The organism is Kitasatospora sp. NPDC088742, assembly GCF_055584905.1.
Genome location: NZ_JBVJLD010000045.1, coordinates 1 through 55,822 on the forward strand (window position 1 = coordinate 1; position 55,822 = coordinate 55,822).

The 55,822-nt window shown below is 73.7% G+C and carries 52 protein-coding genes and 2 pseudogenes (1 of these 54 cut by a window edge); 34 read left to right on the forward strand and 20 right to left on the reverse strand.

What is annotated here, in order from left to right; all coding sequences use genetic code 11:
• Positions 1-202, reverse strand: a pseudogene (locus ACZ6ZR_RS28860) (GNAT family N-acetyltransferase); the annotation flags it as partial.
• A gap of 77 nt (positions 203-279) precedes the next feature.
• Between ACZ6ZR_RS28860 and ACZ6ZR_RS28865 the strand changes: the two are divergent.
• Positions 280-498, forward strand: coding sequence for a hypothetical protein (locus ACZ6ZR_RS28865; RefSeq protein ID WP_465647204.1), 219 nt, complete (start codon positions 280-282; stop codon positions 496-498).
• A 505-nt stretch (positions 499-1,003) separates the two neighbouring features.
• The gene (locus tag ACZ6ZR_RS28870) at positions 1,004-1,159 is read left to right on the forward strand and encodes a hypothetical protein (RefSeq protein WP_465647206.1); all 156 of its coding nucleotides are present in this window, start codon (positions 1,004-1,006) and stop codon (positions 1,157-1,159) included.
• Positions 1,160-1,343: 184 nt separating this feature from the next.
• Here the strand turns inward: ACZ6ZR_RS28870 and ACZ6ZR_RS28875 are convergent, their stop codons facing one another.
• Positions 1,344-1,643, reverse strand: a complete 300-nt coding sequence (locus ACZ6ZR_RS28875) for a DUF4193 domain-containing protein (protein WP_465647207.1) — start codon at positions 1,641-1,643, stop codon at positions 1,344-1,346.
• 354 nt (positions 1,644-1,997) lie between these two features.
• Between ACZ6ZR_RS28875 and ACZ6ZR_RS28880 the strand changes: the two genes are divergently transcribed.
• Complete coding sequence (locus tag ACZ6ZR_RS28880) at positions 1,998-3,317, forward strand: serine hydrolase domain-containing protein (RefSeq protein ID WP_465647209.1); 1,320 nt, start codon at positions 1,998-2,000, stop codon at positions 3,315-3,317.
• Positions 3,318-3,341: 24 nt separating this feature from the next.
• Here ACZ6ZR_RS28880 and ACZ6ZR_RS28885 read toward each other — a convergent pair whose 3' ends face one another.
• The 3 genes from ACZ6ZR_RS28885 to ACZ6ZR_RS28895 form a co-directional block, all read right to left on the reverse strand.
• On the reverse strand, positions 3,342-4,019 hold the full coding sequence (locus ACZ6ZR_RS28885) for a DUF6629 family protein (protein ID WP_465647210.1): 678 nt from the start codon (positions 4,017-4,019) through the stop codon (positions 3,342-3,344).
• 190 nt (positions 4,020-4,209) lie between these two features.
• Entirely contained in the window at positions 4,210-4,689 is a 480-nt protein-coding gene (locus ACZ6ZR_RS28890) for an SRPBCC family protein (protein WP_465647212.1), read from the reverse strand.
• The gene (locus ACZ6ZR_RS28895; RefSeq protein ID WP_465647214.1) at positions 4,686-5,204 is read right to left on the reverse strand and encodes an RNA polymerase sigma factor; all 519 of its coding nucleotides are present in this window, start codon (positions 5,202-5,204) and stop codon (positions 4,686-4,688) included. Before ACZ6ZR_RS28895 ends, ACZ6ZR_RS28890 begins: the two co-directional genes overlap by 4 nt.
• A 130-nt stretch (positions 5,205-5,334) precedes the next feature.
• On the opposite strand from ACZ6ZR_RS28895, the gene ACZ6ZR_RS28900 reads away from it, so the two are divergent.
• The 7 genes from ACZ6ZR_RS28900 to ACZ6ZR_RS28930 all read left to right on the forward strand — a co-directional run bounded on the left by ACZ6ZR_RS28900 (position 5,335) and on the right by ACZ6ZR_RS28930 (position 13,642).
• Positions 5,335-5,811, forward strand: a complete 477-nt coding sequence (locus ACZ6ZR_RS28900) for a DUF3995 domain-containing protein (RefSeq protein ID WP_465647216.1) — start codon at positions 5,335-5,337, stop codon at positions 5,809-5,811.
• 46 nt (positions 5,812-5,857) lie between these two features.
• Positions 5,858-6,859, forward strand: coding sequence for an aldo/keto reductase (locus tag ACZ6ZR_RS28905; protein ID WP_465647218.1), 1,002 nt, complete (start codon positions 5,858-5,860; stop codon positions 6,857-6,859).
• A 150-nt stretch (positions 6,860-7,009) separates the two neighbouring features.
• A complete protein-coding gene (locus ACZ6ZR_RS28910) occupies positions 7,010-8,452 on the forward strand; it encodes a hypothetical protein (protein ID WP_465647219.1) in 1,443 nt (480 codons plus the stop codon).
• A complete protein-coding gene (locus ACZ6ZR_RS28915; RefSeq protein ID WP_465647221.1) occupies positions 8,449-9,612 on the forward strand; it encodes an ARPP-2 domain-containing protein in 1,164 nt (387 codons plus the stop codon). Before ACZ6ZR_RS28910 ends, ACZ6ZR_RS28915 begins: the two co-directional genes overlap by 4 nt.
• Positions 9,613-9,712: 100 nt before the next feature.
• The gene (locus ACZ6ZR_RS28920; RefSeq protein ID WP_465647223.1) at positions 9,713-11,080 is read left to right on the forward strand and encodes a hypothetical protein; all 1,368 of its coding nucleotides are present in this window, start codon (positions 9,713-9,715) and stop codon (positions 11,078-11,080) included.
• Positions 11,081-11,129: 49 nt separating this feature from the next.
• A complete protein-coding gene (locus ACZ6ZR_RS28925) occupies positions 11,130-12,350 on the forward strand; it encodes an AAA family ATPase (RefSeq protein ID WP_465647225.1) in 1,221 nt (406 codons plus the stop codon).
• Positions 12,347-13,642, forward strand: coding sequence for a vWA domain-containing protein (locus tag ACZ6ZR_RS28930; RefSeq protein ID WP_465647226.1), 1,296 nt, complete (start codon positions 12,347-12,349; stop codon positions 13,640-13,642). The genes ACZ6ZR_RS28925 and ACZ6ZR_RS28930 overlap by 4 nt, the downstream gene beginning before the upstream one ends.
• Before the next feature lie 23 nt (positions 13,643-13,665).
• On the opposite strand, the gene ACZ6ZR_RS28935 is transcribed toward ACZ6ZR_RS28930, so the two are convergent.
• A complete protein-coding gene (locus tag ACZ6ZR_RS28935) occupies positions 13,666-14,592 on the reverse strand; it encodes a Gfo/Idh/MocA family protein (protein ID WP_465647228.1) in 927 nt (308 codons plus the stop codon).
• 128 nt (positions 14,593-14,720) lie between these two features.
• Positions 14,721-15,638 (reverse strand): LysR family transcriptional regulator, encoded by a 918-nt coding sequence (locus tag ACZ6ZR_RS28940; RefSeq protein WP_465647230.1) that lies wholly within the window; start codon positions 15,636-15,638, stop codon positions 14,721-14,723.
• Between the two features lie 295 nt (positions 15,639-15,933).
• On the opposite strand from ACZ6ZR_RS28940, the pseudogene ACZ6ZR_RS28945 reads away from it, so the two are divergent.
• A pseudogene (locus ACZ6ZR_RS28945) lies at positions 15,934-16,305 on the forward strand (WXG100-like domain-containing protein); the annotation flags it as partial.
• Between the two features lie 600 nt (positions 16,306-16,905).
• Here the strand turns inward: ACZ6ZR_RS28945 and ACZ6ZR_RS28950 are convergent.
• Both ACZ6ZR_RS28950 and tdh read right to left on the reverse strand, forming a co-directional pair.
• On the reverse strand, positions 16,906-18,114 hold the full coding sequence (locus ACZ6ZR_RS28950; protein WP_465647232.1) for a glycine C-acetyltransferase: 1,209 nt from the start codon (positions 18,112-18,114) through the stop codon (positions 16,906-16,908).
• 26 nt (positions 18,115-18,140) lie between these two features.
• Positions 18,141-19,169, reverse strand: coding sequence for an L-threonine 3-dehydrogenase (gene tdh / locus ACZ6ZR_RS28955; RefSeq protein ID WP_465647234.1), 1,029 nt, complete (start codon positions 19,167-19,169; stop codon positions 18,141-18,143).
• Positions 19,170-19,657: 488 nt separating this feature from the next.
• Here tdh and ACZ6ZR_RS28960 point away from each other — a divergent pair, with 488 nt between their 5' ends.
• From ACZ6ZR_RS28960 to ACZ6ZR_RS28980, 5 genes are all read left to right on the forward strand, one after another.
• Positions 19,658-20,509 carry a carbon-nitrogen hydrolase family protein gene (locus tag ACZ6ZR_RS28960; RefSeq protein WP_465647236.1) on the forward strand — a complete coding sequence of 284 codons (852 nt, stop codon included), beginning with the start codon at positions 19,658-19,660 and terminating at the stop codon, positions 20,507-20,509.
• Between the two features lie 72 nt (positions 20,510-20,581).
• On the forward strand, positions 20,582-20,770 hold the full coding sequence (locus tag ACZ6ZR_RS28965) for a hypothetical protein (protein WP_465647238.1): 189 nt from the start codon (positions 20,582-20,584) through the stop codon (positions 20,768-20,770).
• A 9-nt stretch (positions 20,771-20,779) separates the two neighbouring features.
• Positions 20,780-21,520, forward strand: a complete 741-nt coding sequence (locus ACZ6ZR_RS28970; RefSeq protein ID WP_465647239.1) for a hypothetical protein — start codon at positions 20,780-20,782, stop codon at positions 21,518-21,520.
• 7 nt (positions 21,521-21,527) lie between these two features.
• Entirely contained in the window at positions 21,528-22,106 is a 579-nt protein-coding gene (locus ACZ6ZR_RS28975; protein ID WP_465647241.1) for a GNAT family N-acetyltransferase, read from the forward strand.
• A gap of 24 nt (positions 22,107-22,130) precedes the next feature.
• On the forward strand, positions 22,131-22,640 hold the full coding sequence (locus tag ACZ6ZR_RS28980) for an Imm21 family immunity protein (RefSeq protein WP_465647243.1): 510 nt from the start codon (positions 22,131-22,133) through the stop codon (positions 22,638-22,640).
• On the opposite strand, the gene ACZ6ZR_RS28985 is transcribed toward ACZ6ZR_RS28980, so the two are convergent.
• Complete coding sequence (locus tag ACZ6ZR_RS28985) at positions 22,592-23,671, reverse strand: ATP-dependent DNA ligase (RefSeq protein WP_465647245.1); 1,080 nt, start codon at positions 23,669-23,671, stop codon at positions 22,592-22,594. The genes ACZ6ZR_RS28980 and ACZ6ZR_RS28985 overlap by 49 nt on opposite strands.
• A gap of 110 nt (positions 23,672-23,781) precedes the next feature.
• Between ACZ6ZR_RS28985 and ACZ6ZR_RS28990 the strand changes: the two genes are divergently transcribed.
• From ACZ6ZR_RS28990 to ligD, 6 genes are all read left to right on the forward strand, one after another.
• Positions 23,782-24,213, forward strand: a complete 432-nt coding sequence (locus ACZ6ZR_RS28990) for an arsenate-mycothiol transferase ArsC (protein WP_465647247.1) — start codon at positions 23,782-23,784, stop codon at positions 24,211-24,213.
• A gap of 201 nt (positions 24,214-24,414) precedes the next feature.
• On the forward strand, positions 24,415-24,798 hold the full coding sequence (locus ACZ6ZR_RS28995; protein ID WP_465647249.1) for a hypothetical protein: 384 nt from the start codon (positions 24,415-24,417) through the stop codon (positions 24,796-24,798).
• Positions 24,798-25,739: a transcriptional regulator gene (locus ACZ6ZR_RS29000; protein ID WP_465647251.1), complete on the forward strand. Its 942-nt coding sequence runs from the start codon at positions 24,798-24,800 to the stop codon at positions 25,737-25,739. The genes ACZ6ZR_RS28995 and ACZ6ZR_RS29000 overlap by 1 nt, the downstream gene beginning before the upstream one ends.
• Before the next feature lie 94 nt (positions 25,740-25,833).
• On the forward strand, positions 25,834-26,241 hold the full coding sequence (locus ACZ6ZR_RS29005) for a roadblock/LC7 domain-containing protein (protein WP_465647315.1): 408 nt from the start codon (positions 25,834-25,836) through the stop codon (positions 26,239-26,241).
• 65 nt (positions 26,242-26,306) lie between these two features.
• Positions 26,307-26,648 (forward strand): hypothetical protein, encoded by a 342-nt coding sequence (locus ACZ6ZR_RS29010; RefSeq protein ID WP_465647317.1) that lies wholly within the window; start codon positions 26,307-26,309, stop codon positions 26,646-26,648.
• A gap of 91 nt (positions 26,649-26,739) precedes the next feature.
• Complete coding sequence (gene ligD, locus ACZ6ZR_RS29015; RefSeq protein ID WP_465647318.1) at positions 26,740-27,735, forward strand: non-homologous end-joining DNA ligase; 996 nt, start codon at positions 26,740-26,742, stop codon at positions 27,733-27,735.
• Between the two features lie 41 nt (positions 27,736-27,776).
• Here the strand turns inward: ligD and ACZ6ZR_RS29020 are convergent, their stop codons facing one another.
• Both ACZ6ZR_RS29020 and ACZ6ZR_RS29025 read right to left on the reverse strand, forming a co-directional pair.
• Positions 27,777-28,340: a GNAT family N-acetyltransferase gene (locus tag ACZ6ZR_RS29020; RefSeq protein WP_465647252.1), complete on the reverse strand. Its 564-nt coding sequence runs from the start codon at positions 28,338-28,340 to the stop codon at positions 27,777-27,779.
• Between the two features lie 20 nt (positions 28,341-28,360).
• Positions 28,361-29,701 carry a hypothetical protein gene (locus ACZ6ZR_RS29025; protein WP_465647254.1) on the reverse strand — a complete coding sequence of 447 codons (1,341 nt, stop codon included), beginning with the start codon at positions 29,699-29,701 and terminating at the stop codon, positions 28,361-28,363.
• 240 nt (positions 29,702-29,941) lie between these two features.
• Here ACZ6ZR_RS29025 and ACZ6ZR_RS29030 point away from each other — a divergent pair, with 240 nt between their 5' ends.
• The 3 genes from ACZ6ZR_RS29030 to ACZ6ZR_RS29040 all read left to right on the forward strand — a co-directional run bounded on the left by ACZ6ZR_RS29030 (position 29,942) and on the right by ACZ6ZR_RS29040 (position 32,159).
• Positions 29,942-30,385 (forward strand): ATP-binding protein, encoded by a 444-nt coding sequence (locus tag ACZ6ZR_RS29030; RefSeq protein WP_465647256.1) that lies wholly within the window; start codon positions 29,942-29,944, stop codon positions 30,383-30,385.
• 20 nt (positions 30,386-30,405) lie between these two features.
• A complete protein-coding gene (locus ACZ6ZR_RS29035; protein WP_465647258.1) occupies positions 30,406-31,044 on the forward strand; it encodes a GNAT family N-acetyltransferase in 639 nt (212 codons plus the stop codon).
• Positions 31,045-31,205: 161 nt separating this feature from the next.
• Entirely contained in the window at positions 31,206-32,159 is a 954-nt protein-coding gene (locus ACZ6ZR_RS29040) for a hypothetical protein (protein WP_465647260.1), read from the forward strand.
• Between the two features lie 24 nt (positions 32,160-32,183).
• Here ACZ6ZR_RS29040 and ACZ6ZR_RS29045 read toward each other — a convergent pair whose 3' ends face one another.
• Complete coding sequence (locus ACZ6ZR_RS29045; protein WP_465647262.1) at positions 32,184-32,972, reverse strand: aminotransferase class IV; 789 nt, start codon at positions 32,970-32,972, stop codon at positions 32,184-32,186.
• Between the two features lie 133 nt (positions 32,973-33,105).
• On the opposite strand from ACZ6ZR_RS29045, the gene ACZ6ZR_RS29050 reads away from it, so the two are divergent.
• On the forward strand, positions 33,106-33,762 hold the full coding sequence (locus ACZ6ZR_RS29050) for a maleylpyruvate isomerase N-terminal domain-containing protein (protein ID WP_465647264.1): 657 nt from the start codon (positions 33,106-33,108) through the stop codon (positions 33,760-33,762).
• A gap of 12 nt (positions 33,763-33,774) precedes the next feature.
• On the opposite strand, the gene ACZ6ZR_RS29055 is transcribed toward ACZ6ZR_RS29050, so the two are convergent.
• The 3 genes from ACZ6ZR_RS29055 to ACZ6ZR_RS29065 all read right to left on the reverse strand — a co-directional run bounded on the left by ACZ6ZR_RS29055 (position 33,775) and on the right by ACZ6ZR_RS29065 (position 36,868).
• The gene (locus ACZ6ZR_RS29055; protein ID WP_465647266.1) at positions 33,775-34,743 is read right to left on the reverse strand and encodes an SMP-30/gluconolactonase/LRE family protein; all 969 of its coding nucleotides are present in this window, start codon (positions 34,741-34,743) and stop codon (positions 33,775-33,777) included.
• Between the two features lie 239 nt (positions 34,744-34,982).
• Positions 34,983-35,471, reverse strand: coding sequence for a hypothetical protein (locus ACZ6ZR_RS29060; protein WP_465647268.1), 489 nt, complete (start codon positions 35,469-35,471; stop codon positions 34,983-34,985).
• Between the two features lie 224 nt (positions 35,472-35,695).
• Positions 35,696-36,868, reverse strand: a complete 1,173-nt coding sequence (locus tag ACZ6ZR_RS29065) for an 8-amino-7-oxononanoate synthase (protein ID WP_465647270.1) — start codon at positions 36,866-36,868, stop codon at positions 35,696-35,698.
• A gap of 691 nt (positions 36,869-37,559) precedes the next feature.
• Here ACZ6ZR_RS29065 and ACZ6ZR_RS29070 point away from each other — a divergent pair.
• The 5 genes from ACZ6ZR_RS29070 (at position 37,560) to ACZ6ZR_RS29090 (ending at position 44,719) form a co-directional block, all read left to right on the forward strand.
• Positions 37,560-38,819, forward strand: coding sequence for a glycosyltransferase (locus ACZ6ZR_RS29070; protein WP_465647271.1), 1,260 nt, complete (start codon positions 37,560-37,562; stop codon positions 38,817-38,819).
• Positions 38,820-38,966: 147 nt separating this feature from the next.
• Positions 38,967-40,730 carry a SpoIIE family protein phosphatase gene (locus ACZ6ZR_RS29075; RefSeq protein WP_465647273.1) on the forward strand — a complete coding sequence of 588 codons (1,764 nt, stop codon included), beginning with the start codon at positions 38,967-38,969 and terminating at the stop codon, positions 40,728-40,730.
• Positions 40,731-40,826: 96 nt separating this feature from the next.
• A complete protein-coding gene (locus ACZ6ZR_RS29080; RefSeq protein WP_465647275.1) occupies positions 40,827-42,041 on the forward strand; it encodes a serpin family protein in 1,215 nt (404 codons plus the stop codon).
• A gap of 115 nt (positions 42,042-42,156) precedes the next feature.
• Entirely contained in the window at positions 42,157-43,713 is a 1,557-nt protein-coding gene (locus tag ACZ6ZR_RS29085) for an APC family permease (protein ID WP_465647277.1), read from the forward strand.
• 115 nt (positions 43,714-43,828) lie between these two features.
• Positions 43,829-44,719: an aminoglycoside phosphotransferase family protein gene (locus ACZ6ZR_RS29090; RefSeq protein ID WP_465647279.1), complete on the forward strand. Its 891-nt coding sequence runs from the start codon at positions 43,829-43,831 to the stop codon at positions 44,717-44,719.
• Between the two features lie 51 nt (positions 44,720-44,770).
• Here ACZ6ZR_RS29090 and ACZ6ZR_RS29095 read toward each other — a convergent pair whose 3' ends face one another.
• Positions 44,771-45,244: an RrF2 family transcriptional regulator gene (locus ACZ6ZR_RS29095; protein ID WP_465647280.1), complete on the reverse strand. Its 474-nt coding sequence runs from the start codon at positions 45,242-45,244 to the stop codon at positions 44,771-44,773.
• Positions 45,245-45,353: 109 nt separating this feature from the next.
• On the opposite strand from ACZ6ZR_RS29095, the gene ACZ6ZR_RS29100 reads away from it, so the two are divergent.
• Positions 45,354-46,085: an SDR family oxidoreductase gene (locus ACZ6ZR_RS29100; protein WP_465647282.1), complete on the forward strand. Its 732-nt coding sequence runs from the start codon at positions 45,354-45,356 to the stop codon at positions 46,083-46,085.
• Positions 46,086-46,095: 10 nt separating this feature from the next.
• Here the strand turns inward: ACZ6ZR_RS29100 and ACZ6ZR_RS29105 are convergent, their stop codons facing one another.
• Positions 46,096-46,317, reverse strand: a complete 222-nt coding sequence (locus ACZ6ZR_RS29105; protein ID WP_465647284.1) for a hypothetical protein — start codon at positions 46,315-46,317, stop codon at positions 46,096-46,098.
• Positions 46,314-46,742, reverse strand: a complete 429-nt coding sequence (locus ACZ6ZR_RS29110; RefSeq protein WP_465647286.1) for a hypothetical protein — start codon at positions 46,740-46,742, stop codon at positions 46,314-46,316. Before ACZ6ZR_RS29110 ends, ACZ6ZR_RS29105 begins: the two co-directional genes overlap by 4 nt.
• Positions 46,743-46,881: 139 nt before the next feature.
• Here ACZ6ZR_RS29110 and ACZ6ZR_RS29115 point away from each other — a divergent pair, with 139 nt between their 5' ends.
• Complete coding sequence (locus tag ACZ6ZR_RS29115) at positions 46,882-48,162, forward strand: cytochrome P450 (RefSeq protein ID WP_465647320.1); 1,281 nt, start codon at positions 46,882-46,884, stop codon at positions 48,160-48,162.
• 63 nt (positions 48,163-48,225) lie between these two features.
• On the opposite strand, the gene ACZ6ZR_RS29120 is transcribed toward ACZ6ZR_RS29115, so the two are convergent.
• Positions 48,226-51,873 carry a ricin-type beta-trefoil lectin domain protein gene (locus ACZ6ZR_RS29120; RefSeq protein ID WP_465647288.1) on the reverse strand — a complete coding sequence of 1,216 codons (3,648 nt, stop codon included), beginning with the start codon at positions 51,871-51,873 and terminating at the stop codon, positions 48,226-48,228.
• A 363-nt stretch (positions 51,874-52,236) separates the two neighbouring features.
• Here ACZ6ZR_RS29120 and ACZ6ZR_RS29125 point away from each other — a divergent pair, with 363 nt between their 5' ends.
• Positions 52,237-55,822, forward strand: partial view of an RHS repeat-associated core domain-containing protein gene (locus tag ACZ6ZR_RS29125; RefSeq protein ID WP_465647290.1) — the 5' portion only. Its footprint extends 2,837 nt past the window's final position; only the first 3,586 of its 6,423 coding nucleotides appear in the window; it begins with the start codon at positions 52,237-52,239; its stop codon lies beyond the right edge, outside the window.

Consider the following 55,822-nt stretch of genomic DNA (forward strand, 5'->3'; position numbering starts at 1 on the left):
GGTAGGCGACCGGCCGGTCGTCCACGGGGTCGACGGCGACCCAGGCCAGCCCGGACTCCTGGTAACGGGCCAACTGGTCGAGCGGGAACGGCTCGTCGGAGGCCACCTCGTCCATCCCGACCTCCGCGAAGCGGCGGCCGGCGGTCACCTCGATCTCCTGGAGCAGCGGTAGGTCCTCGGTGCGGACGTCTCGGATCAGCATGGGCGCATTCTGGCTGGTGAGACCCCGTCAGGGCGAGGCATTTGCCCGCCGGACGGCCGTGCCGCGAAGATCGGCCCATGTCCGAACCCACCCCCGTACCCACCCCCGAGCTCGCCGACTACGCCGACCTGTGGACCACCGACCGCGCGAACTGGCAGCTGGAGCGCGCCGGTTCCGGCTACCTCCCGCTCAGCAAGGGCCCGAACCCGTACTACCTGGTGACCTGTCACGAAGAGCTGGCCGAGCAGATCGTGGCCCGGATGCTCGCCGCCGGGGTCGAGGTGGTGGACCCCTGACTCCCTCTCCGGCCCTCCGACGGAGCGTCAGGCTCCCACCTCGGCGAACGCGGCGGCCGCGACCGCATCGAGCACAACCTCGGCGCCCGGATGTCCGACCTCGGCAACGGCCCCGCCGTCAAAACCAACGGGCCGGCGCACTCGCCTCGTTGATGACATACCAGTTTCACCCGATGAATCCCAACGGCTCGCACATGACCAGCGCGCAACTGATTCGCTCCTTGCGCATCGGCAGCCCGCCTTGGACGGCACAGCAGATCGGACAGAAGATGGCCGATGCAACGCAAATGCCAAATCCGGGCGCAGTGGCGGACAGGCTCACCATGCTCAGTTTCGCCGCCCGCCGGAGACTCACACCCGCAGAGGTCGACACCGCCCTCCGGGGACCGGTCATCCCGGGACAAGTCATCCCGGGACAGGTCATCCAGGAAGATGTGATCGCCCGGATGCTCCCCCCCTCTACGCCACGCAGGCCCATCAGCAGCCCTCAAGGACCGCCAGCGGAATGCATGGCAAGGTCATTCGCTCAAACACCATCAAATCGACCACGGGTGCTTTCAAGGTCATGGTTCGAGAAGATCGAATGGACCACATCAAGCAGGGGCACGATGTGACAAACCTCGACTTTCAGAGCGACAACATCACCCGCGCTCCAACCTGAAACACCGTCACCGATACCGAGGCGGCACCGGGCCAGGGCGCCCGTCCCGGTGCGGTTGCGGTGGTCGGCAGGGTGGATGGGGGCGCGACGGCGGCCGGCTGTGGTGCCGGGGCGGGCAGGCAGCCAGTGTCGCCGCCGCGCGGTAAGACGCCGACGCGTACATCGGCCGAGGCCTCGATGCAGGTCAGTCGCAGTCGCGGCAGATCGGCTGGTCGTTCTTGAAGCGGGCGAGCCTGCTGCGGTGGTGGACGAGGAAGCAGTTGGAACAGGTGAACTCGTCGCTCAGCATCGGCTGCACGGCGACGGTGAGCTCCTCGCCCGAGAGGTCGGCGCCCGGGAGTTCGACGCCGTCGGCCGACTCGAGCACGTCGAGGGCGTCGATGCTGGAGGCCGACTTGTCGCCGCGGTGGGCCTTCAGTTCCTCGATGCTGTCGGTCGAGCTGTCCTCGTCGCCCTTGCGCGGAGCGTCGTAGTCGGTTGCCACAGAGGGGTCCTTGTCATCGAGTGGTGCCGGCACCGGTCGGTTCGCCAAACCGCCTCCCGGCGCATGCCGAATCCAGTGCCGATCGGTGTGCGGAGTGTAACCGAGGCGGGGCGGGCTGGTGGATCACCGACAGCGGGCCTCCGGCGGACGCCGGTCGGCCGGGCCACGATGACGGCATGACGGGGAAGTCGGCGCGGTCATGGACGACCCCGACGAAGTGATCTCCTGGATCGACTCGGACACACCCATGAGCCGGCCGTCGGCCACAGGATGAGGCGGCGTCAGGGAAGCACCGCTCGAAAGCGGAGCACTATCGTTCGAACGGACACCACATCCGATCGGGAGGTCGACCGCATGCTGGACGGGTTGGACGAGCTGTGCACGGAGGCGCTGGCCGAGCACGGCTGTGCCTCGATCTCCCTCGCCGTCGCCGAACGCGACGAGGTCGTCCTCGCCCGCGCCTACGGCCTCGCGGACGTGGCCGAGCACCGCCCCGCCACCCCGGCCACGGTCTACGGACTGGCCTCCGTGACCAAGGCGTTCACCGCCACCGCCGTCCGGCTGGCCGCCGACGAGGGCCTGCTGGACCTCGACGCCCCGGTCCCCGACGGCTTCCGGAGGTCCGCCCCGACCCCGCGTCAACTCCTGCTGCACCGCGGCGGTTTCCCGGCCTTCTACGACTTCCACTACGGCACCGGGCCGCATCCGATATGCGCCGACCGCTACCGCGCCCAGGTCCGCGAACCCGGCACCGACTTCGAGTACTCCAACCTCGGCTACCAGGAACTCGGCCGGCTCCTCGAATCCGCGACCGGCCGCCCCCTCGGCGACCAGCTGCACGAACGGATCGCCGAGCCCCTCGGCCTCACCGGCTTCGCCTTCGGCGCCGCGTACGCCGGCCCCGCCCCCGTCGCCACCCGCTACTCGGCCGGCGGCCGCACCTACCCGACCTGCCGCACCAGCCACCCGGCCGCCACCGCCGCCTGGGCCACCGCCGCCGACGTCGCACTCTTCGCCCGCACCTCCGCCCGGCTGCTCAAGCCCGCCCCGGAGGCCGCCCCCGAGCCCGCCGTCCCCATCAACGAGCACACCGGCTACGGCTACGGCCGCCTCGTCTCGCACGGCCCGGGCCCCGCGGTGCACAGCCACGGCGGCGGCATGGGAGGCGTCGCCGCGATGATGATCGACGTCCCCGAACGCGAGCTCTCCATCGCCGTCCTGACCAACTCCACCGACAAGACCACCCGCGACCTGGTGGTCCGTCACCTCGCCACCACCCTCGTCCCCGGCTTCCGGCCCGAGCAGCTCGACACCAGCTCCGAGGTCACCCGCCCCGCCACCCTGCCCCCGGGCCGCTGGGCCGGCGAGATCACCACCCCCGAGGGCCCCGTCCCGCTCCGGCTCGACCTCCTCGCCCCCGACCGGGTCCGGATCCACCTCGCCGACGCGCCGCCCGTCACCACCACCGCCACCGCCTCCACCCGCGGCGACCTCCGCACCACCGCGCCGCTCCAACTCCCCACCGCCGACGCCCGCCTGAACAGCCCCCACCTCGCGCTCGAGCTCCGCTTCGACCAGAGCACCCTCACCGGCCGGGCCACCGCCTACAAGCCCGACGACCTCGAGGGCTACCTCGGCTCCTACCTCCCCCACCCCTGCACCCTCCGCCGCTGACCGGGCCCACCCCGGCCGCCCGGGCTACGCGGCCGCCGGCTGTCGGACCCAGCGCAGCACCAGGACACTCGCCAACGCCGCCAGCGCGCACCAGGTGGAGACGAAGGCGGTCCGCCACAGCACCGCGCAGAGCACGGCCGCCGCCGCGACCCACCAGCCCAGCAGCCGGAGTGCCACAACGGGGTTCAGCAGGAGCGGCCCCAGAGTGGCCACCAGATAGGCCGCGATCAGCACCGGGGCGAACGGGACGCCGACCGCGTACTCCACCGTGTGGCCGTGCACCTGCGCCGTGACGGGGCTCGCCAGCACCGCGACCGTCAGGGGGATCGCGGTGGCGAGGCCGAGCGCCACGAAGGCGAGCAGCCGGCGTGGGCGGCCGGCGGCAGCCCAGGCGCCCACCGGGACCAGCACGGCCAGCACCGGCATGGCGATCAGCGCCCACCCGACCCGGGCGGCGCCGGCCACCCCGGGGCCGACCCGGCCCTCCTCGCCGAACCACACCACCGCCTCCAGGAGTTGGTGCACGCCGAGCAGGAGCGGCAGCGCCGCCAGCAGCACCTGACGGCGCTGCCGCACCGCGCTCAGGCACACCACCCCGAGCCCCGAGACGGCCGCGCCGATCACCAGGTCCGCCTGCGCGCTCCAGCACATCGCTTCGTCCGCGGCTACCTGGCCGGCCGCGCCGGACGGGAAGCCAGGCACAAGGAGGTGGTTGCGCGCACGGTTCTGCTCCGTTCGATCGCCGGGGGAAACGGGGGAAAGCGGACCGCGCGGCCGACTATCCGTCAGCACGACCGCCCCGAGGCCCAATGACCGCACCCGACGCCGCCGAATCACCCACCCGGACCACGCACCTTGCCTCGCCCCCCGCCGCCGCCGACCCCCCGCCCGCTCACCCGGCGCCGGACGCCGCCGCCTCCACCAGGGTCCGGAAGCGGCGCAGCGAGCGGGCCGCCAGCGGGTCGGTGACCGGGCGCAGCGTGACGCCGGGGAGGCGGACGGCGCCGAGGAAGGCGAAGCGGGTGCTGGTGGGGCCCTCCGGGCGGGCGGCCATGCCGCCGAGCAGGAAGCGGCTGCGCATGAGGCACCAGCCCGGGGTGAGGTCGAGGTCGAAGCGGGCGCGCAGGCGGGTGTGGCCGGTCACCAGGAGCTGGGCGCGGGCGCCGTCCCGAGGGGGTGCCAGGCGGGCGGTGCGGATGTCCGGAAGCCACTGCGGCATGGTGCGTTCCAGGTCGGCCGCGACCGACCAGACCACCTCGTAGGGGGCGTCGATCACCGTCTCGCGGACGGCCGCGCCCGGGGTGGTGGCCGCGATCACCTTGAGGCGGCGGACCTGGTCGAACTCGGCGACCGGCCAGGGGATCTCGTTCACTGCTGCCACGCCTTTCGGAAGCCGAGCCGGGCCCGGGAGAGCCGGGACTTCACGGTGCCGGCCGCCACGCCCAGCAGTTCGGCGGTGGACCGTTCGTCCAGGCCCTCCAGGTCGCGGAGCACCAGGACCGCCCGGTGCTCCGGCGTCAGCCGGGCGAGCACGTCCTCGATGTCGGCGGCGAGCTGCGGGTCGCCGGGGCGCGGGAGTTCGGAGAGGTCGGCGGGTACGCAGCGCGCCGTCCGCCGCACGTGCCGGACCGCCTCGCGGACGGCGATCGCCCGGACCCAGCCGAACAGCGCGGCCGGTTCGCGGAGTTGGCGCAGCCGCCGGAAGACGGCGATCAGCGCCTCCTGGGTCGCGTCGGGGCCGTCGTCCAGCGCGATCGGGCCGCACAGGCGCCGCACGTACGGCGTGACCAGCTCCAGCAGCTCGCTCACCGCCAGCTGGTCGCCGCGCTGCGCGGCGCGTACGAGTTCGGCGAGGCCTGCCTCACCCGGGGTTTCGGGACCGTCCACGTCCGACACAGAGGCGGCCGACGGCCCGGACGTTCCACGCCACCCGTGTGACCCTCGTCACGGGAACGAACGCCGCCCCCGCCCGCTCCTTCGGTCGACACACCGTCACCGACCCGCAGGAGCACCCGCGATGAACCCTCGCACCGCCGCCCGCACCGTGGCCGCCGTCCTCGCCGCCGACGCCGCGGTCCACCTCTACTGGACCACCGGCCTCACCTGGCCGGCCCCCGACCGGGCCACCCTCTCCCACCTCGTCCTCAACGCCGACGTCCCCTTCACCCCCCGCGTCCTGCTCCCCCTCGTCGCCGTCCTCCTCGCCGCCGCCACGCTCCTCCTCACCCGCACCGGGCACCTCCCCACCCTCGCCCGCCGCCTCCCCGCCCCGCTCCTCCGCCTCGCCCCGTACGCGATCACGGCCGGCCTCCTGCTCCGCGGTCTGGCCGGCCTGGTCTGGATCACCGGCCTCGGCGCCGATCCCGCCGACACCTTCTACTGGCTCAACCTCGCCCTCTACACCCCGCTCTGCCTCCTCTGCGCCGCCGCCACCTGGACGGTGGCCCGCGCCGAAGCGTCCACCCGGGCCTACCTGGGCCTTCGCACGACGTGACGTAGGGTTCCGGTACCGAGTCCGACCGTCGAAGGGACCCTCCAGCATGGCCGCCGCGCCCACCAACGAACCCACCGTCAGCTCCGGGGCGGGGATCGGGCGGTTCGGGCTGGGGACGGCGGCGGTCGGGCGGCCCGGGTACATCAACCTGGGGCGGGAGGGGGACCTGCCGGCCGGGCGGAGCGTGGCGGCGCTGCGGGAGCGGACGCACCTGCTGCTGGACGCGGCGTTCGCGGCGGGGGTGCGGTACCTGGACACGGCGCGGTCGTACGGGCGGGCCGAGGAGTTCCTCGGGGAGTGGCTGGCGGCGCGGCCGGAGGCGGCGGACGAGGTCACGGTGGGGAGCAAGTGGGGGTACACGTACACCGCCGACTGGCAGACCTCCGGCGTCCCCGTGCACGAGGTGAAGGAGCACTCGGTCGGGGTGTTCGACCGTCAGATCGAGGAGAGCCGGGCGCTGCTCGGCAAGCGGCTGGACGTGTACCTCATCCACTCCGTCACGCCCGACAGCCCGGCGCTCACCGACACCGCCCTGCACGAGCGGCTGGCGGCGCTGGCCGCCGAGGGCGTCCGGATCGGGCTCTCCACCAGCGGCCCCGCGCAGGCGGCGACCGTCCGGGCGGCGGGCGAGGTGACGGTGGCGGGGCAGCCGCTGTTCTCCGCCGTGCAGTCCACCTGGAACGTGCTGGAGCCCTCCGCCGGGCCCGCGCTCGCGCAGGCGCACACGGCCGGCTGGCTCGTGGTGATCAAGGAGGGCATGGCCAACGGGCGCCTGGCCGGCCGCAACGCCACCGGCCCGGAGACCGCCGCGCTGCGCGCCCTCGCCGAGCAGACCGGCCACGCCCCGGACGCCGTCGCCCTCGCGGCCGTCGCCGCGCAGCCGTGGGCCGACGTGGTGCTCTCGGGCGCCGCCACCACCGAGCAGCTCGCCTCCAACCTCACCGCGGCCGACCTCGCCCTCTTCCCGGGGCAGTTGGCCACCCTCGCACCGATGGCCGAGCCCGCCGAAGGGTACTGGCGCACCCGCGCCGCGCTCCCCTGGTCCTGACCCTCCGCCCGCCCTCTGCTACGGTCGGACGGCCGGCCGCGGGACTCCGGTGCGACTTCCGGAACCTACCTCTGAAGCAGTGATTCGCAGTTCGCGCCCCCACTCCCCGGCCGGCCCCGAAGACCGAGAACCACCAGCGAGGACGAGACCGTGGAGACGTACGGCGACCTGATCGCCGCCGACGACGTGCTGCTCTTCGTCAACGCCGCGATCACCGCGACCGGCCGGCGCGAGTTCCACTCCGACCAGGCCGAGCAGCAGCTCTCGCTCGCCTTCCTGCACGAGTACATGCTCGTCAACTACCGTGACGCGTACGCCGCTTCGCTCGCACTCGACATCAACGACCACAACTCCGCGCTGATCGTCCGGCACCTGCTGGAGAGCTCGAAGGACGCCACCGCCGAGCAGCGCCGCACCGAGGGGCAGCTGATCGCCCGGCGGCTCGCGCTGCTGCCGCCGCAGCGGGTGTACCGGCTGGTCCGCGAGCTGCGCCGGGCCAAGGTGAACAACCGCCGCACCCGGGCGATCCTGCGCGACTGGCTGGCCGCCCGGCCGGACCAGACGCTCGACGCGGTGAAGTACCGGGGCGGGTTGAAGCTAGCGCTGCGTCACCTGCACCTGCGCCCGGCCGAGGCGGAGACCGGGGACTTCCTCTTCACCAAGGCCGCCAGGAAGGTCGGGAAGTACCGTGCCCCGCTACTGAACGCCTGGACCCGCGCGCACTACGAGCAGCCCGCGCTCTACGAACTGCCGTACACCGTGGCGGAGGGGTTCGCGGCCAAGCACGGCATCCCGCGCGAGGTCTTCCTCAAGCGGATCGAGCCGCGGATGACCGCCCTGGAGCGGCTCCGCCTCCAGGAGTCGGCCCGCACCGCCAAGGTGGCGGAGGTCGCCGCCGACCTGTCCCGGATGCCGCTCGCCCGGCTGGCCACGTACGTGCTCGGCCTGGCCGCCGCCGACCGGATCGCCCGCCGGGCCGAGCTGACCGGTGCCCTGCGGGCCGCCGCGCGCCGTACCGCCGGTGCGCAGGCCGGGAGTTGGGGCAGGGTCGCGGCGGTGCTGGACGACAGCTTCTCCTCCTACGGCTCCGGCCAGCAGCGCCGCCGGCCACTGGCGGCCGCGCTGGCCTGCCACTTCCTGCTGGAGGCACTGGCCGGGGACGGCGGCTACACCGCCTTCTGGACCTCGGGCCGCACCGACGCGCTGCTGCTCCACCCGCTCGGGCCGACGCCGCTCGGGCGGCGGATCGTGGACGCCCTGGACACCGCGCCCGAGCGGCTGCTGATCGTCTCGGACGGGTGGGACAACTCCCCGCCGGGGATGGCCGCCGAGGTGCTGCGGGTCTGGCGCACCCGGCTGGATCCGGACCACCGCACCAGCATCGTCCACCTCAACCCGGTGTTCGACGCCGAGAGCTTCGACGTGCGCCGCCTGGCACCGACCGTGCCGACCGCCGGACTGCGCGACGCGGCGGACCTGACCACCCTGGCGGAGTTCGCCCGGTTCGCCGAAGGGCGTACCGGCCTCGGCGAGTTGACGGCCCATCTGGCGCTGCGCACCGAGCAGTTCCTCGACCCCGGGCAGGCCCGATGAGCACCGAACCCTTCACCCTCGACCTCACCGGTCTGACCACGCGCCCGGCACAGGTCTGGGGCGGGGTCCGGCTGGTCCCGCTGGTGCGCGCGGAGCCGGTCACCGACCTGCGGCTGCGCCAGGAGCTGTACACCGGGGAGGACGACTGCGGCTGCGGCATGGTCGAGGGCGAGAAGGGCTGGTACACCTCCTACCTGCCGCACGGCTTCGTCGCCGACTGGACCGGGGACGGCACCCCGGCCGCCGCCTACGGCACCCAACTCGGCACCGCCGCACCGGAGTCGGTCCAGCTACAACGCCGTCCGGGGAAGCTCGCCAAGCGGGCGGACCGGAACCGGCTGCGCTTCCTGCCGCTCCACCTCGCGCTGGAGGGCTACCTCTCGCTGCACTTCGGCGGCCCGACGATCGCCTGGCAGCAGTGGTCCGAACGGGCCCTGCGGAACGGTCTCTCGCCCCGCGAGGAGGAGAGCTACAGCGGGGCGCAGGTCCGCGGACTCGCCGACGCACTGCGGGTGTTCGAGATCCACCCCGGCCAGTGCGGCCTGCTGCTGTACGTGGCGGACGCGCTCGCCGCCGCCTTCGTGGTCCCGCATCCGGCCGACTTCCTGGCCCTGCACCGCAGCCTGCTGCTGGACCTCTACGGCGACCTGGTGCACCACTACGCGCTGCTCTCCGCCCCGGTACCGGACTTCCGGGCGGACCTCGGCTCCACGCCCGTCCGCTCGCTCGCCGAGCTGCGCACGGCGGTGGACCAACAGGAGCGCTCCTGGGGCGAGTTCCACGACGGCACGATGGCGGACGGGCTGCTCGGCGCCACCTACCGCGGCCGGACGGCGTACCGGATGGACCGCTTCACCCTCTCCCGTTTCCTCCCCGAGTTCCGCCCGGGACAGGAGAACCACATCGGTGAGGCCATCACCGACGAGCACGGCCGGATCGCCTACCTCAAGACCTTCCGCCTCTCCGAGGCCCAGACCCGGCGCGGCCACCTGCTCGCCACCCTGGCCGCCCACGACTGGCACCTGCCCAACGCCGCCACCGCCCTCGGGCTGAGCGACCACCAGCTCGGCCTGCGCCTGGAGTCGGCCGGCTTCGGCGCCCTGCTCCAGCAGCACGTCCTCGACCAGTACCGCAGCCGCGACCGTGACCGGAGCCGCTGAATCCACTGGCGCGGCACGCCTCACAGGGGTTACGCTCCCGCACGATGATCACTCACTCCTTCTTCGGATCGGGGGTCTCGTCCACGTTCGGTGAGTGCTGATGGCCACTCACCCCGTGCACGAGGACTCCTACCTCTCCCGCTGGCTGCGCGTACGCGAGTACGCCGTGCCGCCCGTCATGATCGAGCAGTCCACCGCCCGCCGGGCCACCGGCGACTGGGCGGGCGCCTGTGCCGCCGCCCACGTGGACGTGGACCTCGATCTGCGGACCGTGAACCGCGCGCTCGGCCGCGAGTTCACCGGTCAACTCCGTTCGGACCTGCGCCACTTGGCGCCCGACCTGCTCCGCTGGCACCTGCCCAGGACCGCTCCCGACGGCCTGCTGCGCGGCGGCCTGACCCTCTCGCTGGCCCGCTACCGGCTCCCCGGGCGGGCCGGCCCGGTGCACCTGGTCGCCCGCACCCCGCCCGCCTGGGCGGACGGCGGCCAACGCTTCGCGCTCGCCCTCTGGACGGCCGACGGCACCGGCACCGGCACCGGCACCGGCACCACCTCCGAGCACCGACACCGGCGCCCGGATCCGCGGTTCCGGCTCGACCTGCACCGCCACCTCTGGGACGCCCGGCGGGCCGACGAGTTCGGGGAACGGACGGACCGGTCGTCCGACACGACAGGTGTGCCGGCGCCGCACTACGCCGTGGACCGCTGGGCCGCCGAGGCAGCGCTGCTCCGGGAGGCCGAGGGCCGGCCGGGTCAGACAGTGGTGGTACGACTCGACGCGAGGCGCCGTCTGGCGCTGGAGCCGGGAGTCCGGATCCCCGCCTTCGATCCCGGCGAACTACCGTCCACAGTGAAGAGGTTGACGGTACGTGAGGGTGCGGGGCTGCCCGTCCTTCCCGATGCCGCGACCTGGACGCCGCCCGATCTGGTGCTGCTGCGCAGCGGTGCGATCGACCCGGGGCAGCTGCATCCCCTGGTCGCGGCGGCCCTGGCCCCGGACCGGCCCGTCCGGCCGACCGTCCGTCAGATCGCCGGCGCCGGTCCGCACCTGGTGGACTGCCAGGGCTCCCGGCACCGGCTCGCCCTGGTGGACGGCGTCCTCAGCGCACTCGACCACGACCCCGCCGAGCTGCGCCGGGAGCAGCTGCTCAGCGCCCTCGGCGGCACTCCGATGCCCTGCCTGCACACGATCGAGCGGGCCCACCGCCACCCCGAGCAGCTGACGGGCGTACGGGAACGCCTCGCCCACGGCGACACCGCCGGGGCGCTGGCGGTGATCGAGTCGCTGCTCGGCCCCGCCGCGCTGCTCCCCACCGGCGCGCTGCGCGAGGAGCTGGAGGCGGCGGCCGAACGGCGCGTCACCCACGGCCTCTACCGGGCGGGCCTGTCCGGCCCGGAGCGGAAGGCCCACCGGCGGCCCCGCCCGGCCGATGCCCGGACCCGCCCCCGCCTCGCGTTCCACCACTGACCCTGCCCGGCCTTTCCGCCGCGCCCTTCTTCCCCCAAGGTGACCCGTCATGACCAAGCACGCCCAGATGACCCAACTCGACCTCGCCGAGCAGCTGTTGACCCTGCTCGGGACCACCACCACCGAGCCCGGGACCGACGCCCAGTCAGAGGCGCTGACCCTCGCCGTCGCGGCCGACCTGCCCGTCCTGCTCTGGGGCGAGCCGGGCATCGGCAAGACCGCCGCCCTGACCCAGCTCGCCGAGACCCTCGACCTGCCGCTGACCACCGTCATCGCCAGCGTCCACGAGCCCTCCGACTTCTCCGGCCTCCCGGTGGTCGGTGACGACCCCGCCGTCCAGGGCGTGCCGATGGCCCCGCCGGACTGGGCGGTGCGCCTGGTCCGGGAGGGACGCGGGCTGCTCTTCCTGGACGAACTCTCCACCGCGCCCCCGGCCGTCCAGGCCGCCCTGCTCCGGCTGGTGCTCGAACGCCGGGTCGGCGCCCTCCGGCTCCCGCCCGGCGTACGGATCGTGGCCGCCGCCAACCCCCGCTCCTCGGCGGCCGACGGCTGGGAGCTGAGCGCGCCGCTGGCCAACCGCTTCGTCCACCTGCACTGGACGCACGACCACGAGGTGGTGGTGCGCGGGCTCGGCGGCACCTGGCCGCGAGCCGTGCTGCCGGTGCTCGACCCGGACGGGCTGCCCGAGGCGGTCGCCTTCGCCCGCCGGGCGGTCTGCGCCCTGCTCGCCGCCCGGCCGGAGCTGGTGCACCGGCTGCCCGAGGGCGAGAGCCGCCGGGGCGGGGCCTGGCCCTCGCCGCGCAGCTGGGAGATGACGCTCCGTCTGATGGCCTTCGCCTCCGCCGCCGGGGCCTCCCGCGAGGTGCTCTCCCTGCTGGTGCGCGGCACCGTCGGGGACGGGCCCGGGCTGGAGCTGCTGGCCGCCACGGAGCGGATGGACCTGCCCGATCCGGAGCTGCTGCTCGCCGATCCGGCGGCGGCCGAGCTGCCGCGGCGCGGCGACCTCCGGCAGGCCGTCCTGGACGGCGTGGTGGCGGCGGTGCGCAACCGGCCGACCCAGCAGCGCTGGGACGCGGCCTGGCAGCTGCTCGCCCTGGCCCTGGAGACCGGCGCGCCCGACCTGGTGGTGGTCCCGGCCAACACCCTGGCCGCGCTCCGCCGGGACGGCTGGACGCTGCCGGACACCGTCGACCGGCTGGCCGGGACGGTGCGGCTCGCGCAGCGCGCGGACCGGCTGGCGCCCAAGTCCGCAGCCGGGGTGGGCCGATGAGCACCGCACCGGCGCCGAAGCCCGCACCTCCGAAACGACGGCCGACCACCCCCGCTCCCGCACCGGCCGCCGCCGCTCCGGAGACCCTGGACCGCGAGAAGCTGTTCACCGCGCGCCTGCACGCCGCCCGGGCCCGGCCCTACCTGGCCACCGCGCTGTTCGCCCTGCACGTGGTCGAGTCGCGCCGGGTGCCGACCATGGCCGTGGACTCGCACTGGCGCTGCTACGTCTCCCCGTCTTTCGTGGCCCAGACCTCCCTCGTCGAGCTGGCCGCGGTCTGGGTGCACGAGGTCTCCCACCTCCTCCGGGACCACCACGGCCGGTCCGAACGTCACGCCCGCCGGCACGGCCTGACCGGCCCGGCCGAGCGGCTGCGGATGAACATCGCGGCGGACCTGGAGATCAACGACGACGCCTTCGGCGACGGCCTGGTGATGCCGGGCGGCGCGCTGACGCCGCGTCGGCTGAAGCTGCCCGACGGGCAGTTGATGGAGGAGTACCTGCACTTCGTGGGGCTCGGGAAGCTCACCGAGCCGTGGGCCTGGCTGGACTGCGGCAGCGGCGCCGACGGGCTGGAGCGGGAGTGGGACCTCGGGCCGGACGGGGCGCACGGACTGGGCGGGCACGAGCGGGACGCCGTGCGCTTCCGGGTGGCGGAGGGCATCAAGGGCGCACAGGGGAGCGTGCCGCAGGGCTGGCGCCGGTGGGCCGAGGAGGCCTTCCATCCGCCGCAGCCGTGGCGGCAGTTGCTCGGCGCGGCCCTGCGCGCCGCCGTCTCCGGCGCCGGTGCGGGCGAGGACTACAGCTACGGACGGCCGGCCCGCCGCTCGGCGGCCCTGCCCGGGCTGGTGCTGCCCAGCCTGCGCCGACGCCCGCCCAGGGTCGCCGTGGTCATCGACACCTCGGGGTCGGTCAGCGACGCCGAACTGGGCACGGCCCTGCTGGAGGTCACCGCCATCGCCCGCGCCGTGGGCAACCGCCGGGACCAGGTCTCGGTGGTGCCCTGCGACGCCGCCGCCGGGGCGGTGCACTCCCTCTGCGGCGCCGAGGGCGTCCCGCTGACCGGTGGCGGCGGCACCGACCTGCGGGCCGGCTTCGACCGGGCCCTCCGGCTGCGCCCCCGCCCGGACGTCCTGGTGGTCCTGACGGACGGTCAGACCGACTGGCCCGCCGCACCACCCCCCGCCCGCACGGTCATCGGTCTCTTCCCCCGCGACGTGCCGTCCGAGGAGGACCCCTACGTCCCGCCACCCCCGCCCGCCTGGGCCCGCACCGTCCGCCTGGGCGGCTGACCGGGCCCGGGGCGGGGGCGGGGCTACTCGCCGATGCGCTCGACGATCAGCTCGCACAGCTCGTGGGTGCGCAGCGCGTCGCGGGCGTCGAGCGTCTGGCCGGAGCGGACGGCGTCGAGGAAGGTGGTGACCACCTGCTCGATGCCGCGCTGGCGGGCGACGGAGACCCAGTCGCCGCGGCGGCGGACGGTGGGCTGGCCCCGGTGGTCGATCACCTCGGCCAGGTTGTGGACCTCGCGCTTGGAGTCGGCGCCGGAGACCTCCAGGACCTCCTCGGTCGAGCCGGAGAGGCGGTTCATGATGCCGAGGGCGGTGAAGCCCTCGCCGGCCAGGGTGAGCACCACGTGCTCGACCAGGCCCTCCCGGACCCGGGCCCGGACGTCCACGTACTGGATCTCGCCGGGGACCAGGAAACGCAGACTGTCCACCACGTGGATGAAGTCGTCGTAGACCAGGGTGCGGGCGGCCTCCGGGAGGCCCTCACGGTTCTTCTGGAGCACGATCAGGTCGCGCGGGCGCTCCTTGGCGAGCAGGTAGCCGGGCGCGTGGCGGCGATTGAAGCCGACCATCAGCGAGCGGCCCTCCCGCTCCGCCAGGTCGACCAACTTCCGTGCGCCGTCCAGGTGGTAGTCGAGCGGCTTGTCCACGTAGACGTCGATCCCGGCCTCCAGCAGGGCCGTCGCGATCGGCACGTGCTGGTCGGTGCTGGCGTGCACGAAGGCGGCCCGCACCCCGCTGTCGATCAGCTCGCCGAGGTCGGTGAAGCGCGCGGCGATCCGGTGGGTGTCGCCGATCCGGTCCAGCTTGGCCCGGTCCCGGGTCATCAGCCGCAGGTCCAGGCCGGGGAGGGCGCTGAGCACCGGGAGGTAGGCCTTCTGCGCGATGTCCCCGAGCCCGATCACCCCGACCGGGAGGGGAGTGGCGGGCTGACCGGCGGCGGGCTGGCTCATCGGGGGCGCTCCTGTACGTCTGACGGCGGCTCACGGCCGCGGCCCCGGTGGGCCCCGGCCACACCAGGCAGCATATTCCAGCGCCGTGACCGGGCTCCCCCGGCCCCGCCGGACGGCCCGACGGCGCGTCAGTCCGCGCCGAGCCCCGCCGCCGCCGTGGTGAGCGCGGCCAGCACCGGCCGCACCAGCGGATGGCTCTCCGCCCCCGTCCGCACCGCCGCGAACACCTTCCGGGTGGCCAGCGCGCTGTCCACCGGCCGGACCGCCACCGACTCCAGGTCCACCCCGCGCAGCGCCGAGCGCGGCACCAGGGCGACCCCGGCCCCGGCCGAGGCGAGCGCGACCACGGCGCGGAAGTCGTCGGAGGAGTGCACCAGCCGGGGTTGGAAACCCGCGTACTCGCAGGCCAGCAGGACGACGTCGTGACAGGGGTTGCCGGGGTAGGGGCCGATCCACGGTTCGGCGGCCAGCTCGGCCACCGCGATCGGGCCGGTGCCCGCCGCCAGCCGGTGGCCGAGCGGGAGCACCGCCTCGAAGGGCTCGGCGTACAGCGACACCCGGGTCAGCCGCTGGTCGTCGGCCCGCGGCGCGCCCCGGTACTCGACGGCGAGCGCGATGTCGGCCCGGCCGTCGAGGACCATCGGCAGGCTGGCGTCGCCCTCGGCGTCCAGCACCCGCAGCCGGACGCCGGGCGCGCCGGTGGCCAGGTCGGCGATGGCGGGGGCGAGCACCAGGGCGATGCCGGTGGCGAAGGCGGCGACGGTGACCTCGCCGGCCACGCCCTGCTGATAGGCGGCCAGGTCGGCCTCGGCCCGCTCCAGTTGGGCCAGCACCAGGTCGGCGTGGAGCAGCAGGATCTCCCCGGCCGCGGTGAGGCGGACCCCGCGGCCCTCGCGGGCCAGCAGGTGGTGTCCGGTCTCCTGCTCCAGCGCGGCGAGCTGCTGGGAGACGGCGGAGGGGGTCAGGTAGAGCGCGGCCGCGGCGGCCGTCACCGTCCGGTGGTCGGCCACGGCCCGAAGGGTCCGCAGCCGTCTTGCGTCGATCACCCCGCCATTCTGCCAGCGTTGCGCGGGCACTCCCTTCACCCCGCCGTCACGTGATCTTCGTTACCAAGCGCGGGTGATTCCGTGACCGCCTGACGGGTACTCAGTTGTCCGTGGACACTGCAACACTCGTCCCACGAACCGTCGCCGCCGATCCGTAGTGGTGACAGGTCCGGGTGTGTATCGTCACAACCCGCGATCAGCCGCGTACCACAGCGCGGCCGGTCGACCGTGCACGGAGAGCAGCTGGGGGGCAGCATCCATGGCCATCGACATACCGGGCGAGCTTCAGACCGTCATGAAACTGCTCGGCCTGAACTGGCCCGGGGCGAACGAGGACGAGCTGCTCGAACTGGCCAATCAGCTCACCAAGTTGGCCTCCACCCTGGACAGCGTCCAGATGGCCGGGGACAAGGCGCTCGCCGATCTCTCCGAGGTCTACCAGGGCTCCTCCGCCGAGCAGCTGACCGCGCTCTGGCAGACCATCTCCAAGTACTCCGGCATGGTGGTCGACGGCTGCGAGCTGGTGGCCACCGCGCTCAAGGGCGCGGCGATGGTGATCGAGATATGCAAGGGCCAGACCATCGTCCAGCTGATCAACATCCAGGCCCAGTTGGCGGCCTCCTCGGCCACCTTCGGGCTGAGCACCGCGGCCGTCATCGCGATGGGCCGGGAGATCATCTCGCGGCTGCTGGACGCGGCGGTGCAGCAGCTGGCCCAGGCCCTGGCCAAGCCGATCGCCGACCTGGCCGAGCTGGTGGTGGCCCAGGTGGTCAGCCCCGGGGGGACGGGCGGCAGCGGCAGCGGCTTCCGGGTGGACCCGACCGCGATGGCGGCCTGCGCCACGGTGCTGCGGCGGCACGCCGACGACCTGGACTCCTCCGGCACCTCGTTCCGCACCGTCGTGCAGGGCCTGGACGTCGGCAACCCCTCGGACGCCTTCGGCAAGCTGGCCGTGGCCATCGCCGAGCAGGTGGTGAAGACGATCGGCACCGAGGTGCTCAAGCGGATCCTCGGCTCCTTCACCGGCACCGCCGACAAGATGGACACGGTGGTCCGCAACCTCACCGACAACGAGGACGCGCACACCCAGGCGATGAACGGCGGCTACGCCCAGCTGGCCGGCGGCCTCGGCGCCGCACCGGCCGGTCCGCGGCTGGCCGGCCTGGGCGCCGGCGCGGCCGGCACCACCGGCCACACCCCGGCCGGTACGGCCCAGGGTCCCTCCGGCGGTGGCCAGAGGGACCCCGGACTGGCGGCCTTCGACGCGCTACGCCCCCGTATCGGCGGCCTGCTCGGCGGCAAGGGCGGCGCGGGCGTCCACGAACGCGGCAACGGCTCGCTCAACGTCCTCGGTGGAGTGAGCGGCGGAAAGCTGAACCCGAATGCGGGCCTGCCCGTGCGGAACGACCGGGAAGGAGAAGCCGATCACGTAAACACCCCGGTCCAGCAGCAGCTCGGCCAGCCGACCAGCCTGGGCCGCGTCCCCAATCATGACGGGGGCAATCGGGTGGGTGCCGTCAAGAACGTCGAAGCCGGCCTCGGTCATCCGGCTGCGGAACAGCGCGGTGTTGGCGGCCAGCCGGTCGCGCAGGTCCCCGGAATGCTCAACCAGGTCCAGCACGGTCAGGCTGGCGGCGGCAATCACGGGCGCCAGGGAGTTGGAGAACAGGTACGGGCGGCTGCGCTGGCGCAGCAGCGCAACAATCTCGGCGCGCGCCGCAACGTAGCCGCCGGAGGCTCCACCGAGCGCCTTGCCGAGCGTCCCGGTGATGATGTCGATCCGGTCGCGGACCCCGTGCAGCTCGGGAGTACCGGCCCCGTTGGCGCCGACGAAGCCGACGGCGTGTGAGTCGTCGACCATGACCATCGCGTCGTAACGGTCCGCCAGGTCGCAGATCTCGCGCAGCGGCGCGATGTAGCCGTCCATGGAGAACACGCCGTCGGTGACGATCAGCCGGCGGCGGGCGTCCTGGGTGTCCTGGAGCTGCTTCTCCAGGTCGGCCAGGTCGCGGTTGGCGTAGCGGTGGCGGCGGGCCTTGGAGAGGCGGATGCCGTCGATGATGCTGGCGTGGTTGAGCGCGTCGGAGATGACGGCGTCCCGGTCGTCCAGCAGGGTCTCGAAGACGCCGCCGTTGGCGTCGAAGCAGGAGGAGTAGAGGATGGTGTCCTCCTGGCCGAGGAAGGCCGAGAGGCGGTCCTCCAACTGCTTGTGCACGTCCTGGGTGCCGCAGATGAAGCGGACCGAGGCCATGCCGTAACCCCAGCGGTCCAGTGCCTCCTTGGCCGAGGCGAGCACGGCGGGGTGGTCGGCCAGGCCGAGGTAGTTGTTGGCGCAGAAGTTCAGCACCTCGGCCCCGCCGGTCACCTTCACGGCGGCGTTCTGCGGGGTGCCGATGACCCGCTCGGGCTTGAACAGACCGGCCTCACGGATCTCGGTCAGGGTGGCGGCGATGTCGCTGCGGACGTTCTCGAACACGGGGGCTCCTTGTACCTGAGGGAGGATCAGACTGACCAGTCGAGGATGATCTTGCCGCAGCGGCCGCCGGCCGCCTCGTCGAAGGCCGCCTCGAAGTCGGCCGCCGCGTACCGGCCGGTGATCACCGGGCTGAGGTCGAGGCCGCCCTCCAGCAGGACCGACATCGCGTACCAGGTCTCGAACATCTCCCGGCCGTAGATGCCCTTGATGGTGATCATCGAGGTGACGATCCGGGCCCAGTCCACCGCGAAGTCCTCGGCCGGCAGGCCGAGGACCGCGATCTTCCCGCCGTGCGTCATGTTGGCGATCATCGACTGCATCGCCTCGGGGCGGCCGGACATCTCCAGGCCCACGTCGAAGCCCTCGCGCATGCCGAGCTGCTTCTGCCCCTCCTCGATGGAGTGCTCCGCGACGTTCAGCGCCAGCGTGACGCCCACCTTGCGGGCCAGGTCCAGGCGGTACGGGGAGACGTCGGTGATCACCACGTTGCGGGCGCCGGCGTGCTTGGCGACGGCGGCGGCCATGATGCCGATCGGGCCCGCGCCGGTGACCAGCACGTCCTCGCCGACCATCGGGAAGGAGAGCGCGGTGTGCACCGCGTTGCCGAACGGGTCGAAGATGGCGGCCACGTCCAGGTCGACCGGCACCCGGTGCACCCACACGTTGGAGGCGGGCAGCGCGACGTACTCGGCGAAGGCGCCGTCCCGGTTGACGCCCAGGCCCACCGTGTTGCGGCACAGGTGGCGGCGGCCGGCCAGACAGTTGCGGCACTTGCCGCAGACCAGGTGCCCCTCGCCGCTGACCAGGTCGCCGACGTTGACGTCGGTGACGCCCGCACCGATCTCGGCCACCTCGCCGACGAACTCGTGACCGATCGTCATCGGGGTCTTGATGGTCTGCTGCGCCCAGCCGTCCCACTTGCGGATGTGCAGGTCGGTGCCGCAGATCCCGGTCCGCAGCACCTTGATCAGCACGTCGGTCGGGCCGATCTCGGGCATGGGGACGTCGGTCAGCCAGAGCCCGGGCTCGGCCTGCTTCTTGACGAGTGCCTTCACGGCGAGGGCTCCTGACGCACGGTGGGACGGATGCGGGCGTGCCGGTGCGGCCGGAGCACGGCAGGTCGCCGGGGCCGCGCGGGCACTGTGCAATCTGCCTGCTGGGCGCCACCGCGGTCCATCGAGGAATTCTTAACGGCCGCCACAGCTCGGCTTCACGATCGTGCCCGAGGTGCGCTCCCGCACCGCTGTGCCGTGCCGGGGATCACCCGGACGCCGTACGCCGGGCCGTCACTCCGTCAGGTCCCCGCCGCCCGTGCGCCACCGCCCCGGTAGCACCTGAACCCCCTTTTCCCTCCTTACTTCTCCTGCTAGTGCCGTGCCCGGCAAGGTTTGCCCCGTCGCGTCGTTCGGTGCGTGCTGTCGGCGTGCCGGGCGAAGGCCCGTCGTAGCGGAGCTACCCGGGCCTTCGCCCGGTGCGGCGAGAGTGCGTGCCGGGCGGCGTGACGGGGCAAACCTTGCCGGGCACGGCACTAGGGTGGCGGTCCATGGATGATCTCCGTGAGCTGCCCACCGCCCCCCTCACCCTGAGCGCCGGTCAGGCCCCGTGCGTACCGCTGGACATACCCGCGAACGTCGCCACCGCCGCCGGGCTGGTCCGCCGGGCCGCCTCGGAGGGCTCGCGGCTGCTGGTCCTGCCCGAGCTCTTCCTCACCGGCTACGAGCTCCCCGGCATCACCGCCTCCCCCGGCACCCTGGCCGTCCACCCGGACGACCCCCGGCTCGACCCGCTGGCCGCCGCCTGCGCCGAGACCGGCACCGGCGTGGTGGCCGGCGGCCCCACCCTCGACCCGGCCACCGGCCAACTCCGCATCTCCGTCCTGGTGTTGGGCCGCGACGGGCGCTTCGTCACCCAGTACGACAAGCAGCACTCCACCCCCAACGAGCGCGCCGCCGGCTTCTCCCCCGGCACCCACGGCACCACCCTCGACCTGGACGGCTGGCGCCTGGGCCTCGGCATCTGCTGGGACATGGGCTTCCCCGAGCACGCCCGCGCCGCAGCCCTCGACGGCGCCCACGCCTACCTGGTCGGCGCCATGCTCGGCCGCGGCAGCGGTGCCCACCAGCGCACCGCCGTGATGCCGGCCCGCGCCCTCGACAACACCTCCTACGTCCTGCTCGCCAACCACTGCGCGGTCAGCGGCCCGTACCACGGCTGCGGCGGCAGCGCGGTCTGGAACCCCGACGGCACCCTCCTCACCGAGGCCGCCGACACCCCCGCCCTCGTCACCGCCACCCTCGACCCGGCCGCCCTGGCCGCGGCCCGCGAGGACGACCCGGTCCTGATCGACCCCTCCCTGACCGCCCCGGTCCTGCCCCGCACCTCGGCCCACCTTTGAGGCTTTCGCACCCCCCTCCGCGCCTTCTCCGTCGAAACCTTCACAGCGAAGTTCAATGGAAGACTCGAAGGCATGCGATTCGTCCTCGAAGTCGACCTGACCGAACCGACCCTGCGAGCGGACCCCCACGCCGAACTCGGCCGCATCCTCCGCTACTGGGCCGGCAACCTCCACCACTACCCCCTGGAGCCCGGCACCCGGGAGACCCTCACCGACTCCGCCCACAACCCCGTCGGCACCTGGAGCTACACCCTGACGTAGCCTCAGCGGATGCTCCTGCCCCACCTCCCCCGCACGCCGCTGCCACCCCGGTACCCGTCCTTCGACACACCGCTGGGCCCGTTCGGCTTCGGCGCGGCCGTCGGCCACCGGAAGCTCCCGGCCGTGCCGGACGAGTGCGGCCAACTGCCGGGCGGCGGCCTGGTCTTCCGCTGGGACGACCGGGCCGCCGAGGTGGAGCTGCTCCTCTCCCCCTTCGAGCCGAACCCCGAACTGATCGACGTGCTCCCGGTCGACGTCTGCCAGGGCGCGGTCTGGCAGGTGACCGCCCACCGGACGCTGCCGCGTTTCGGCCTGACGGCCGCCTTCGCCGACCTCCCGGCCGGTGCCGAGGGCGGGTACAGCGGCGGCCAGGCGGTCGCGGCAGTCGACATCGACGCACCCGGCCTCCGGATGACCATCGGCGCGCCCGACGAGGAGGACCTCTGCGGCCGGGCCGGCCGGCGCGGGGTGCCCGGGCGGTGGGCCGGGTTGTACGAGGAGGTGTACTCCCGCCGGCACGAGTGGGGCGTGGAGTACCTGCCGGGTGACGTCGGCCTCGGCTGGGTGCTGCCCGAACTGTCCAAGGGTGAGAGCTTCGTGCTGGAGACCAACGTCTGCTGGCGCGCCACCTCCTCCTCGGATGACCCCGAGGACATGAGCACCTGGTGGGCCGCCGTCTCCGGTCCCGAACGGGTGCTCGCGGCCGCCGGCCGAAATCCGTTTGGCGCCGCCGCCACCGGCCGACCATGATCTGGTGATGGAGACCCCACAGCGCGTGATCCGCGTAGACGACGAACTAACCCTGCGTGCCTTCGAGCCCACCGACCTCGACGAGCTCCTGAAGGTGATCGAGGAGGCCAGGGAGCACCTCATCCCCTTCATGCCCTGGGCCTCCGACCACACCCCGGAGAGCACCACCGACTTCGTCAACTCCCGGGCGGAGAAGTGGGCGGCGGGCACCGACCACACCTACGCCATCACGGTGGACGGCGCGATCGTCGGCTCCTCCGGCTTCTTCCTCCGCGAGGGCGACCCGGCCGAGCGCCGCGAGGTCGGCTACTGGCTGCACCCCGCCGCCACCGGCCGCGGCCTGGTCTCCCGCACCGCCCGTGCCCTCACCCTGGAGGCCTTCCGCGATCCCGAGGTCAGCTACGTCGAGATCGTCCACGACCCGGCCAACCTCGCCTCCGGCGCCGTCCCCGCCCGCCTCGGCTTCACCGACCTCGGCACCTTCCCCGCCGAGAAGCTCGCCCCCGCCGACACCGGCTCCGACCGCCACTGGCGCCTGACCCGCGATCAGCTCCCGGCCCTGACGGACGGCGCGGCCCGGAGCTGACCGCCCGGCTGGCATCATGACCGGGTGACCCTGCCGCTGACCTGGATCGACCGCACCGACTTCGGCCGCTACGCCCTCCTCCCCGAGCACCTGGTACCCCGGTGGACGGGTGAGGAGGCGTACGACGCCTGCGGTGAGTACGCCGCGAAGGTGGAACTGGCCGGCCACGACGTGCTCGTCCTCGGCGGTGAGCCGCTCCCTGTCACCTGGCTCCCGGAGCACCTGGTGTTCGCCCGCTGGATCTACGCCGAGGACGACAGCTCCCTGCTGCCCGCCGTCGAGGCGGCCCTGGCCGACGGCCCCTGGGAGGACGCCGTCACGGTCGAGCTCGGCGGCCGGTACGTGCTGGCCGACGCGGGCTACGACGGCGAGCGCATCGTCGAGGTCGAGGGCGCCGAGCCGCCGGAGCTCATCCGGCTCGAACTCCCCGCCGGGCGCTACCTGGTGCAGTCCTGCTCCGTCGATCCCGACGAGGACTCCTCCTACTACCTGGAGCGGCTGGTCCCGCTCCCCAGCACGTCCGCCAGGTCGTAGCCCACCGGCTCCTCCAGCTGTTCATACGTGCAGGACGACGGCTCCCGGTCCGGGCGCCAGCGCTTGAACTGGGTGGTGTGGCGGAAGCGGGAGCCCTCCATGTGGTCGTAGCCGACCTCGCAGACGCGCTCGGGCCGCAGCGGTACCCAGGACAGGTCCTTGCCACCGGTCCAGCGGCTCTGCCCGCCGGGGAGCCGGGCGGCGGCCTGGGCGCTCTCGTCCCGCCAGGCGGCCCAGGGGTGGTCGGCGCCGTCGGGGAGTCTCAACTCGGCCAGCTCCTCGACCAGTTCGGCCCGCCGCTTCATCGGGAACGAGGCGCAGACTCCCACGTGCTGGAGCTGCCCGGAGGCGTCGTACAGACCGAGCAGCAGCGAGCCGACCACCGGCCCGCTCTTGTGCTCGCGGTAGCCGGCCAGCACGCAGTCCGCCGTCCGAACGTGCTTGATCTTGTACATCGAGCGCACTCCCGGCTGGTACGGCTGGTCCAGCGGCTTGGCCACCACCCCGTCCAGCCCGGCCCCCTCGAACTGGCCGAACCACCGCCGCGCCACCTCCGGGTCAGCGGTGGCGGGCGCCAGGTGCACCGGGGGCCGCACCCCGTCCAGCACCCGCTCCAGCGCGGCCCGCCGCTCCGTCAGGGGGCGTCCGTCGTAGGCCTCGTCCCCCAGCGCGAGCAGGTCGAAGGCGACGAAGGAGGCGGGGGTGCGCTCGGCCAGGGTCCGCACCCGGGAGGCGGCGGGGTGGATGCGCTCCAGCAGCTCCTCGAAGTGCAGCCGCCCGTCGTGCGCGATGACGATCTCCCCGTCGACCACGCACCGCTCCGGCAGTGCGGCCAGCACCGCCTCCACCACCTCGGGGAAGTACCTGGTCAGCGGCTTGCCCGTCCGGCTGCCGATCTCCACCTCCGCTCCGTCCCGGAAGACGACCGCCCGGAAGCCGTCCCACTTGGCCTCGTACTGCATCCCCTCCGGGATCTTCGTCACCGCCTTCGCCAGCATCGGCGAGACCGGCGGCATCACTGGCAGCTCCATGCTCCGATCCTGGCGCCCCGTCAGCCCCGCCGCCCGCCCGGTGCGGCCGGGCGGGCGGATATGCTCCGCGTACGGGGAGACGGAGCACGTACGCCGAGAGGTGGCCACCGATGGCCGACGAACCGTCACGCCCCCGCCGGATCCTGCTGATCTGCAAGGGCAACATCTGCCGCAGCCCGGCCGCCGCCGCGATCCTGGCGGCCCGCTCACCCGGCCACCCCGAGGTCCGCTCCGCCGGCACCACCCACTGGCACGTGGGCGAACCGGCCGACCCGCTGATGGTCGAGACCATGGCGAGGCTCGGCTACGACCTCTCCGGCCACCGGGCCGCCTGGCTCTCGGCGGAGCTGGCCGCCTGGGCGGACGAGCTGATCGCGGTGGACGCGGAGACCGCCCGGGAGACCCGCCGACTGGCCGGCCCCGGCCGGGTCGTGCACCAACTGGCCGACCCGGGCATCTCAGACCCGTGGGGCGGCACGCCCGCCGACTTCCTCCGCACGGTGCGCGAGATCGAGGCCGCCCTGGAGCGCTACCAGCCCTGAACACCCGTCAGGGAATCGCACTATCACGCGACTTGGCCCGGCGGAGAGATTCGGGCATATGCCCGACGAGTATGCGGGATTCTCTCCCGCAGCCGCCCCGGCAGGGCTAGCGTTACGTCCCGCAGAGGTTACCGCGAGTGAGCGCGGTACCGCAGGCGTGCTCGTCGACGACGGGAGCGCGGGAGGAAGGTGTGCTGCCCGGTGCCGGGAATCGATGACTGCCTTGCCGAGGCCATGGGCGTGCCGGGCGCGCTCGGGGTCAGCCTGGTCGACTGGACCAGCGGCCTCGCGCTCGGCACCGCCGGGGAGGGTCCGGGCGGTGACCACGAGAGCGGCGCGGCGGACGCCACCGAGCTGGCCCGGGCCGTCACCCAGGGCGTCTCCTTCACCGACCCGGCGGCCGGCACCGCACCCGCCGAGGACCTGATCCTCTCCTCGGCCGGCGCCTACCACCTGGTCAGGTTCCTGGAGACCGACTTCGACAGCAGCCTGATCCTCTACCTCCGGCTCGACCGCGAGCGCTCCAACCTCGCCCTGGCCAGGCTCCGACTGGCCGCCATCGCCGACCAGTTGGTGCTGGACTGATGCCGCTGACCCGGCCCGTGGAGGCCCTCCGACTGCCCCGCCGGCGCCGCTCCGGCTGCGCCCCCGCCACCCCCTTCGAGCACGAGCTGGCCGAACTCGCCGCCCGCCGCGCCACCGGGGTGCTCGCCGGCGAGCACGGCCGGGTGCACCTGGTGCAGGGCGCGGTGGTCTACGCCGAGAGCCACTCCGCGCCCGGCGTGGAGGCCCTGCTCACCGGCTGCGGCCGCGTCAGCTCCGCCGAGTGGGCCTCCCTGCTGGGCAGTTGCTCCGCCACCGGCCGACCGCTCGGCGAACTCCTGCTCCGCACCCGCCTGGTGAACACCGGCGAGCTGCAACTCTGCCTGACCACCGCCGTGTTGGACGCCGCGTTCTTCGCACTCGGCCCGGCCCTGCGGCGCCCGTACTTCACCCCCTCGGCGGTCCCGCTCTTCACCCTGACCCGGCCGATGACGGTCCGCGAGCTCCGCGCGGCGGTCGGCCGCCGCCGCGCCCTGCTCGACCGGGTCTGGCCCGCACCGCCCGGCGAGCACGGCCCGGTGCAGCGCCGCCGCACCGGCGGCAACCCGGCCCGTAGCTGCACCCTGCGCCGACGGGCGGTGCTGGAGGCGGCCGACGGGCTGCGCACCCCGTCCGAGATCGCCCTGCTGCTCGGGCGATCGGCCTTCACCACCCTGCTCGACCTGCGCCACCTCGCCGCCGTCGGCCTGCTCGAAGCCCCCGCCCCGGCCGACCCGCCCACCTCCGCCGCCGGCCTCACCCCCGCCGTCGTCCCGGTGGTGCCGGTGATCCCCGTGGTGCCGGTGCTCCCTGTGGCGCCGGCGGTACCGGCCGTCCCCTCGGTGCCGCCGCCCCGCTCCGCGCCGCCCCTCGCGTACGACCCGTCAGATCCGCACGTCGCTCTGCTGCTCCGCATCCGAGCCGGCCTGGAGGCCCGACTGTGACTTGCCCGCCCACCCCGACCGCCGCCCGGTCGACCCTCTCCTCCGAGTCATGAAGCGCACCTTGCGACAGTTCACGGCCCGGAAGCCACCCGCCATGATCGACCCGGAGGCGCTCGCCGACCCCGGTCTGCACGCCGAGCTGCGCGGCCTGCGCGCCCGGGTCCCGCACCTGACCGGCAGTCTGATCGCCACCACCGACGGCCTGGTGGTGGCGCACGACGCCGCCACCGTGGAGCCGTCCGGCGTGGCCGCGCTGACCGCCGCCGCGCTCGGCGTCGGCGCCCGGTTGGCCGAGGCCACCGGGCAGGGCGAGTTCCGCGAACTGATCACCCGCGGCGAGCGCGGCTACACCGCCACCTACGCCGCCGGGGCCCACGTGGTGCTCACCCTGCTGGCCGGGCCGGAGGCCAACCTGGGCCGGCTCCACCTGGAGGCCCGCCGCGCCGGACAGCGGATCGCCGACCTGGCCGACCTCGCCCTAGAACGCAACCCCCGCACCTGACGCCCGTTCACCCACCTTCCAAGGAGCACACCGTGGTCACCACCGACACCGCCCTCAAGGACATCATGGCCTCGATCGACGGCGCCATCGGCGTCGCCCTGGTCGACTACACCAGCGGCATGGCCCTCGGCACCCTGGGCGGCAGCGCCGAGCTGGACCTCAACGTCGCCGCCGCCGGGAACACCGACGTGGTCCGCGCCAAGGTCCGGGCGATCGAGCTGCTCGGCCTCAAGGAGGCCATCGAGGACATCCTGATCACCCTCAGCACCCAGTACCACCTGATCCGGCCCCTCACCAACCGCTCCGGCAAGGGCCTGTTCCTCTACCTGGCGATCGACAAGAACCGCGCCAACCTCGCCATGGCCCGCCACCAGCTCAAGCGCGTCGAGGCCGACCTGGAGGTCTGACGCACCGTCCGGTCGCCCCCTCTCCCGGCCCGCCCCGCAGGCGCGGGCGGGCCGGGCCGCCTAGCTTGACGGTATGGCGAGCAGCACGGCGATCGAACTGGACGTGGACGGCCGCGCGGTGCGGCTCTCCAACCCGGACAAGGTGTACTTCCCCGGGCCCGGCTACACCAAGCGGGACGTGGCCGAGTACTACCTGGCGGTCGCCCCCGGCGCACTGCGCGGGCTGCGCGAGCGGCCCACCACCCTGCAGCGCTTCCCGGACGGGATCGAGGGCGAGTTCTTCTACCAGAAGCGCGCCCCGAAGAACGTGCCCGACTGGCTGCCCACCGCCCGGATCGCCTTCCCCAGTGGCCGCACCGCCGACGAGCTCTGCCCCACCGAGGCCGCCGCCGTGCTCTGGGCGGTCAACCTCGGCTGCCTCACCTTCCACCCCTGGCCGGTCCGCCGCGCCGACACCGAGCACCCCGACGAGCTGCGCATCGACCTCGACCCGCAGCCCGGCACGGACTTCTCGGACGCCGTCCGGGCCGCCCATCTGCTGCGCGAGGTGCTGGACGAGCACGGCCTGCGCGGCTGGCCGAAGACCTCCGGCGGACGCGGCCTGCACGTCTACGTCCCGATCGTCCCCGAGTGGACCTTCGCGGACGCCCGGCGCGCCGTCATCGCGCTGGGCCGCGAGCTGGAGCACCGGATGCCGGACCAGGTGACCACCAACTGGTGGAAGGAGGAGCGCGGTCCACGCATCTTCGTGGACTACAACCAGATGGCCCGCGACCGCACCATCGCCTCCCCCTACTCCGTCCGCCCACGCCCCGAGGCCACCGTCTCGGCCCCGCTGCGCTGGGAGGAGCTCGACTCCGTCTCCCCCGCCGACTTCACCATCCGCACCATGCCGGCCCGCTTCGCCGAACTCGGCGACCTGCACGCCGACCTGGACGAACACGCCTTCCGCCTCGACCCCCTCCTCGCCCTGGCCGACCGTCAAGCCGCCGACCACGGCCACGGCGACCTCCCCTACCCGCCCGACCACCCGAAGGCCGAGGGCGAACCGCCCCGCGTCCAGCCCAGCCGCGCCCGCAAGCACTAGACCGGTCGGCCGGGCCGGGCCGTGCTCGTCCTCGTCCGGACTCAGCCGCCCTGGAGCAGCATCGCGTCGTACTCCGGCGACTCGGGCGCGTGCCGGATCCGGCCGCCGATCACCTGGTAGCCCCAGCGGGGGTAGGCGCTGCGGGCGGGCTCGTTGTCGTGGATGCAGGTGAGGGTGGTCCAGCGCTCGGGGCGGTGGCGGACCAGCTCGTCGTGCAGGCGCCGGCCGATGCCCCGGTGGCCGAGGCTCGGGAGGACCATCAACTCCCGCAGCCAGAAGACGTCCTGGGCCTCCGCCGCGGCCAGCGCCGCCGCCGGCCGGCTCTCACCGAGGCTGACCCACCAGGCCCGGTCGGCGGGTAGTGTCACCCCGTGCACCAGCCCGGCCAGCCGGCCGTCGGGCCGGCCGCCCACCCGGGCGGTGACCACCTCGAAGCCCGGCATCTCCATCGCCCCGCGCAGCCGCTCCTCGAAGGACTCCACCGAGAAGAACCGGTCCCCCGCGTACGGCTCGACGCCGTAGACCACCCGGTAGACCTCCACCAGGTCGTCGAGGACCTCCTTCGCCTCGTGGCCGTGGTGGTGCCGGAACTCGATGTTGTGCACGTGCCTGTCCTCCGCCCGGCTCAGGCGGTGTAGACCGCCAGCCGCTCCGTCGTCTCCCTGACCACTGCCAGGGCCTGATGAGCCGTCAGTTTCTCACGGACCAGCGACAGTTGGCGCTTGTTGCGGGCCGATGCCATGCCGCCCTCGATCAGCCGCAGCGACTCCTGGGCGGCCGCCACGGTGCGGTCCACGTCGCGGTCCTGGAGGGCGGCGTAGGAGAGCCGGGCCAGGCACATGCCCCGGTTGCGGGAGTGCGCGATGTGCTGGAGCCGGGCCGAGCGCTCCAACAGCCGGACCGCCTGCCGGTAGTGGCCGAGGTCGAGCCGGCACATGCCCTCCAGGCAGACCAGTTCGGCCTCGTTGAGGAAGCGCACCCAGTCCGGGTCCCGGTCGGTGGTGCCCCGCCCAAAGGCCTGCCAGGCCCGGCGGATCGCCGCGGCGCAGGCGGTCTCGTTGCCGAGCCGCCCGTAGCCCTGGGCCTCCCGGATCGCCAGCAGCGCCGTCACCCTCGGCGGGGCGCTCCACTCGGCCGCGTGCGCCTGGGCGATCCTGGCGTAGCGGACCGCCTCCCGAGGCTTGCCCAGGTCGACGCTCTGCCGGGCCATGTTCGCCAGGGTGCGGGTGGCGAGCGGGTCGTTGCCGGAGAGCACCGCGGTGTTGAGCGCCTCGGAGAAGTACACCCGGGCCTCGGTCTGGCGCTCCGCGTCGTAGCAGAACCAGCCCAGCGAGGTGGTCAACTGGCCCGCGATGTCGTGCAGTTCGCGCCCGGTCTGCTCGCCGTAGGTGGCGTGGTCGATCAGGTCGTGCACCCGCAGCAGCTGGGCGCGGGCCGATCGCCAGAGCAGGTCGCCGCCGAAGCGCTGGTCGATGGCGTCGAGGTCGAGCGCGGTGGCCCGCAGCTCCTCGATCTCGTCCCTGCCGATCCGTGCCCCGCCCTGCGCGGCCACCGGGGACGCGTCGAGCCAGGGCAGGCCGCCGAGGGCGGCCGTTCCTACCGTTCTGAGAGCCTGACGGCGGTTCAATGGTCCCTGCCGGTCTTCCGTGTCGAGGTCCTGCGTGCTGTCGGCCGGGGCGAAGCTGACCACCGGGAGCACCCGGATCCCGCCCTTGGCCACGAAGCCGAGCGCCTCCGGCCCGCGGTCGAACGCGGCCCGCAGCGCCGAGGCGTGGTCCGGCCGGGGCCAGGGCGGGGCCGGGGCCTCCCAGCGCCGGTAGGTCCGCACGTTCACCTGGAACGCCCGGCTGGCGAGCACCCGTTGGCCGGCCGTGCTGATCCCGGCGGCGGCGGCCTCCTGGGAGAACCAGCCCTTGGAGATCCTGGCCGCGTAGAGCAGTTCGTTGCCCGGAGCCGCTCGCCCCATGGTGTCCCCTCCGCCGCGCCCTGGACGGCGCCCTGACCGCCCGTCAACAGTGATCACGGTAGAGGAGTCCGCAGCTCACCCGGCCCGTCCGTCCCCCGGTCGAGCGACTCCTGGCGGGAACTCGCCCCGTCCATGCCCTCGCTATGCCCTCTCCGTGCCCTCGTGCGGACCCGGCTCCACCCGCCACCCTGGGTCAGCACAGGAGCCGGGCGCTCCCGACCGACTGGAGCGATACCGGTGATGACGACACTTCAGGTGTGGGAGACGGAGTTCCCGGCCCAGGCGCAGGCCGCGCGCTCGGCGCGCGGCTGGGTCCGCCAGGTGCTCGCGGAGCACGGCTGGACGCCGGACCGGGCCGACGACGTGGTGACGATCTGCTCCGAGCTGGTGACCAACGTGCTGCTGCACGCCCCCGGCCACCGCTCCGGCATCCCGGTCCGGTTGGAGCTCGACCGCCTCGGCGGCTCCTGCCGGCTGGAGATCAGCGACGGCCGGGCCGAACGCGGCCCGGTGGTCCGCCCGGCCGGGGTCCGCGACCACGGCCAGGGCATGCGGCTGGTCGAGGCGCTCGCCGCCGACTGGGGCGTCGTCGCGGGCGGCGGCTCCAAGACGGTCTGGGCCGTGGTCCTGCACGGTTCGGTGCGCGGCGCCCCGCCCGAGGGGGTGGCGTCCGCCCTCCCGTAGCGCCCGTCTAGAGTGCCGGAATGCTCAAGACGATCTTGGACGCCGCCGCAGCCGGCCAGTTCCCGCCCGCCGACGGCTCGGTGACGGTCCTTCCGCAGCCGAACCCCCGCGACGCCGGAGTGATCGCCTTCAGCGCGCACGCCGTGGTCTTCACCGACCAGGACCCGGAGTGGGTCCGCGCCGCCGTGGCCGCGGCCCCCGCCGACGTCTTCGCCGCCCCGATGAACCCGCACTTCCTGGCCGCCTTCGCCGACCGCACCGGCCGCCGGATGGACACCATCGACCTCCTCTCGGCCGGCTCCCGCCTCCCCGGCGACCCCCCGCTCCCCCTGACCCCGATCGCCGACCGCGACCACCCCCGCCTGGTCCGCGCCCTCGCCTACCGCGACGACGTCCGCGCCTGGACCACCCCCGGCGGCGTCCTGATCCTCGGCCGCGGCGTGGCCGGCCGCTGGGAGTGCGCCGTCGAGGTCTCCCCCGAAGCCCGCGGCCAGGGCCTCGGCCGCACCCTCGCCCTCAGCGCCCGCCACCTCCTCCCCTCCGGCGACCACGTCTGGGCCCAGCAGTCCCCCGGCAACGTCTCCAGCGTCCGCGCCTTCCAAGCCGCCGGCTTCCGCCCGACCGGCTCCGAGGCCCTCCTGATCCCCCGTCAGGCCTGAACCACCGGGTCCGCGCGGGCCTGGTCGGCACCGGTGAACGCATCGACTGTTCGCCGGCTTCGGTTGCGGGCCGTGACCACTCGCGCGGCCTCCGCGAGTTGCCGCAGGTCACGGCCGCCAACAGGCTGGCGGGGCCCACCGAGCCCGACGAGGAGCACCCGATGCGTCCCATCACCCGCGGCCTGCTGGCCGGCGCACTGGCCGCGACCGCGGCCCTGACCACCGGCCCCGCCGGGGCCGGTGCGGCCCCGGCCGGGCACCGCGCCGCTGCGGCCCCGGTGTTCGGCGTCACCGTCGACGACGTCGAGGACATCGAGCGGGTCGTCGCCGCGGAGGCGACCCTCCCCCACCGCCCCACCACCCGGGTGGTTTTCGACGACCGGACCGACGCCGACTACTACCGGGCCCCGGTGGAGCGGCTGCGGACGGTCAGCGACGTGATGGGCGAGCTGCTCGATTCGGAGGGCCTGCGCGGCACCGGCGTCGCGGCCTACCGGCAGCGCGCCCAGTCCTACGTCGACACCCTGGGCGGCAGCGTCGACATCTGGGAGATCGGCAACGAGGTCAACGGCGACTGGACCGGTCCGTACTCCTCGGTGGCGCAGAAGATCCAGGCCGCCTTCGACACCGTCGAGGCCGCCGGCGGGCGGACCGCGCTCACCCTCTACGAGAACAGCTACGCGCCGGACCACTGCGGCGACGGGCCGGACGAACTGACGCCGGTGCAGTTCTCCCAGCAGTACGTGTCGCCGGCGATGCGGGCCGGCCTGGAGTACGTGTGGCTGTCGTACTACCCCACCCAGTGCTCACCGATGACCTACCCGTCGTCCGCGACCGTCCGCGCCGAGGTGGAGCAGCTGCACGCCCTGTACCCGAACGCCCTCATCGGCTTCGGCGAGGTCGGCCTCCCCGCCAAGGCCCGCCCCTCCACCCTGGCCAGGGCCAGGACCGTCATGAACTGGGCCTACAGCCTCGACCCCGGCCTCGACTACTACGTCGGCGGGTACTTCTGGTGGTACGCCTACGAGGACGCCTTCACCGGGCAGCAGGTGCTGCTCCCCGACCTGCGGCGGGCCTTCCTCAACGAGGCCGCGGCGCTGGGAGCGGCGGGGTAGGCCCGGCCCGGCGGCGGGCCCCGGTCAGATCGTGTCCCAGGGGACGGTGGACCAGGCCGCGGTGAGGGTCTCGACCAGCGCGCCGTCGTCGCCGGGGAGGGTGAGGTCGTCGACGGCCGCCAGGGGTTGGGCGGGGCAGTGGGAGTTGGTGGCTGCGGCCGACCGCAGCCGTGGGAGGTCGGCCAGGGTCAGCGGGAGGACGGCCCAGGGCAGTCCGAGGTGGGTGAGGCCGCGGCGCAGGAGCTGCATGGTGATGCCGGGCAGGGCCTCGCCGTCCGGCCAGAGCACCCGGGTACCGTCCCAGAAGGCGACGTTCCACACCGAGCCCTCGCGCAGGCGGCCGTCCCGGCCGAGGAAGAGCACGTCGTCGTAGCCGGCCGCCCTGGCCCGGAGCGCCTGGCGGGTGAGGCCCAGGGTGGCGAGGTGCTTCAGGTGCGGCAGGTCCCGCTCGTACGTCACCGAGCGGACCCGCAGCGGCGGTTGGAGCCGGCCGGGCACCGGCTCGGCGACCGCCACCATGATGTCGGGAACGTGCGGGACACCGACCTGCGGGACGACCGTCACCTGCACCGAGGCGTCGCGTTCACCGCCGAGCGCGTGCCGGACCAGTCCCCGGATCCGGTCCGGATCGTGCTCGGCCTCCTCCCCGAAGAGGGCACGGGTGCCCTCCGCGAGCCGTGCCAGGTGCAGGTCGAGGCCGCGCACCCGGGCCTCACGCACCTGCATCGAGCTGAAGTGCCCGTAGTTCCAGGTCGCCACCCGGTACACGTCCGCGACCTCGGCGGGCCGGCCGTTGATTTCGATGTTCCGCACCCGCGCCATGCTGCCACGTCCACGCACGGAGAAGATCATCCACCCCGGACCGTCGCGGGCCCGGAGGCCACGCGGCGCACCGTGCGGTGAAATTCCGCCGGCCGCCCCGGGAGGACGGGGTAGCGTCCCGGGCATGACCAGCGCAGCCCGGCACGTGACCGCCGACGACCTCGACCAGGCCGTTCAACTAGCCCTGACCGCCCTCCGGCAGGCGCCGCCCGCCACCGACTGGGACCGCCCGGCCGGCTCCCTCACCTGGACCTGCTGGGAGACGGTGGAGCACCTGGCGGACGACCTGTTCGCGTACGCGGCCCAACTCGGGCCCCGCCAACCGCCGTTGACGGGTGAGGTGCCGTTCGTCTGGGAGGCCCGCCGGGAGGGCGGGCCGGCCAACGCCATCCATGCGGACCGGGCCGCCGGGCCGGCCGGGCTGCTCCAGGTGCTGGAGGCGGCCGGGGCCTTCCTGGTGACGATGGTGCGGGTGACGGGGCCTCAGGTCCGGGCGTACCACGGGTTCGGGATCTCGGACGCCGAGGGGTTCGCCGCGATGGGGATCGTGGAGACGCTGGTGCACACCCATGACCTGGCCGAAGGTCTCGGGCTGGCGTGGGAGCCTCCGGCGGAGCTGTGCGCGCGGACGCTGGCGCGGCTGTTCCCGGAGGCCCCCGAGGGGGCCGGCCCCTGGCGGACGCTGCTCTGGTGCACGGGCCGCGCGGACCTGCCGGGGCGTCAGCGCCCCGTCCGCTGGCGGTGGGACGGCCGTCCGGCCGCCGAGCGGACGGGGCGCTGACGCCCGCCCCGCTCAGCCGCCGTGGATCTCGGCCCGCAGCAGGTTCGGGTCCGGCGGCTGCTCGAAGAAGGCGCCGCTGGTGACGTACACGTCCCCGCCGCAGACCGCGACCGAGGTCGGGTTGGAGAGCCCGTCCTGCTTGGTGAGCACCACCGTCCGGGTGCCGCCGGTGGAGACGTGCACGAGCTCGCCGGCGACGTTGCGGGCCGCGAGCAGGTCGTCGTCCTGGCCGGTGAAGTTGAAGTCGTCGATGCCGTCGAGCCCGGTTAGCCGGATCTCGACCGGCCCGGGGCTCGCGTCCGGGTCCGAGCCGACCGCGATCCGCAGCACCGTGCCGCAGTCGGTGTTGGAGACCCAGACGGCGCCGTCGTGGAAGCGGACGCCGTTGGCGCCGATGAATCCGTTGGGCCGCAGGTCCGGGTGGATCGCCCAGGCCAGCGGCACGCCGCCCTCGACCGGGACCCGCCAGACCACGCCCATCACCGAGTCGGCGGCGTAGAGCATGCCGTGCTCCTGGTCGAGCGTCAGGCCGTTGGGGATGCCCTCCTTCGGCAGCGCGGCGATCTGCTCGGGGGCGCCGCCCGGGCGGATCCGCCAGATGCCGGTCAGCGCCGTGCCGGTGACGTAGTTGACGTAGAGGGTGCCGTCCTCGGCCCTGGCGATGCCGGTGAGCGCGGCGTACCCGAAGAGCGGCGTGGCCGGATGGTCCTCGGTGGGCAGGGCGGCCAGGATCGACACCTGTCCGTCGGGGGCGACCCGGGCCACCTGGCCGCTGCGCAGCAGGGTGAGGTCGGCGCTGCCGTCGGGCTCCAGGGCGACGTTCTCCGGCAACTGCCCGGAGGCGAAGTCGAAGTGGGCGGCGATGTGCGGATCGGAGAGCGGCGGGGCGACGGCCGCAGCCGGGGTCTGGACGAGCAGGGCCAGGGCGAGCGCGGCGGCGCCGAGGCCGCCTGCTCCGGTCAGCCGGGTGGAGCGGTGCACGGGGACTCCTCTGAGGGGACACGCCGGGCACCGGTGGGGACACGGGCCCGGCCTTGCCCACAGCAGAGCACGCCGTCCCCGTCCGCGCCCGTCGGCCGGGCGCCGCCCGGGGCCTGACGCCGCGCCACACCGGACCCGCGCCGTTCCGGGTCCCCCGCACGGCGGACACCGGTTCGGCCCTGCTCCCCGGCGGGTGGCCGCCCGGCGCCGCCTAGCGGGGAGCGGGGAGCGGGGAGCGGCTAACGCTGGGCGTTGTAGAAGCCGATCAACAGCGCTCCCCACCAGCCGAGTTGGGAGATCAGCGCGGAGACCGCGCCGCGTACCAGCAGCGGGCGGGGCGGCCGGGTCTCGCCGCAGTCCGCCAGGCGCCGCTGGAGGGCGCCCGCCTGGACGCCGTTGAGGGCGATCACCAGCACCAGGACCAGTTTGAGCTGGGTGAGACCGGAGTCGAGATGGGGCTCCAACAGGACCCCGCTGAGCGTGAGGCCGGCCAGGCCGCCCCAGATCGGGGTGTGCAACGGGGCCGCCAGCTCCAGGACTTGGCAGAGGGTGCGGCGGCCGAGCAGCCAGAGGGCGCCGACGTAGTCGACCGCGAGGACGGCGCCGAAGCCGGCCACCAGGGAGACCAGGTGGACCAGCAGGGCGGCGGTGTGCAGGGCCGGGGCGGCCCGTACGTGACCGGCCGTCCAGGCACTGGCGGCCCAGAAGGCGGCCAGCGCCAGCGACACGAGGGCATGGCGAAGCGGTCTGCCGCGCGCGGGCGCGGCAGGGTCTGACTGAGGCATGGGGGTGCTCCCGGGTGGGGGTCCGGCAGGCTGACGCAGTGTCAGGTCAGGGTTCCGCCTCCCCGCCGGACTCGTCAATAGGTCTGGACCAATTGACGAGGCACCCCGTTCGCCCCAGCCATCAAGGAGTATGCGAACGATTCAGGCCGGGTCGTCCCGCCGCTCCGTCAGGGTGCCGTCCGGCGGATCACGGCGACCGCCTCCGCGATCTGGCTGTCCGTCAGGTCGCCCCGGGCGGTGAGCCGCAGGCGCGAGACGCCGTCCGGCACGGACGGCGGGCGGAAGCAGCCGACCGCGAGACCGGCGGTGCGGCAGTCGGCCGCCCACCGGACGGCCGCCTCGGGGCCGGGCGCCCGGACGGAGACCACGGCGGCGTCCGGGGTGCTGGCCTCCAGGCCGGCGGCGGTCAGCTGGGCGGAGAGCTGCCGGGCCACCTCGCGGGCCCGCTCGGCCCGCTCCGGCTCGGCCCGCAGCAGGCGCAGCGCGCCGAGCGCCGCGCCGACGGCGGCCGGGGCCAGGCCGGTGTCGAAGATGAAGGTGCGGGCGGTCTCGGTCAGGTGCCTGATGACCCGTCGGGGGCCGAGCACCGCGCCGCCCTGGGAGGCCAGCGACTTGGAGAGGGTGACGGTGGCGACGGTGTCGGGGGCGCCGGCCAGCCCCGCGGCGGCCAGCGCGCCGCTGCCGCCGGGGCCGAGCACGCCGAGGCCGTGCGCGTCGTCGATCAGCAGCGCGGCGCCGTGGGCCCGGGCGGCCGCGGAGAGTTCGCCGATCCGGGCGGCGTTGCCGTCCACCGAGAACACCGAGTCGCTGACCACCAGGGCGCGGCGGTGGGTACGGGCGGCGAGCGCGGCGGCCACGGCGGGCGGGTCGTCGTGCGGGGCGCGGTGCACGTCGCTGCGGGAGAGGCGGCAGCCGTCGATCAGCGAGGCGTGGTTGTTGGCGTCGGAGACGATCAGGGTGTCCGGATCGGTGAGCGCGGTGAGCGCGGCCAGGTTGGCGGCGTACCCGGAGGAGAAGACCAGCGCCGCCTCGACGCCGCAGAAGTCGGCGAGCTCCTGCTCCAGCTCGGTGTGCAGCGCGGTGGTGCCGGTGACCAGCCGGGAGCCGGTCGAGCCGCCGCCCCAGCGCAGCGCGGCGTCGGCGGCGGCGCGGGTGACGGCGGGGTGGTGGACGAGGCCGAGGTAGTCGTTGCTCGCCAGGTCGAGCACCGGGTCCTCGGCCGGGCGGCTGCGCAGGGTCCTGGTCAGCCCGGCGGCGGCGCGCAGCTCGGCCGCCTCGTCGAGCCAGTCGAAGACGGCGGCGGGGGCGCTGGTGGCGGCGGGCCGGGCGGAGTGGACCATGGCCCGCACTCTGTCACCCACCCGGCCCCGGTTCAACGCCCGTCCCGGTCGGCCGTCGCCCGTACACCGGCCCTGACCTGCGGCGACGGCACCGCGTCGGACTGCGCGTGTGGCTCAGTTCACGCCCCTGCCGAGCGCCCGCCCACCGCCGTGAGGGTCCGGCGGCGGGCGGGTGCGCTGGCGGCGGCTCATCGGCGGCGGCGCGCTCCTCGGCCTCGATCTCCTGGGTGGACCTCGGGCGGCCGGTGGAGACCGTCAGCTCGCCCCCGTCAGCGTCCGCCACGATGGTGTCGCCGGGCCGGAGGTCGCCACCGAGCAGCAGGGACGCGATCTTGCTGTCCGGCTCGCTCTGGATGGTGCGGCGCAGCGGCCGGGACATCCCGAAGAAGCGGTTGAGCAGGTCGGAGAACGGGACCGGGCCCTCGTGCGCGCCAAAGGATCCGAAGGGGGGCATGGACATACCGGTACGGCCTCCCAGACCCCCCGTCAGATGGCGTGACTGCTCCACCCATCCGACCACCGGTGCCGGCCGCGTCCCCCGTGTTGCTGAGCCATCCGGGCAGCAGCGGGGTCCGGGCCACCCCGCCATGATCAACTTACCCTGCGTCAGGGGGCTTGTGGCAAGGCCCCCTTGGTGGCACAGAATCACCCACCTGACCGTTGATCACCGATCCTCCCGGGGGTAAGAGGAATGCGCGTACTGCTGCTGGCCTACGGATCGCGCGGCGACGTGGAGCCGATGGCGGGTCTCGGACTCGCGCTGCGCGAGCGCGGCGCCGAGGTGGTGGTCTGCGCACCGCCGGACTTCGCCGAGCTGATGGCGGACAGCGGCCTGCCGCTGGTGCCGATCGGCCGATCGCTGCGCGAGCTGGCCACCGAGGCGATGTCCGGCCAGGCGCCGCCGCTAACGATGCGGGAGCGGGCCGCCCGGCTGATCGACCAGACGTACGGTCAGGTCCGGCCGGCCGCCGAGGGCTGCGACGTGGTGGTGGCCACCGGGCTGCTCCCGGCGGCGGCCGCAGCCCGGACGGCGGCCGAGCGGCTCGGGCTGCCCTACGTCTTCGTCTCCTACTTCCCGAGCTACCTGCCCTCCCCGCACCACCCGCCACTGCCCTGGCCCGGCCACCCGCTGCCGGCCGGGGAGAGCGACAACCGGGTGCTCTGGGAGCGCAACGCCGAGGTGCTGAACGAACTCTTCGGCGAAGCGGTCAACGCCCACCGCGAGTCGCTCGGCCTGCCCGCCGTGGCGGACCTGCGCGGGTACGTGCTGACCGAGCGCCCCTGGCTGGCCGCCGACGCCACCCTCGCGCCCTGGCTCCCCTCCGCCGGGCCGGACGCGGCGCCGACCCTCGACCTGCTGGCTCTTGACGTGGTGCAGACGGGCGCCTTCGTCCGGCCGGACACCCGGCCGCTCCCGGCCGACCTGGAGGACTTCCTGACGGCGGGTGGGGCCCCCGTCCACGTGGGCTTCGGCTCGATGCCGGTGCGGGACGCCGAGGCGGTGGCCCGGGCCGCCGTCGCCGCCGTCCGGGCGCAGGGCCGCCGGGTACTGCTCTCCCGGGGCTGGGCCGGGCTGGCCGCCACCGACACCGGGGCGGACTGCTTCGTGCTGGACGAGGTGAACCAGCAGGAGCTGTTCCGCCGGGTGGCGGCCGTGGTGCACCACGGCGGGGCCGGCACCACGACCACCGCCGCCCGGGCCGGCGCACCCCAGGTGCTGGTGCCCCAGCTGGCCGACCAGCCGTACTGGGCCCGCCGGGTGGCCGAGCTCGGCATCGGCGTGGCGCACGACGGACCGGTGCCCACCTTCGAGTCGCTCTCGGCCGCGCTCAAGGAGGCCCTCGCGCCGGAGACCGCCGCCCGGGCCCGGGAGCTGGCCGCCACCCTGCGCACCGACGGTGCCGCGACGGGTGCCCGGCTACTACTGGACGGGACGGGTGGCCGGGCCTGACCACGCCTGACCGCGGCCGACGGCGCGGGTGACGGCGGAGGTGACGGCGAAGGTGACGGGTGCTCAACACCACTCGTCACTTCTGTCGCCCACCCCGCCGTGCCGTGCGACGATCCGAGCACTGCCTCCAGCCACGAGGAGGGCCGGGTGTCGCTGGACATACTGAGTGAGGAGCAGGCCAGGGCCCTGCTGCTCCACCTCGGGCGGCTGTCGCCGGACTCCCCGGGGGCGGCCGCGCTGCCCCGCCTGGTGGCCGACCACACCGTGATGCGCGCGGTGGCCGACGGGACCTCCGTCGGCATCGCGGTCCTCGACACCGAGCTGCGCTACCGCTACGTCAACGGCGCCCTGGCCGCCATGAACGGCGCCCCGGCCGACCACCACCTCGGCAAGGGCCTGGCCGAGGTGGTCCCGGGCATCAACGTCGAGCACACCGTGGCCGCGCTGCGCTCCGTCCTGGAGACCGGGCGGCCCGTGGTCCACCTGGTCGAGGGCACCACCACCCCGGACAACTCGGGGCCGGCCCGTTTCTGGCACAACGCCTTCCACCGCCTGGAGGGCGAGGACGGCGCTCCGCTCGGGGTGGTCGGCCTGGTCCTGGAGATCACCGAGGACCGCCGCATCCGCGAGGCCCTCTCCCTCGCCTCCACCCGGCTGACCCTCTTCGACGAGGCCGCCACCCGGATCGGCACCACCCTGGACGTGCGGCAGACCTGCCAGGAGCTGACCGAACTGCTGGTGCCCCGGCTGGCCGACCTCGCCGTGGTCGACGTGCTCGACTTCGAGCACCACCACTCCCCGATCCACCCGCACCAGGCCCTCCGACTGCGCCGCCTGGCCCTCACCACCGTGCCCGCCCTGGCCGAGGCCTCCCACCGGATCGGCGCCCCCGGATCACCCGTCACTCCCCGCCCCGGCTCGGACCTCACCCGCTGCCTCGACGAACAGCGCCCGGTCGTCTCCGACCTGCTCGGCGCGGACGGCACCGGCCTGCTCGGCCTGCCGCCCGAGCGGATCGCCCTGCACCGGCGGCTCGGCCTGCACTCCGCCTGCCACGTACCGCTGACGGCCCGTCACGACGTGATCGGCGTGGTCTCGCTGGTCCGAACGGCTGGCTCCCCGCCGTTCACCCCCCAGGAGGCAGACCTGGCGGGCGAGTTGGCGCTGCGGGCCGCCAACTCCATCGACAACGCCCAGCGTTACGCCCACGAGCGCCGCAGCGCCGTGCTGCTCCAGCGCGCCCTGCTCTCCGACCCCACGGTGCCCGGCCCCGGCGTGGAGTGCGCCCGCCGCTACCTCCCGGCCGGAGCCGCGGCCGAGATCGGCGGCGACTGGTACGACAGCCTCTCCCTCCCCGACGGCTCCACCCTGCTGACCGTCGGCGACGTGATGGGCCACGGGCTGGACGCGGCCGCCACCATGGCCGAGTACCGCTCCGTCATCCGCACCCTCGCCCTCCAGGGCCTCCCCCCGGAGGCCATCCTCGACGCGGCCGAACGCACCGTCCAGGCCCTCGGCCAGGAACGCGTCGCCACCTGCCTGACCGTCGCCTACTCCCCCGCCACCCGCACCGCCACCCTCTCCACCGCCGGACACCTGCCCCCGCTCCTCATCCCCCCGGACGGCCCGCCCCGCCTGATCGACCTCCCCGTCGGCCCCCCACTCGGCGCCGGCCCCGGCCCGCACCGCAGCCGCACCCTACGGCTGCGGCCCGGCTCCGTCCTGCTGCTCTACACCGACGGCCTGGTGGAACGCCGCGACGAGGACATCGACCAGAGCCTGGCCACCCTCACCGCCCTCCCCTTCACCCCGGCCGGCCCCCTGGAGTCCGTCCTCGACACCGCCGTCTCCCTCCTGTTCGGCGCCCGCGTCGGCGACGACGTCTCCCTCCTCGCCGTGCGCACCGCCTGACGCCGGGTCGGCCGTCGGCGGGGCACGGTGGAAATCCGTTCGCCGCCGGTGGGTCCAGGCCCTACGCTCGGGCCGGTCTTCCGAGGAGGGACAACGGTGAGCAGGATCGCGGCAGTTCGTGCGGTGAACCGACTGGCGGCGCGGTGGGCGGGGCTCGCGGACGGCAGCAGCACGGTCTTCATGCCGACCGGGGTGTGGCCGCTGCTGGCCTTCCTGGCGTCCGGTGCACACGGCCCGGCAACCACCGAACTGGAGGACGCCCTCGGCATGCGCAGCGGTGACGCCGCTTGGCACGCACGGGAGTTGGTCACCACCCTGCGGACACTCCCGGGTTCCTCGGCTGCGGTCGGCCTGTGGACCTCTGGCGCGCTGCGCGCGGAGCCGTCCTGGCTGGCGGGTCTGACCACGGACGTGCACGGCGCCCTGTCGGGCGACGAGCGCGAGGACCGGCGCCGCCTGGACGCGTGGGCCGCCCGTAACACCGACGGCGAGATCGAGTCGATGCCGGTCGCGCTAAAGCCTGACACCCGGCTGGTCCTCGCCTCCGCGCTGACGGTCCGCACCGACTGGATCCGCCCGTTCAGTGACTCTCTCCACGAGACGTGGTCCGGCCCGTGGGCCGGACGCGAGTTCGCCTCCCTGTCCCGCGCGACCAGTCTGCTGGACCGGGCGGCGGTCGCCGACAGCCCGGCCGGACCAGTGACCGAACTGCGGGTCCTGGGCCACAACGACATCGACGTCCACCTGCTGCTCGGCGACGAGGACGCGAGACCTGATGCCGTGCTCGGTGCGGGCCTCGGCATCCTCGCGGGTACCCATCCGAGGGTGACCGCCGACCTGCTCCCCACCGGCCGGCCCGGCCCTGGCCTGGACATCACCTGGATCCGGAGCGAGGCCCGTGACCACGTCCTGTGGGTCAAGGTCCCGGCATTCACGATCCGAGCCGAGAACAACCTGCTCGAGCGCCCGGAGGTCTTCGGCCTGGCCTCTGCCGCCGATCCGACGGCCCCGACCGGACACTTCACCGGAATCACCACCGCGGAGCCGCTGTTCATCGGCTCCGGGCAGCAGTCCGCGACCGCCACCTTCGGCGCGAAGGGCTTCCGGGCGGCCGCGGTCACCGCCTTCGCCGGCGTGGCAGCCGGCATCCCGAAGATGCGGTACCGGGTCAAGTCGGTGGAGGTGACCTTCGACCGCCCCTTCGGCTTCCTCGCCGTGCACCGCACCTCGCGCCTGGTCCTCGCCGCCGGCTGGGTCGCCGAACCGCAACCTGTCGCGGAACCGGACTGGGACGAGCCCTACGGTTTCTGAACGACAGCCCGCCGCGACTGCGGGTGAGCCGGACGGGTGGTCCGAGGGCGTGCGGGCGGGCGGGTCGCGCCCCGGGCGCGTGACGGCGGGTCAGGATGCCTCTTCGGGAGGAATCTTGACGCACAGCACCGACGGACACCACCACCACCAGCCGGAGCGGCACCAGCCGGAGCAGGACCTTCAGGAGAAGGGGCTCAAGTCGGGCGCGGTCGGCCTGGTGGCCAGCGTGGTGCTGAGCGTCTCCTCGGTCGCGCCGGTGTACGCGCTCACCGCGACCCTCGGGCCGACCGTCGCCCAGGTGGGGCTCCAGATGCCGGCCGTCTTCCTCGCCGGGTTCCTGCCGATGCTCCTGGTGGCGTACGCCTACCGGGAGTTGAACCGGGTGATGCCGGACTGCGGCACCTCCTTCACCTGGACGGCCAAGGCCTTCGGACCGCACCTCGGCTGGATGTGCGGCTGGGGTCTGATCGTGGCCACCATCATCGTGCTCTCCAACCTGGCCGGGGTGGCGGTCTCCTTCTTCTACCTGATGCTGGCCCAGGTCTTCGAGCACCCGGACCTCGCCGACCTGGCGCACAACCGCGGCGTCAACGTCCTCACCTGTCTGGTCTTCGTCGCCCTGGCGACCGCCATCGCCTACCGGGGCGTCACCCTCACCAAGGAGGTCCAGTACGTCCTGGTGGGGCTGCAGTTGGTGGTCCTGGCGGTCTTCTCGCTGTTCGCCTTCGTCAAGGCGGGGCAGGGGCGCTCGCCGCTGGCGATCGAGTTCAGCTGGCAGTGGCTGGACCCGTTCGCGGTGCAGTCCTTCGCCGCCTTCACCGCCGGGCTCTCGCTCTCCCTCTTCATCTACTGGGGCTGGGACACCTCACTGACCGTCAACGAGGAGACGGCCGGCTCGGCCGCCACCCCGGGCCGGGCCGCCCTGCTCACCATGCTGGTGATCCTCACCGCCTACCTGGTCACCGCCATCGCCACCCAGCGCTTCGCCGGCGTCGGCACCGAGTCCTACGGCCTGGGCAACCCGGAGACCGAGGACAACGTCTTCGCCGCCCTGGCCAAACCGGTGCTCGGCTCGCTCTCCATCCTCATCTACGTGGCGGTGCTGGCGAGTTCGGCCTCCAGCCTGCAGACCACCTTCCTGCCGCCGGCCCGCACCATGCTGGCCATGGGCACCTACCGCGCGATCCCCGCCCGGCTCGCCCACATCCATCCCCGCTATGCCAGCCCGTCCACCGCCACCCTGGTGGCCGGGGTCGGCACGGCGGTCTTCTACTCCACCATGACGCTGATCAGCGACAGCGTGCTGGTGGACACCATCTTCACCCTCGGCTTGATGATCTGCTTCTACTACGGCCTCACCGCCTACGCCTGCGTCTGGTACTTCCGGCGCGAACTCACCTCCTCCGTCCACTCGTTCTTCTTCAAGGGCGTCTTCCCACTCCTCGGCGCCGTCCTGCTCACCGCCGTCTTCGCCAAGACCGCCGTCGACACCTTCGACCCCGACTACGGCTCCGGCACCTCGGTCCTCGGCATCGGCACCGTCTTCCTGATCGGCTTCGGCCTGCTGGCCCTCGGGGTGGTCCTGATGCTGCTCTGGCGCCGCCACGCCCCGGCCTACTTCCGCGGCGAGACCCTGCGCCACGACACCCCCTCCCTGGTGGTCGACGAGTAGGAGCCGTCCCGGTCACCGGCGGAAAAGCGGTGGCTTCGGCCCCGGTGACCTGGTCTGCTTCTGGCGCGGCCGTCCGAGAAGCGGGGCCGGCCGAGGGAGGGCGCGAGAAGTGACCATGCACGAGGATCAGGTGGACGTGACCGCCGAGACGGTTGCCTTCTTGATCCGGGATCAGTTCCCGCAGTGGAGCGGCCGGGAGATCCGGCCCCTGCGGTCGACGGGGACGGTCAACGCCATCTTCCGCGTCGGGGACGACCTCGCGGCACGCTTCCCACTGCGGCCGGCCGAGGCCGCGGAGGCGCTTGCGGTTCTGCAGCAGGAGGCCCGGGCGAGCGCGGAGTTGGCGCAGGTGTCCCGGTTCCCCGTTCCGGAGCCCGTTGCCCTGGGAGAACCCGGAGCCGGATATCCCATGCCCTGGTCGGTCCAGACGTGGGTGACCGGAACGATCGCCTCGGACGCCAACCCCAGCGGGTCGGACGCCTTTGCCCAGGACCTGGCGACCTTCATCGCCGCCATCCGGCAGGCCGACACCCGGGGGCGGGTGTTCAGCGGTGCGGGCCGTGGCGGGGTGCTGACGGACCACGACGACTGGATGGCGGAGTGCTTCGAGCGGAGCGAGGGGCTGCTCGACGTGCCCCGGCTCCGTCAACTGTGGAGCCGGCTACGGACGTTGCCGCGCACGAGCCCCGACGTGATGAGCCATGGTGACCTGACCCCCGGCAACGTGCTGGTCGCCGGCGACCGCCTCAGCGGCGTGCTCGACACCGGAGGGTTCGCCCCGGCCGACCCCGCGCTGGATCTGGTCAGCGCCTGGCACCTGCTGCAGCGGGGGCCGCGCGAGGTGTACCGGAAGACGCTGGGCTGCGACGATCTGGAGTGGGAACGTGGCAAGGCATGGGCGTTCCAGCAGGCGATGGGCCTCGTCTGGTACTACGCCGAGAGCAACCCGACGATGAGCGGGATGGGACGCCTGACCCTCGACCGCATCCTGGAGTCGACGGAGTAGGGCCGCGCCCACTACCGGCGCCCCCACCCCGCCCACGGCAGGCCGGCGCGGTCAGCCGTTGAGCCAGGCGCCGACCCTCGGGAGTGCCTCGGGGCCGCTGTCGCCCTCGACCGAGGCGGCGAGGTCGGCGATCGTGACGGCGGCCAGCGACGCGCGCCAGGCCTCGTCGGCCGCGCCCATCGCCCGGGCGATGGGGCACTGCTCGGTGCACTGCTCCGGCGGCGTCCCCAGCGGCCCGCGCTGGCGTATCTCGGTGCAGACGAAGGCGGGGCCGGCCCCGTCGACGGCCCGCACCACGTCGAGCAGGGTGATGGACCCGGCGTCCCTGGAGAGGGCGTAGCCGCCGGACTTGCCCTGGACCGAGTGCACCAGGCCCGCGCGGGACAGCGCCTGCATCTGCTTGGCCAGATAGCTCGGCGACACCTCGTGCAGGGCCGCCAGCCGGGCCGCCGGCACCGGGTCACCGGCCGCGGTGAGCACCACACAGCAGTGCAGCGCCCACTCCACGCCACCGGACAGCTTCATGTCGCCTCCATTTGACTCGGATGCAGGATATCCGAGTAATATCTCGGACAAGAGCTGTCCGAGTTAACGGCGGGCGCGCTCACCCCACACGGCAGAAGGAAGGAAGACCATGAAGATCACCGTCATCGGCACCGGACTCATCGGCTCCCAGCTCGCCACCGAGCTGACCGCACGAGGGCACGAGGTGACCACGGCCTCGCTGTCCTCCGGCGTCGACCTGCTCACCGGAGCCGGGCTCGACCAGGCGCTCGCCGGCGCCGAGGTCGTGGTCAACGTGACCAACTCGCCCACCTTCGACGAGCGGTCCCTGGAGTTCTTCCGCACCACCGTGGGCAACCTGCTGGCCGCGGGCGAGCGCGCCGGCGTGGGCCACCAGGTCGCCCTCTCCATCGTCGGCGTGGACCAGGTCACCGAGCTGGACTACTACCGGGCGAAGACGCTCCAGGAGGAGCTGCTGCGGGGCGGCCCGACGCCGTTCTCGATCGTGCGGGCCACGCAGTTCTTCGAGTTCATGGAGCCGACCATGTCGTGGACCTCGGACGAGACCGCGGTGCGCCTTCCCGCCACGCCGCTGCAGCCGATCGCCAGCGCCGACGTGGTCGACGCCCTCGCCGACGTGGCGACCGGCGCACCGCTCGGCGGGATCCTCGAGGTCGCCGGCCCCGAGGCGTCCACCCTCGACGAGATCGGCCGGATCACCCTGGCCGCCCGGGGCGACCACCGCCCCGTGGTCGTCGACGACCGGGCGGGCCTGTTCGCGGCCGTCCGCGGGGACGTCCTCACCCCGGGCCCCGGCGCCCGCCTGGCGACCACCCGCTACCGGGACTGGCTGAACGCCTGACGACCGCTCACTACGCGGGCGCCGCCAGGCCCGCGCGGGTGAGGGTGCGCAGGGCGGCGGCGGGGTCGGCGGGGTCGGCGTCGCGGCTGATGGCGGCGAGGTGCGACAGCAGGGCGTCCGGATCGAGGCGGCGGGCGACGGCGTCGGCGAGGAGCTCGTCCACGGGGGCCGAGTCGGCGAGGTGGTCGCGCAGCTCACGGACGTACTCGGCGCGGTCGGCGACGCTGCTCACCCCGCAGTCGAGGCCGTCGTCCTCCAGGTCGTCCGGGTAGGGGCGCGGGCCCACGCGCCGTTCTCGTACCAGTACACGCAGCCGATCTCGTAGCCCTCGATCCGGTCCCGCAGCTCCTCGTACGGGAGCCAGTCGGGGCCGCCCGCGAGCACGTCGACGGCCGGCTCGTGCCACTTGACCTCGCTGGACTCGTCCTCGCCGTAGAGGACGAACCGCCCCTCGCCGCACGGGGACAGCACCCACCAGGTGCAGCCGCTGTCGTCCCAGTGCAGGCCGTCCTCGTCGATCCAGCGGCCGTGGCGGTGGACAGACGGTCGGGCCTCGGCCTCGGTGGTCGCGGTCACGGCCGCCAGCAGGGCCCAGCGGGCCCAGAGCTCCTCGGCCGGTGGAAGGTCGGTCGGCTGCCCGGGCCGGTTGACGGTCATTCAGTGCCCCCGTGTGCGCGCTCGGTCGGTGATCAACCGTCACGATAGCGGGGTGTCACCCGGTGCCGCGGATGGCGTACGGTCCGTACCGACGAGCCGTCAGAGGGTGAGGAGCGGGCCGGTGTCCACCGAAGCAGCGATGACCGGGGCGCGGCCGGTGCCCCAGCTCGACCCCGCCGTGGTGGCCGCCTGGCGGGAGCGGGGCGGGGAGCTGGTGGAGCTGCTGGCCGCCGCCCGGGAGGAGTTGGGCCCGGTGGCCGGGGTGGCGGTCGGGGACCGGCCGGCGGTGCTGGTGACCGGGCCGGCCGAGGTGCAGCAGGTGCTGGCGCACCGTCCGGACCGCTACGTGAAGCGCTCGCACCGGGCCCGGATGCTGATCGGCGACGGTGTGCTGGCCGCCACCGGGGACGCCTGGAAGCGCCAACGCAGGCTGCTCCAGGGGCAGTTCACCGGCACCGGGATGCGACGGTACGAGCAGCGGATCGCCGCCGCCGCGCAGGCCTCGGCAGACCGCTGGACGTCGGCGGCGGCCGCCGGGGGTGCGGTGGACCTCGGCGACGAGATGCGGCGCTTCGCCCTCGACACCATCTGGCGCTCCCTCACCGGCCACCCGCTGGACGAGTCCACCGACCACGAACTCGGCTCCATCGCCACCGTGGTGGCCCGGATGCCCGAGCTGCCGGCCGACGCGGCGGACGCCGAGGCGGCGGTGGCCGGGGAGCTGGCCCGGATCGACCTGATCGCCGAACGGGCCATCGAGGCCGCCCGCTCGGGCCCGCCCGGACCGGACGGCCCCGGGCTGCTCGCCCTGCTCACCGAGGACGGCCACGGCTACCCCGACCGGCTGATCCGGGACGAGCTGGTCACCCTGCTGGTCGCCGGGCACGAGACCACCGCCACCACCCTCAGCTGGCTGTACCTCCTGCTGGACCGTCACCCCGGCGCCCGGGAGGCCGCGTTGGCCGCCGGCCCGGCGGGGTCGCCGCAGCGGCGCGAGGCGGTGCTCGCCCTGGTCCACGAGACCCTGCGCCTCTACCCCTCCGCCTGGCTGCTCCCCCGCCACGCCCTGGAGCCCGACGTCCTCGGCGGCCACCGCATCGAGGCCGGCACCGACGTCCTGGTCTGCCCCTACCTGACCCACCGCGACCCGTCCCGCTGGCCCGACCCCGAGCACTTCGACCCCGACCGCTTCACCACTCCCGGCCGCCGCCCCGCCGAACTCGGAGCCTACCTCCCCTTCGGCCTCGGCGCCCGCGCCTGCCTGGGCACCCGGTTCGCCCTCCGCGAGACCGCCGCCCTCCTCGAACTCCTGCTCCCCGCCTGGACCGTGACCCTCCACAACCCCCCGGCCGGCGCCTCCTACAGCATCACCGTCCGCCCGGACGGCCCCGTCCACGCCACCCTGGCCCGCACGGACTGACCCCGCTGCGAACGCACGGGCCCCCGGCGCGAACGCCGGGGGCCCGTGACGAGGCTCCTGAGGTCAGCTCAGGCCCTTGGGGGTGGTGCCGGGGATGGTCCAGTCCTGGTCGGGGATGCCGAGGCAGTCCCAGAGCATCAACTGGGTTCCGTTGGTGGTGTCGGAGGCCGGCAGGGCGACGCAGCGGCCGGACTGCGGGTTGTAGAGCGAGCCGTCCGGGCGGGACTGGAAGACCTGGGAGCCGCTGCCGTTGCAGGTGTACAGCTGGATGAGCGTCCCGTTGATGGTCCCGCCGCCGGCGGCGTCCAGGCAGCGGGTCAGCGCGTGCACCGTACCGTCGGGCTGGACCGTCCAGCGCTGGGCGTCACTGGTGTTGCAGTCCCAGATCTGCACCTTGCCGCCGTCCGCGTCCACCCCGCCGTTGACGTCCATGCACTTGGCCGCGTCGACCCCGTTCCGGACCGGAGCGGGCCGCGGGGTGCGGTCGATCACCGCGTCCAGCCCGGTGATGGCGCTCTGCCAGCTGCCGTTCCCGGCCAGCGCCGGGGTGCTCAGGCCGGTGGCCGAGCCGGGGTGGGCCAGCAGGCAGCCGGTCGGGCAGGTCGCCGTCTGGGCCTGGCCGTTGGCGTCCAGGTAGGCCGGGGTGGCGTTGGCACCGGTCGTGGCCCAGACGTCCGGGCCCTCCTTGCCGGCGGTCGGGGTGAACTGGCGGTAGCCGTTGCCGGTGTCGGCGACGGTGCCGTGCACGTTGCCGGGGCTGCTGAACAGCGGCAGGCGGGTGCGCTCCCAGCCGGTGGCCGCGTACACCGTGCGGGTGCCCGGGACGTAGCTGCCGGCGCCGCCCGGGCGGGTGCCGGGGTAGAGGTAGAGCTTGCCGAACTCGGCGTGGGCGGTGTCGGTGGTGGTGTTGCGGGCCAGCAGGTCGCCGATGCCGTCGCCGTTGACGTCGCCCGGGGCGGCCAGGTCCATCCCGGCCCAGCCGCCGGAGGCGACCTGGACGGGGATCAGCCTGCCGTTGGCGTCGGTGGCCAGCGGGCCGGTGCTGGTGCCGCTGTAGAGCACCAGGGCGTCGCCCTCACGGGTCAGCAGGTCGTTGCCGAGCCGGCCGTCGACGTTGCCGACCGCGAGGATCTGGGTGGTCGAACTCCAGTCGCCGGTGGGGTGCTTGAGCTCGATGCGCTTGGCGTACAGCGGGGTGCCCAGGCCGTTGTTCGGGTAGACGTAGAGCTTGGCGCCGAGCTTGACCACGAAGTCCTCGTAGCCGTCCTTGGTCTGGCCCGCCACGGCGGAGGCGAAGTCACCGCGGTGGGTGACCAGCGCGCCGCGCCAGCCGCTGGAGCCGACCACGCTGCGGGTGGCCACCTGACCGTCACCCTTGCCCGGGTAGAACCGCAGCTGGTCGTCGGTGTCGGCGGCCACGAAGTCGGCGTAGCCGTCGCCGTTCAGGTCACCGGGGAGGTCACCGGTGCGGGTGCCGGTGGGCGAGGCGACGAAGCCGGGGCTGGTGGCCTTGACCTCGGTGGCGGTGGTGCCGTCGTAGGCGGAGAGGTTGCCCGCCTTGTCGTAGGCCTGGACGTGCAGCTGGTTGCTCGGCCACAGGGTCGGGACGACCTTCACGGTGGCGGTGCCGTCGGCCGCCGCCGCGGCCCAGGTGCCGCCCGCGCACTTGGTGTTGGAGGTGGGCAGCGGCTGGTTGACGGAGTAGCAGAAGCCGTCCAGGCCGAAGGTGTCGGAGGAGGCGAGCTTGAAGGTGCGCTCCACCCGGGCCGGCTGGTCGCCGGAGTCGGCGACCGTCACGGTGGGCTTGGCCGGACCGGAGCGGTCCACGGTGAAGCCGCACTCGGGGGTGTTGCCGGAGTTGGTGATGCCGTCCTGGGCCTGCATCGCCCAGCGGTAGCCGTGGCCGTCGGCGAACTGCGCCGCCCGCACCACGCCGGTGGCCCAACTGCCGCTGGAGACCACCGGGTCGAAGGGCTGGGCCAGGCCGCTGCCGCTGTTGTCCCAGATGCCGAAGTGCGCGGTCAGGTTGCCGCCGTCGGGGTCGGAGACCTGGGCGGTCAGGGTGACGTCGGTGTTGCCGATCACCGGCCAGCTGGCCGGGTTGGTGTCGCAGACGATCGCCTTGGCGCTGGTGCTGCCGGGGGACCACGGGCCCTGGTACGCGCCGGAGGCGTTCACCACCGGCGCGCGGTTGTAGGTGACCTCCAGGTGCGGGTCGTTGTTGAACTTCTTCCAGGACAGGTCGTTGCCCTCGTAGTCGCCGCGCGAGCGCAGACCGAGCGTGACGTCGTTCCAACTCCCGTCGGCGGCACGCTGGATCAGCTGCTTGAGCGCGTCCGAGTTGAAGTCCTCACCGGCCGCGCCGCAGCCGGTGCGGCCGTGGGCGAACCACTTCTCCTGGAGGGTCTGGGACCAGCCGGGCTGGCTGTTCCAGGTGGTGCCGGAGTTGATCGCACCGGTGAAGCCGAGCTCGACGGGGGTACCGGTGCACGACCAGGAGTAGTTGTTGAAGACGTTGAAGGTGGCGGAGACGATCTGCGCGCCGCCGAGGCCCTTGGTGTCCATCTGGAAGAAGGAGCGGGCGGTGCCGTAGGTGGCGTAGGCGGAGTCGTCCTCGTAGCCGACCCGGGGCAGCTTGTCGCTGAAGTGGTCGCCGTTCCAGTACGAGGTGTTGGCCGCGGTGGCGTTGTACTTCTGCTTGTACGCCATCGTCCAGTTCACCCGCCCGCCGCCGGAGAACGCCGGGTCGATGATCACCGGGAAGACGGTGTCCGGGGCGGTGAGCAGCTTCTGGTCCGGCGTCAGGCGGAGCTTGTCACCGGTGACCTGGACCGGCATCGTCACGGCCTCGGCCGGGGCCTGCTCGGCGGCGGCCGGAGCGGCACCGGCGGGCGCGGCGGCGGCCGGGGCGGACTTGAGCATCCGCGCGGCCGGTGCGGCGGCCTGCGCGGCGGCGGGCTTGAGGTGGCCGGAGTCCCACATGGTGGGGGCCGGGGCCCGGAAGACCGCGCGGCCCTGGGCGTCGGTGGCGGAGAGGCCGCCGGCCGCGTCGGGGGCGAGCGAGACGCCGGAGGTGCGCAGGCCGTAGTCGAGCGTGGCCAACCGCGGATCGGCCGCCGCCGCACGGGACTTGACGACCAGGTGGTGGACGAAGCCGTCGGTCTCGGCCAGCACCTTGAGGTCGACGCCGGGGAGCACCTCGCGGTAGAGCGCGGTGCTGCCGTCCAGCTCGGGCTTCGGGAGCGCGGTGGGCCAGGAGATCGAGACGGACCGGCCCTCGCGGACCATGGTGGCCAGCGGGCCGGTGCCGCCGCCGGAGAAGGTCATCGGGAAGGTCGGGGCGGCCGGCGACACCCCGTCAGCGGTGGTGCGCAGCGTGGCGTCCGGGGTCTTCCACTCCCCGCCGACCTTGGCGTGCACGGGCCGGATGTGCTGACGCCAGGTGAAGGTCCCGTCGGGGTTGGCGAGCACCTCGGTGAACTCGTCCCGCTTCTCCAGCACCTCCACCGGCTTGCCGGTGCGCCGCGCCTCGGCCGACGCCGAGGCCGAGGCGTCGGGGGTGCTGACGGCGGTCGCGTCGGCCGGGGCCGCGGGCGCGGCGGCCAGCGCGGCGCCGGGCGCGAAGGCGCTGACGCCGAGTGCCGCGCTCAGGAGCACGGCGAAGGTTCGCCGACGGTGCGTCGCGCCGCCTTCGGAGGTACGGGAATTCATGGACGTGCACTGCCTTTCGATGACCGATGAGCACACACATGCTCGGCCATCCCGGGCAGGGAGGTGAACGAAGATCAAATCCATCTCGTGCCCGAACCGTGATTGTCCCGAAATACTGAGGGCCCGTCAGAGATCATTTTGGCGACTGATGCCCGATTTGCCACCCGGCCGCGGGCCGTCGGCACCCAGGCCGCGAGGGGGTTTCTGACTCTTCGCCAAAATCGATCGTCACTTAATGTTTATGTGACGGCCTCTCATGTTGCTCTCATGAACACTTCACCTGGTCTTTACCTCTCACGCCTTGTTAGCTTCGCGACCGCCGCCCGTTCTGAAGGCGGATCAGCAAGCGACACGGAGTCAGACATGCCCCAGTTCAGCCGCGTTCAGCCCCGACCCGAACGGAGGAGACCACCGGGACGGCTCGGCTGGCAGCGGGCCGGCGCCACCGTCGCCACCGCGGTCGCCGCCGCCCTGGTCTCGACCCTGGTCGGGCCGGTGCCCGAGGCGTGGGCCGCCCAGCGGGCGAAGGCCGGGTTCAAGCTGCGCCAGGTCCAGCACACCGCCTCGATCGACGGCGTCAAGGTGCCCGCCCGGGGCCCCGGCAGTTCGGAGACGGACATCCGGGCCTGGCAGCAGGCGCCGAAGGCCGAATGGCCGGCCGCCTCCGCGGAGGTCCGGCTGCCGGGCCGCGCGGGTGAGAAGGTCAAGGCCGCCGGGCTCCCGGTGACCCTGGCCGCGACCGGCCCGGACTCCCCCGCCGAGGTCTCGGTGCACGTCGCCGAGCACGGTGCCGCGGAGCGGCTCGGCCTGGACGGCGTCCTGCTGGGCGTGGCCCGGGCCGACGGCGGCAGCGCCCCCGGCAAGGCCGCGGTCGAGCTGGACTACTCGGGCTTCCGGAAGGCCCACGGCGGCGACTGGGCCTCGCGCCTGACGTTCGTCCAGCTTCCGGTCTGCGCCCTGACCACCCCCGAGCGCGGCGAGTGCCGCACCGTCACCCCGGTGCCCAGCCGCAACGACGCCGTGACCGGGAAGCTCACCGCCGAGCTGGACACCACCGCCACGCCGGCGGCGGCCCCGGGGTCGACCCGGATCCAGTCGGTCGGCGGGGCCGCCGCGGTCTACGCCGCGACCGCCGCCCCGTCCGGTGAGTCCGGTGACTACAAGGCCACCTCGCTCTCGCCCTCCGGCTCCTGGTCGGCCGGCAGCAGCACCGGCGGCTTCAACTGGTCGTACCCGATGGAGATGCCGCCCGTCCCGGGCGGCCAGCTCCCCTCGGTGGGCCTGGCGTACTCCTCGCAGAGCATCGACGGCCGCACCGCCTCCTCCAACAACCAGGCCTCCTGGGTCGGGGACGGCTGGGACTTCGATCCGGGCTTCATCGAGCGCAACTACCTGGGCTGCGAGAAGGACAAGGGCACCGGCGCCAACAACTCCGGCAAGTCCGGCGACCTGTGCTGGAAGTCCGAGAACGCGACCATCTCGCTCAACGGCAAGGCCTCGGTCCTGGTGAAGGACGACGCCACCGGCGTCTGGAAGCTCTCCAGCGACGACGGCTCCCGGATCGAGCGCCTCAACGGCAACGGCACCGACACCGCGAACGGCGACGCCGACAACGAGTACTGGAAGCTGACCACCCCGGACGGCGCCCAGTTCTTCTTCGGCAAGAACCGCCTGCCGGGCTGGACCACGGGCAAGGCCGAGACCAACTCCGCCTACACCGTGCCGGTCTACGGCAACCACCCGGGCGAGCCGGGTTACAGCGCCGCCTTCAAGGACTCCGCGGCCGACCAGGCCTGGCGCTGGCAGCTGGACTACGTGGTGGACCCGCACGGCAACGCGATGGCGTACTTCTACACCAAGGAGACCAACGCCTACGCGAAGAACTCCGCCGCCGCCCAGACCATCCCCAAGGCGGACGGCGGCTACGTCCGCGGCGGGTACCTGGACCGGATCGAGTACGGCCACCGGGCCGGACAGGTGCTGCAGAACAAGCCGGCCGGCAAGGTCGTGTTCGGCGTCGCCGACCGCTGCCTGGCCACCGACTGCTCGTTCACCAAGGCCAACGCGGCCAACTGGCCCGACACCCCGGTGGACCAGGTCTGCACCGTCGGCGCCGACTGCCTGAACGCCTCGCCGTCCTTCTTCTCCCGCAAGCGGCTGAGCAGCGTCACCACCCAGGCGCTGCAGTCGGACCTGACCACCTACAAGGACGTCGACTCCTGGGCGCTGACCCAGCAGTTCCCCGGCGTCGGCGACGCGGGCGGCCCCGCGCTCTGGCTCTCCTCGATCACCCGCACCGGCAAGGCCGGCGCCACCGCGGTGACCCTCCCCAAGGTCGACTTCGGCGGCACCCTGATGGCCAACCGGGTGGACGGCGCCGAGGGCCGGCCGCCGCTGAACAAGTACCGGATCACCCGGATCAGCTCCGAGACCGGTTCCGACACCCTGATCAGCTACAGCCCGACCGAGTGCACCTACGCCAACCCCCCGGTGGCGGACCGGAACACCAGCCGGTGCTTCCCGGTCTGGTGGACCCCGGAGGGCGGCTCCGAGCCGGTCAAGGACTGGTTCCACAAGTACCTGGTCACCAAGGTCACCGAGAACGACCTGGTGGCCGGCGCCACCGCCAAGGTCACCGAGTACGAGTACCTGGGCGGCGCCGGCTGGCGCAAGGACACCTCGGAGTTCACCGAGGACAAGCACCGCACCTGGAACGACTACCGCGGCTACCAGACCGTGCGCACCCGCACCGGCACCGCGGACCGCACCCTGAGCGAGGCGGTCTACTTCCGCGGCATGGACGGCGACAAGCTCGCCGACGGCACCACCCGCAGCGTCACCGTGGGCGGCCTCGCCGACCGCGACGAGCTGGCCGGGATGGCCCGCGAGACCACGGTCTACGACCGGGACGGCGGCAGCCCGCTGACCGTCAGCACCACCACCCCGTGGTCGAAGTCCACCGCCTCCCGGGCCGTGAGCGGCATCCCGCCGATCACCGCCTGGATGGTCCGCAGCGAGAGCGAGTCCGTCAGGACCGCGCTGGCGGACGGCAGTTCGCGCACCACCAAGGTGAGCCGGACCTTCGACTCCTACGGCCAGGGCGTCACCGTCTCGGACGAGGGCGATCTGGCGAAGACCGGCGACGAGACCTGCTCGCGCACCTCGTACACCACGCCGGACACCGTCAACTGGCTGCTCTCCTACCCGTCGGTGGTGACCACCAGCTCGGCCGTCTGCGGCACCCCCGCGGGCCCGGGCAACACCGTCACCGAGACCAGGACCTCCTACGACGGCCAGGCCGTCGGCACCGCGCCGAAGCCGGGCCAGGGCAACTCGACCAAGCTGGAGGCGCTGGACCACTTCGACGCCACCACGCCGGTGTACGCGACGCTGGGCACCTCGGTGTACGACGTCTACGGCCGCACCGTCGAGGCCCGGGACGCCAACAACGCGCTGACCGCCACCGCCTTCACCCCGGCCACCGGGGTGCAGCCGGCCAAGCTGGTCATCACCAACCCGAAGGGCTTCGTCTCCACCACCACGACCGACGGCCTGCGCGGCCTGGTCACCACCGTGGCGGAGGCCAACGGCCGCACCACCGCCACGGCCTACGACGCGCTGGGCCGCCTCACCTCGGTCTGGAAGCCCGGCCGGGCGGTCAACCTCCCGGCCAGCAGCACCTACTCCTACGCCGTCTCCCGCACCGCGCCCACCGCGGTGACCACCAAGTCGCTGCTGGAGAACGGCACGTACCGCACCTCCATCGCGCTCAGCGACGGCCTGCTGCGGCCGCGGCAGACCCAGGAGGAGGCGCACGGCGGCGGACGCACCGTCAGCGACACCTTCCACGACAGCCACGGCCGGGTCTACAAGACCAGCGAGCCGTACTGGAACAACGCGGCCCCCTCGGCCGCGGTGCTGGCCGTCGCCGACAACCTCGTCCCGGCCC

What these genes read in the sequence shown, in the direction of transcription:
- ACZ6ZR_RS28865 (WP_465647204.1), top strand. Translation starts at nt 280, where the DNA reads ATGTCCGAACCCACCCCCGTACCCACCCCCGAGCTCGCCGACTACGCC.
- ACZ6ZR_RS28870 (WP_465647206.1), top strand. Translation starts at nt 1,004, where the DNA reads ATGCATGGCAAGGTCATTCGCTCAAACACCATCAAATCGACCACGGGT.
- ACZ6ZR_RS28880 (WP_465647209.1), top strand. Translation starts at nt 1,998, where the DNA reads ATGCTGGACGGGTTGGACGAGCTGTGCACGGAGGCGCTGGCCGAGCAC.
- ACZ6ZR_RS28900 (WP_465647216.1), top strand. Translation starts at nt 5,335, where the DNA reads ATGAACCCTCGCACCGCCGCCCGCACCGTGGCCGCCGTCCTCGCCGCC.
- ACZ6ZR_RS28905 (WP_465647218.1), top strand. Translation starts at nt 5,858, where the DNA reads ATGGCCGCCGCGCCCACCAACGAACCCACCGTCAGCTCCGGGGCGGGG.
- ACZ6ZR_RS28915 (WP_465647221.1), top strand. Translation starts at nt 8,449, where the DNA reads ATGAGCACCGAACCCTTCACCCTCGACCTCACCGGTCTGACCACGCGC.
- ACZ6ZR_RS28920 (WP_465647223.1), top strand. Translation starts at nt 9,713, where the DNA reads ATGGCCACTCACCCCGTGCACGAGGACTCCTACCTCTCCCGCTGGCTG.
- ACZ6ZR_RS28925 (WP_465647225.1), top strand. Translation starts at nt 11,130, where the DNA reads ATGACCAAGCACGCCCAGATGACCCAACTCGACCTCGCCGAGCAGCTG.
- ACZ6ZR_RS28930 (WP_465647226.1), top strand. Translation starts at nt 12,347, where the DNA reads ATGAGCACCGCACCGGCGCCGAAGCCCGCACCTCCGAAACGACGGCCG.
- ACZ6ZR_RS28935 (WP_465647228.1), bottom strand. Translation starts at nt 14,592, where the DNA reads ATGAGCCAGCCCGCCGCCGGTCAGCCCGCCACTCCCCTCCCGGTCGGG.
- ACZ6ZR_RS28960 (WP_465647236.1), top strand. Translation starts at nt 19,658, where the DNA reads ATGGATGATCTCCGTGAGCTGCCCACCGCCCCCCTCACCCTGAGCGCC.
- ACZ6ZR_RS28965 (WP_465647238.1), top strand. Translation starts at nt 20,582, where the DNA reads ATGCGATTCGTCCTCGAAGTCGACCTGACCGAACCGACCCTGCGAGCG.
- ACZ6ZR_RS28970 (WP_465647239.1), top strand. Translation starts at nt 20,780, where the DNA reads ATGCTCCTGCCCCACCTCCCCCGCACGCCGCTGCCACCCCGGTACCCG.
- ACZ6ZR_RS28975 (WP_465647241.1), top strand. Translation starts at nt 21,528, where the DNA reads ATGGAGACCCCACAGCGCGTGATCCGCGTAGACGACGAACTAACCCTG.
- ACZ6ZR_RS28985 (WP_465647245.1), bottom strand. Translation starts at nt 23,671, where the DNA reads ATGGAGCTGCCAGTGATGCCGCCGGTCTCGCCGATGCTGGCGAAGGCG.
- ACZ6ZR_RS28990 (WP_465647247.1), top strand. Translation starts at nt 23,782, where the DNA reads ATGGCCGACGAACCGTCACGCCCCCGCCGGATCCTGCTGATCTGCAAG.
- ACZ6ZR_RS29000 (WP_465647251.1), top strand. Translation starts at nt 24,798, where the DNA reads ATGCCGCTGACCCGGCCCGTGGAGGCCCTCCGACTGCCCCGCCGGCGC.
- ACZ6ZR_RS29005 (WP_465647315.1), top strand. Translation starts at nt 25,834, where the DNA reads ATGATCGACCCGGAGGCGCTCGCCGACCCCGGTCTGCACGCCGAGCTG.
- ACZ6ZR_RS29010 (WP_465647317.1), top strand. Translation starts at nt 26,307, where the DNA reads ATGGCCTCGATCGACGGCGCCATCGGCGTCGCCCTGGTCGACTACACC.
- ACZ6ZR_RS29025 (WP_465647254.1), bottom strand. Translation starts at nt 29,701, where the DNA reads ATGGGGCGAGCGGCTCCGGGCAACGAACTGCTCTACGCGGCCAGGATC.
- ACZ6ZR_RS29030 (WP_465647256.1), top strand. Translation starts at nt 29,942, where the DNA reads ATGACGACACTTCAGGTGTGGGAGACGGAGTTCCCGGCCCAGGCGCAG.
- ACZ6ZR_RS29035 (WP_465647258.1), top strand. Translation starts at nt 30,406, where the DNA reads ATGCTCAAGACGATCTTGGACGCCGCCGCAGCCGGCCAGTTCCCGCCC.
- ACZ6ZR_RS29040 (WP_465647260.1), top strand. Translation starts at nt 31,206, where the DNA reads ATGCGTCCCATCACCCGCGGCCTGCTGGCCGGCGCACTGGCCGCGACC.
- ACZ6ZR_RS29050 (WP_465647264.1), top strand. Translation starts at nt 33,106, where the DNA reads ATGACCAGCGCAGCCCGGCACGTGACCGCCGACGACCTCGACCAGGCC.
- ACZ6ZR_RS29065 (WP_465647270.1), bottom strand. Translation starts at nt 36,868, where the DNA reads ATGGTCCACTCCGCCCGGCCCGCCGCCACCAGCGCCCCCGCCGCCGTC.
- ACZ6ZR_RS29070 (WP_465647271.1), top strand. Translation starts at nt 37,560, where the DNA reads ATGCGCGTACTGCTGCTGGCCTACGGATCGCGCGGCGACGTGGAGCCG.
- ACZ6ZR_RS29090 (WP_465647279.1), top strand. Translation starts at nt 43,829, where the DNA reads ATGCACGAGGATCAGGTGGACGTGACCGCCGAGACGGTTGCCTTCTTG.
- ACZ6ZR_RS29095 (WP_465647280.1), bottom strand. Translation starts at nt 45,244, where the DNA reads ATGAAGCTGTCCGGTGGCGTGGAGTGGGCGCTGCACTGCTGTGTGGTG.
- ACZ6ZR_RS29100 (WP_465647282.1), top strand. Translation starts at nt 45,354, where the DNA reads ATGAAGATCACCGTCATCGGCACCGGACTCATCGGCTCCCAGCTCGCC.
- ACZ6ZR_RS29110 (WP_465647286.1), bottom strand. Translation starts at nt 46,742, where the DNA reads ATGACCGTCAACCGGCCCGGGCAGCCGACCGACCTTCCACCGGCCGAG.
- ACZ6ZR_RS29115 (WP_465647320.1), top strand. Translation starts at nt 46,882, where the DNA reads ATGACCGGGGCGCGGCCGGTGCCCCAGCTCGACCCCGCCGTGGTGGCC.
- ACZ6ZR_RS29120 (WP_465647288.1), bottom strand. Translation starts at nt 51,873, where the DNA reads ATGAATTCCCGTACCTCCGAAGGCGGCGCGACGCACCGTCGGCGAACC.